This is a genomic window from Saccharothrix saharensis, from assembly GCF_006716745.1.
GTDB lineage: Bacteria > Actinomycetota > Actinomycetes > Mycobacteriales > Pseudonocardiaceae > Actinosynnema > Actinosynnema saharense.
The window spans coordinates 1,778,896-1,836,566 of the sequence record NZ_VFPP01000001.1 but is presented as its reverse complement, the minus strand read 5'-3'; the positions used below and the strand labels follow the sequence as shown (position 1 = coordinate 1,836,566).

At 72.9% G+C, this 57,671-nt stretch carries 48 protein-coding genes; 26 read left to right on the top strand and 22 right to left on the bottom strand.

Annotated features, from left to right (window positions below; translation table 11 throughout):
• The first annotated feature begins 222 nt into the window (after positions 1 to 222).
• The 3 genes from FHX81_RS07305 to FHX81_RS07295 all read left to right on the top strand — a co-directional run bounded on the left by FHX81_RS07305 (position 223) and on the right by FHX81_RS07295 (position 4,089).
• The gene (locus FHX81_RS07305; protein ID WP_141976290.1) at positions 223 to 573 is read left to right on the top strand and encodes a hypothetical protein; all 351 of its coding nucleotides are present in this window, start codon (positions 223 to 225) and stop codon (positions 571 to 573) included.
• 215 nt (positions 574 to 788) lie between these two features.
• Complete coding sequence (locus FHX81_RS07300; protein WP_141983673.1) at positions 789 to 1,829, top strand: IS110 family RNA-guided transposase; 1,041 nt, start codon at positions 789 to 791, stop codon at positions 1,827 to 1,829.
• Between the two features lie 238 nt (positions 1,830 to 2,067).
• On the top strand, positions 2,068 to 4,089 hold the full coding sequence (locus tag FHX81_RS07295) for a hypothetical protein (RefSeq protein ID WP_141976287.1): 2,022 nt from the start codon (positions 2,068 to 2,070) through the stop codon (positions 4,087 to 4,089).
• 123 nt (positions 4,090 to 4,212) lie between these two features.
• Here FHX81_RS07295 and FHX81_RS07290 read toward each other — a convergent pair whose 3' ends face one another.
• The gene (locus FHX81_RS07290) at positions 4,213 to 4,623 is read right to left on the bottom strand and encodes an ATP-binding protein (protein ID WP_141976285.1); all 411 of its coding nucleotides are present in this window, start codon (positions 4,621 to 4,623) and stop codon (positions 4,213 to 4,215) included.
• Positions 4,624 to 4,985: 362 nt separating this feature from the next.
• Between FHX81_RS07290 and FHX81_RS07285 the strand changes: the two genes are divergently transcribed.
• The 3 genes from FHX81_RS07285 to FHX81_RS07275 are packed head-to-tail and all read left to right on the top strand — an operon-like array spanning position 4,986 to position 7,641.
• Positions 4,986 to 5,570, top strand: a complete 585-nt coding sequence (locus FHX81_RS07285) for a hypothetical protein (RefSeq protein WP_141976283.1) — start codon at positions 4,986 to 4,988, stop codon at positions 5,568 to 5,570.
• Complete coding sequence (locus FHX81_RS07280) at positions 5,567 to 6,736, top strand: PrsW family intramembrane metalloprotease (RefSeq protein WP_141976280.1); 1,170 nt, start codon at positions 5,567 to 5,569, stop codon at positions 6,734 to 6,736. Before FHX81_RS07285 ends, FHX81_RS07280 begins: the two co-directional genes overlap by 4 nt.
• 41 nt (positions 6,737 to 6,777) lie before the next feature.
• Positions 6,778 to 7,641, top strand: coding sequence for a phosphotransferase (locus FHX81_RS07275; RefSeq protein ID WP_170231962.1), 864 nt, complete (start codon positions 6,778 to 6,780; stop codon positions 7,639 to 7,641).
• Positions 7,642 to 7,650: 9 nt separating this feature from the next.
• Here FHX81_RS07275 and FHX81_RS07270 read toward each other — a convergent pair whose 3' ends face one another.
• Positions 7,651 to 8,184: a hypothetical protein gene (locus FHX81_RS07270; protein ID WP_141976276.1), complete on the bottom strand. Its 534-nt coding sequence runs from the start codon at positions 8,182 to 8,184 to the stop codon at positions 7,651 to 7,653.
• A 218-nt stretch (positions 8,185 to 8,402) separates the two neighbouring features.
• Between FHX81_RS07270 and FHX81_RS07265 the strand changes: the two genes are divergently transcribed.
• Positions 8,403 to 9,458 carry a LacI family DNA-binding transcriptional regulator gene (locus FHX81_RS07265; RefSeq protein WP_211363404.1) on the top strand — a complete coding sequence of 352 codons (1,056 nt, stop codon included), beginning with the start codon at positions 8,403 to 8,405 and terminating at the stop codon, positions 9,456 to 9,458.
• A gap of 222 nt (positions 9,459 to 9,680) precedes the next feature.
• Here the strand turns inward: FHX81_RS07265 and FHX81_RS07260 are convergent, their stop codons facing one another.
• Positions 9,681 to 11,156, bottom strand: coding sequence for a cellulase family glycosylhydrolase (locus FHX81_RS07260; protein ID WP_246107674.1), 1,476 nt, complete (start codon positions 11,154 to 11,156; stop codon positions 9,681 to 9,683).
• Positions 11,157 to 11,336: 180 nt separating this feature from the next.
• Here FHX81_RS07260 and FHX81_RS07255 point away from each other — a divergent pair, with 180 nt between their 5' ends.
• From FHX81_RS07255 to FHX81_RS07245, 3 genes are all read left to right on the top strand, one after another.
• Entirely contained in the window at positions 11,337 to 12,596 is a 1,260-nt protein-coding gene (locus FHX81_RS07255) for an ROK family protein (RefSeq protein ID WP_141976272.1), read from the top strand.
• 657 nt (positions 12,597 to 13,253) lie between these two features.
• Positions 13,254 to 14,429, top strand: a complete 1,176-nt coding sequence (locus tag FHX81_RS07250) for a glycoside hydrolase family 27 protein (protein WP_246107673.1) — start codon at positions 13,254 to 13,256, stop codon at positions 14,427 to 14,429.
• A gap of 96 nt (positions 14,430 to 14,525) precedes the next feature.
• Positions 14,526 to 15,020: an RICIN domain-containing protein gene (locus FHX81_RS07245; protein ID WP_141976270.1), complete on the top strand. Its 495-nt coding sequence runs from the start codon at positions 14,526 to 14,528 to the stop codon at positions 15,018 to 15,020.
• Here FHX81_RS07245 and FHX81_RS07240 read toward each other — a convergent pair.
• The 7 genes from FHX81_RS07240 to FHX81_RS07210 form a co-directional block, all read right to left on the bottom strand.
• Positions 15,017 to 16,489, bottom strand: coding sequence for a glycosyltransferase family 2 protein (locus tag FHX81_RS07240; protein ID WP_141976268.1), 1,473 nt, complete (start codon positions 16,487 to 16,489; stop codon positions 15,017 to 15,019). The two genes, FHX81_RS07245 and FHX81_RS07240, sit on opposite strands and share 4 nt — an antisense overlap.
• Positions 16,486 to 16,905: a GtrA family protein gene (locus tag FHX81_RS07235; RefSeq protein WP_141976266.1), complete on the bottom strand. Its 420-nt coding sequence runs from the start codon at positions 16,903 to 16,905 to the stop codon at positions 16,486 to 16,488. Before FHX81_RS07235 ends, FHX81_RS07240 begins: the two co-directional genes overlap by 4 nt.
• The gene (locus FHX81_RS07230) at positions 16,902 to 17,933 is read right to left on the bottom strand and encodes a glycosyltransferase family 2 protein (protein WP_141976264.1); all 1,032 of its coding nucleotides are present in this window, start codon (positions 17,931 to 17,933) and stop codon (positions 16,902 to 16,904) included. The genes FHX81_RS07235 and FHX81_RS07230 overlap by 4 nt, the downstream gene beginning before the upstream one ends.
• Complete coding sequence (locus tag FHX81_RS07225; protein ID WP_141976262.1) at positions 17,930 to 20,101, bottom strand: glycosyltransferase family 39 protein; 2,172 nt, start codon at positions 20,099 to 20,101, stop codon at positions 17,930 to 17,932. The genes FHX81_RS07230 and FHX81_RS07225 overlap by 4 nt, the downstream gene beginning before the upstream one ends.
• Before the next feature lie 336 nt (positions 20,102 to 20,437).
• Positions 20,438 to 20,692, bottom strand: a complete 255-nt coding sequence (locus FHX81_RS07220; protein WP_141976260.1) for a hypothetical protein — start codon at positions 20,690 to 20,692, stop codon at positions 20,438 to 20,440.
• A gap of 192 nt (positions 20,693 to 20,884) precedes the next feature.
• Positions 20,885 to 22,018 (bottom strand): hypothetical protein, encoded by a 1,134-nt coding sequence (locus FHX81_RS07215; protein WP_141976258.1) that lies wholly within the window; start codon positions 22,016 to 22,018, stop codon positions 20,885 to 20,887.
• 61 nt (positions 22,019 to 22,079) lie between these two features.
• Positions 22,080 to 22,475, bottom strand: a complete 396-nt coding sequence (locus FHX81_RS07210; protein WP_141976256.1) for a helix-turn-helix domain-containing protein — start codon at positions 22,473 to 22,475, stop codon at positions 22,080 to 22,082.
• A gap of 146 nt (positions 22,476 to 22,621) precedes the next feature.
• Here FHX81_RS07210 and FHX81_RS07205 point away from each other — a divergent pair, with 146 nt between their 5' ends.
• The 4 genes from FHX81_RS07205 to FHX81_RS07190 all read left to right on the top strand — a co-directional run bounded on the left by FHX81_RS07205 (position 22,622) and on the right by FHX81_RS07190 (position 27,132).
• On the top strand, positions 22,622 to 23,935 hold the full coding sequence (locus tag FHX81_RS07205) for a hemolysin family protein (RefSeq protein ID WP_141976254.1): 1,314 nt from the start codon (positions 22,622 to 22,624) through the stop codon (positions 23,933 to 23,935).
• Positions 23,932 to 24,975, top strand: coding sequence for a hemolysin family protein (locus FHX81_RS07200; RefSeq protein WP_141976252.1), 1,044 nt, complete (start codon positions 23,932 to 23,934; stop codon positions 24,973 to 24,975). The genes FHX81_RS07205 and FHX81_RS07200 overlap by 4 nt, the downstream gene beginning before the upstream one ends.
• A gap of 28 nt (positions 24,976 to 25,003) precedes the next feature.
• Positions 25,004 to 26,002 (top strand): sporulation protein, encoded by a 999-nt coding sequence (locus tag FHX81_RS07195; RefSeq protein WP_141976250.1) that lies wholly within the window; start codon positions 25,004 to 25,006, stop codon positions 26,000 to 26,002.
• Positions 26,003 to 26,190: 188 nt separating this feature from the next.
• Entirely contained in the window at positions 26,191 to 27,132 is a 942-nt protein-coding gene (locus FHX81_RS07190; RefSeq protein WP_141976248.1) for an alpha/beta fold hydrolase, read from the top strand.
• Here FHX81_RS07190 and FHX81_RS07185 read toward each other — a convergent pair.
• Genes FHX81_RS07185 through FHX81_RS07165 form a run of 5 tightly spaced genes read right to left on the bottom strand, consistent with a single transcriptional unit; the run spans position 27,129 to position 32,886 of the window.
• Complete coding sequence (locus FHX81_RS07185; protein ID WP_211363403.1) at positions 27,129 to 28,196, bottom strand: ABC transporter permease; 1,068 nt, start codon at positions 28,194 to 28,196, stop codon at positions 27,129 to 27,131. The genes FHX81_RS07190 and FHX81_RS07185 overlap by 4 nt on opposite strands.
• A complete protein-coding gene (locus tag FHX81_RS07180) occupies positions 28,189 to 29,694 on the bottom strand; it encodes a sugar ABC transporter ATP-binding protein (protein ID WP_141976246.1) in 1,506 nt (501 codons plus the stop codon). Before FHX81_RS07180 ends, FHX81_RS07185 begins: the two co-directional genes overlap by 8 nt.
• 21 nt (positions 29,695 to 29,715) lie before the next feature.
• Positions 29,716 to 30,777, bottom strand: coding sequence for a sugar ABC transporter substrate-binding protein (locus FHX81_RS07175; protein WP_246107672.1), 1,062 nt, complete (start codon positions 30,775 to 30,777; stop codon positions 29,716 to 29,718).
• Positions 30,778 to 30,787: 10 nt separating this feature from the next.
• Positions 30,788 to 31,582, bottom strand: a complete 795-nt coding sequence (locus FHX81_RS07170) for an SDR family NAD(P)-dependent oxidoreductase (RefSeq protein ID WP_141976244.1) — start codon at positions 31,580 to 31,582, stop codon at positions 30,788 to 30,790.
• Positions 31,579 to 32,886 (bottom strand): enolase C-terminal domain-like protein, encoded by a 1,308-nt coding sequence (locus tag FHX81_RS07165; RefSeq protein ID WP_141976242.1) that lies wholly within the window; start codon positions 32,884 to 32,886, stop codon positions 31,579 to 31,581. Before FHX81_RS07165 ends, FHX81_RS07170 begins: the two co-directional genes overlap by 4 nt.
• Before the next feature lie 294 nt (positions 32,887 to 33,180).
• Between FHX81_RS07165 and FHX81_RS07160 the strand changes: the two genes are divergently transcribed.
• Genes FHX81_RS07160 through larE form a run of 8 tightly spaced genes read left to right on the top strand, consistent with a single transcriptional unit; the run spans position 33,181 to position 41,099 of the window.
• On the top strand, positions 33,181 to 33,885 hold the full coding sequence (locus FHX81_RS07160; protein ID WP_141976240.1) for a FadR/GntR family transcriptional regulator: 705 nt from the start codon (positions 33,181 to 33,183) through the stop codon (positions 33,883 to 33,885).
• 41 nt (positions 33,886 to 33,926) lie between these two features.
• The gene (locus tag FHX81_RS07155; RefSeq protein WP_141976238.1) at positions 33,927 to 34,190 is read left to right on the top strand and encodes a hypothetical protein; all 264 of its coding nucleotides are present in this window, start codon (positions 33,927 to 33,929) and stop codon (positions 34,188 to 34,190) included.
• Between the two features lie 26 nt (positions 34,191 to 34,216).
• Positions 34,217 to 35,164 (top strand): aldo/keto reductase, encoded by a 948-nt coding sequence (locus tag FHX81_RS07150; protein ID WP_342787178.1) that lies wholly within the window; start codon positions 34,217 to 34,219, stop codon positions 35,162 to 35,164.
• Positions 35,161 to 36,012, top strand: coding sequence for an amidohydrolase family protein (locus FHX81_RS07145; RefSeq protein ID WP_141976234.1), 852 nt, complete (start codon positions 35,161 to 35,163; stop codon positions 36,010 to 36,012). The genes FHX81_RS07150 and FHX81_RS07145 overlap by 4 nt, the downstream gene beginning before the upstream one ends.
• Complete coding sequence (gene larA, locus FHX81_RS07140) at positions 36,012 to 37,295, top strand: nickel-dependent lactate racemase (RefSeq protein WP_141976232.1); 1,284 nt, start codon at positions 36,012 to 36,014, stop codon at positions 37,293 to 37,295. The genes FHX81_RS07145 and larA overlap by 1 nt, the downstream gene beginning before the upstream one ends.
• A complete protein-coding gene (gene larB / locus FHX81_RS41875) occupies positions 37,292 to 39,088 on the top strand; it encodes a nickel pincer cofactor biosynthesis protein LarB (protein WP_246107671.1) in 1,797 nt (598 codons plus the stop codon). The genes larA and larB overlap by 4 nt, the downstream gene beginning before the upstream one ends.
• A complete protein-coding gene (gene larC / locus FHX81_RS07130; RefSeq protein WP_246107670.1) occupies positions 39,085 to 40,230 on the top strand; it encodes a nickel pincer cofactor biosynthesis protein LarC in 1,146 nt (381 codons plus the stop codon). Before larB ends, larC begins: the two co-directional genes overlap by 4 nt.
• Positions 40,230 to 41,099, top strand: coding sequence for an ATP-dependent sacrificial sulfur transferase LarE (gene larE / locus FHX81_RS07125; RefSeq protein ID WP_141976230.1), 870 nt, complete (start codon positions 40,230 to 40,232; stop codon positions 41,097 to 41,099). The genes larC and larE overlap by 1 nt, the downstream gene beginning before the upstream one ends.
• 23 nt (positions 41,100 to 41,122) lie before the next feature.
• Here the strand turns inward: larE and FHX81_RS07120 are convergent, their stop codons facing one another.
• Positions 41,123 to 42,181, bottom strand: coding sequence for a LacI family DNA-binding transcriptional regulator (locus FHX81_RS07120; RefSeq protein WP_141976228.1), 1,059 nt, complete (start codon positions 42,179 to 42,181; stop codon positions 41,123 to 41,125).
• A 541-nt stretch (positions 42,182 to 42,722) separates the two neighbouring features.
• Between FHX81_RS07120 and FHX81_RS07115 the strand changes: the two genes are divergently transcribed.
• The gene (locus FHX81_RS07115) at positions 42,723 to 44,120 is read left to right on the top strand and encodes a glycoside hydrolase family 10 protein (RefSeq protein WP_141976226.1); all 1,398 of its coding nucleotides are present in this window, start codon (positions 42,723 to 42,725) and stop codon (positions 44,118 to 44,120) included.
• A gap of 465 nt (positions 44,121 to 44,585) precedes the next feature.
• On the opposite strand, the gene FHX81_RS07110 is transcribed toward FHX81_RS07115, so the two are convergent.
• The 3 genes from FHX81_RS07110 to FHX81_RS07100 are packed head-to-tail and all read right to left on the bottom strand — an operon-like array spanning position 44,586 to position 47,892.
• Positions 44,586 to 46,022: a pyridoxal phosphate-dependent decarboxylase family protein gene (locus tag FHX81_RS07110; RefSeq protein ID WP_141976224.1), complete on the bottom strand. Its 1,437-nt coding sequence runs from the start codon at positions 46,020 to 46,022 to the stop codon at positions 44,586 to 44,588.
• A complete protein-coding gene (locus tag FHX81_RS07105; protein ID WP_141976222.1) occupies positions 46,019 to 47,344 on the bottom strand; it encodes an ATP-grasp domain-containing protein in 1,326 nt (441 codons plus the stop codon). Before FHX81_RS07105 ends, FHX81_RS07110 begins: the two co-directional genes overlap by 4 nt.
• Positions 47,341 to 47,892, bottom strand: a complete 552-nt coding sequence (locus FHX81_RS07100) for a hypothetical protein (RefSeq protein ID WP_141976220.1) — start codon at positions 47,890 to 47,892, stop codon at positions 47,341 to 47,343. The genes FHX81_RS07105 and FHX81_RS07100 overlap by 4 nt, the downstream gene beginning before the upstream one ends.
• A 431-nt stretch (positions 47,893 to 48,323) precedes the next feature.
• Between FHX81_RS07100 and FHX81_RS07095 the strand changes: the two genes are divergently transcribed.
• Entirely contained in the window at positions 48,324 to 50,759 is a 2,436-nt protein-coding gene (locus FHX81_RS07095; protein WP_141976218.1) for a DUF7617 domain-containing protein, read from the top strand.
• 148 nt (positions 50,760 to 50,907) lie between these two features.
• Positions 50,908 to 51,420, top strand: coding sequence for a DinB family protein (locus FHX81_RS07090; protein WP_211363402.1), 513 nt, complete (start codon positions 50,908 to 50,910; stop codon positions 51,418 to 51,420).
• 487 nt (positions 51,421 to 51,907) lie between these two features.
• Here FHX81_RS07090 and FHX81_RS42810 read toward each other — a convergent pair whose 3' ends face one another.
• Positions 51,908 to 52,717 carry a transglycosylase SLT domain-containing protein gene (locus FHX81_RS42810; protein ID WP_342787177.1) on the bottom strand — a complete coding sequence of 270 codons (810 nt, stop codon included), beginning with the start codon at positions 52,715 to 52,717 and terminating at the stop codon, positions 51,908 to 51,910.
• A gap of 239 nt (positions 52,718 to 52,956) precedes the next feature.
• Positions 52,957 to 54,297: a hypothetical protein gene (locus FHX81_RS07075; protein ID WP_141976216.1), complete on the bottom strand. Its 1,341-nt coding sequence runs from the start codon at positions 54,295 to 54,297 to the stop codon at positions 52,957 to 52,959.
• 216 nt (positions 54,298 to 54,513) lie between these two features.
• On the opposite strand from FHX81_RS07075, the gene FHX81_RS07070 reads away from it, so the two are divergent.
• On the top strand, positions 54,514 to 57,234 hold the full coding sequence (locus FHX81_RS07070) for a type 1 periplasmic-binding domain-containing protein (RefSeq protein WP_141976214.1): 2,721 nt from the start codon (positions 54,514 to 54,516) through the stop codon (positions 57,232 to 57,234).
• Positions 57,235 to 57,241: 7 nt separating this feature from the next.
• Here the strand turns inward: FHX81_RS07070 and FHX81_RS07065 are convergent, their stop codons facing one another.
• On the bottom strand, positions 57,242 to 57,574 hold the full coding sequence (locus FHX81_RS07065; RefSeq protein ID WP_141976212.1) for a hypothetical protein: 333 nt from the start codon (positions 57,572 to 57,574) through the stop codon (positions 57,242 to 57,244).
• Positions 57,575 to 57,671: the final 97 nt, after the last annotated feature.

Genomic DNA, 57,671 nt, shown 5'->3' with positions numbered 1-57,671 from the left:
CCGCTGGTCACAGCGTTCTCGCCCGGACCGGATCCGGCGGGTCGTTCGCGCCCGTCGTGGCGCGATGCCCGTCCGGGCGGTCCGGTGTGCCTCCGCGGACGGCCGATCGACCGGGTGATCGCCTCCCGGTGTTCGAATACTGGGTGGATGAGGGCGCATACCGATCATGCACCTGGCGATGTCGTCGATCACGGTGGACCGGCGCGGGGACCGCGGGCGGCGGTGGCGGTGCCGACCGGGGGTGTCGCGGCGGCGCTGCGGGTGCAGCGCCTGGCGGGGAACCGGGCGACCGCCGGACTGCTGGGCGTCCAGCGGGACGCGTCGGGTGTCACGGTACAGCGGTCGCCGTTGTCGGCCGAGGAGATCGCCGGGTTGACGTTGCCGCAGGTGGAAGCGCGGATCGCGGAGAACGAAGCGGAAGCGGCCCCGTTGGTGGTCAGCCCCGGGCACCTGGCCGTGCTGGGCGAAGAGCACATCCGGCTCTCCCGGCGCTACGACTGTGAGGATCATGTTGTGCCGCTCCGGGTCGGTGGTCTGACCCGCGCTACGACTGACCAAGTGTCCTTAGTTTGATCTGTCGGCCATGGGCCTGGAGCGGTGCCTGCTGTCGCCGGACCGGCGGAGCGTGTCCCGATAGGGGCCTTGCCGCTAACAAGGCGCCATCACAGTCCTGACCGCTCCCGACCGGCCCGGCGACGGCCGATCCGTCCCGAGAGCCGACCAGGAGACAAACGACCGTGCCCAGTGTCCCCGACAAGCCCGAACGCGACCAGGCCGACCGGCCGGAGATCGTTCTCGGTGTCGACACGCACAAGGACTTCCACGTCGCCGCCGTGATCAGCACTCTCGGCGTGCTGCTGGGCAGTGAGACGTTCCCGACGACCGTGTCGGGCTATCGGCGGGTGCTGTCCTGGGCCTCGTCCTTCGGCAGGGTGCGCCACGCCGGTGTCGAATGCACCGGCTCCTACGGAGCAGCCCTGGCACGTCATCTCACCGCAGCGGGCATCGCGGTGGTGGAAGTCAACCAGCCCGACAAGGTCCAGCGTCGCCGGGGCAAGACCGACGCCGGGGACGCCGAGGCAGCGGCCAGGGCGGTGCTGTCCGGCCGCGCTGCCGCGAAAGCGAAAACCGGTGCCGGCCCGGTCGAGATGATTCGCATGTTCAAGCTGGCGAAGGCATCGGCGATCAAGTCGCGCACCCAGGCGATCAACCAGCTCAAGGCCGTACTCGTCTCCGCCGACCCGGAGTTGAGGGACTCGTTGTCCGGGCTGGGCAACCCCAAACTCGTCCGCCGCTGCGCCGAACTCGATGCCGACACCCCGACCGATCCCCGCTCGGCCGCGACATACACGCTTCGGCTGCTCGCCCGCCGTATCCGCGATCTGACCTGCGAAATCGACGACCTCAACAACCGGATCGAGACGGTTCTCCAGACACACGTCCCCGAGCTGCTACGACGACCGGGCATCGGCCCGGACACCGCAGCCGCGCTCGTCATCACCGCGGGAGACAACCCCGACCGGATGCGCAGCGAGGCCTCGTTCGCCGCGCTGTGCGGCGTCAGCCCGATCGAGGCGTCCTCCGGGAAGACCCGACGTCGACGGCTCAACCGCGGTGGCGACCGCCAAGCCAATGCCGCTCTCTACCGCATCGCCCTGTCCCGCCTGCGCTGGGACCCGCGCACACAGGACTACCTCGCCCGCCGCCTGGCCCAGGGCAGAACCCGCCGCGAAGCCATCCGCTGCCTCAAGCGCTACATCGCCCGCGAGGTCTACTCGCTGATCAACAGTCCTGACGACACATCCACGCCACTATCCGAAGCCGCTTGACATCCATAGGGGCATCGAACTGACCCGGGGTCCGCGGACCGGCGCCGACCCGACGAGCGATCGGACCACCGCGCTGGTCGCCGCGGAGCTGGCCGAAGCGGAGGCGTTGGTGACGCGCTTGACCGCGGACGTGCCGGCGCGGCCCCGGGATCACGCGTTGAACGCCGTTCGTGGTGTCGCGGAGAGGCTACGGACCGATCAGCAGTTCATCGGGGCGCCGGCCGGCCGGGGCGGGGCGGTGTCCGCCGCGAGTGCGCGGGTCGAGCGGTTGATCGCGGTGTTCGCGCCGGTGGTGGCCGCGGCCGAGCAGTGGCACACCGCGAATCCGGCGGGTGACAGCCTCGGCATGATGAACGAAGCGGCCGGCACCTGGCTCGCGGGTCGCGCGCTGGACCACTGGGACCGCGGTGGCTGGTACTACGCCAGCGGAGCCGCGGCGTTCGTGGCGGCCGGCGCGGTCGCCTTGGTGGAAGCCGGCGAGCAGGTGCTGTCCATGGGGTTCCACGAAGCCGCCACGGAGGTCTCGCGGGCCTACACGCGGGGCGACATCTCGTGGAACGAGGGTGAGAGCATCCTCACCAGTGCGGCGTGGCGCGCGTTGCTGACCGCCGCGGTCACCCGGGGTGCGGGTGCGGCCGCGAGCCGCCTCGGTGGTGCGGCCGCGACCGGCGCCGGGTTCGCCACGCGGTCGGTCGGCTACGGGCTGGCGGGCGGCGCGGTGGCCGGTGGGGTGAGCGCGGCCGCGTCGTTGGGGACGCAGTCGCTGCTGACCGCGTTGCTGCAGGACCACTTCAACGGCGGGGTGGCGCGGTCCATCTGGCGTCAGGGCATTCCGTCGGGTGGGCAGTGGGCCGTGGCGATCCCGTTGGGGATGCTGCTGGGTGCCGGCGCGGGCGCGCGAGCCGTGCGGCTGGGCAACGCCGAGTTGATCGGCTCGACGGTCGACCTGCCCGAGGGCCGGTTCCGAGTCCTGGCGATCACGCCCGACGGGCAGGTCGTCCTGGCGCCGGTCGGTCTGCGCAGCACGCCACCACCGCCACCACCGTCGGTGATCGAGATGGTGTTCGACGCGAACACCGGCCACTGGGAAGCGGTCGGCAGCGGCGCCCGACCCGCTTCCGCCTCCGGGCCGGCTACGCTCGCCGCGCCCCCGGGACGCGGCGGTGCCCCGGTGACGGCGCCGGCCGGACCACCGGTTCCCGTCCTGCCGAGGGGGTTGCCGGCACCTGGTGGGACTTCGGCCGTGCGGGACCCCGCCCCGTTGACCGCCACCGCCCCGGCTACCACCGCCCCGGCCGGCACCGCGCCGGCAGTCGACACGCCACCCGCGACCGCACGCACGGCGGCAGCCGATCGACGGGTCGCCGAGACCGGGACGGCCCTCGCCACCGCGACGCGGGAAGTGGCCTCCGCGCGGACGCGCGTCGCCACGGCCGAGGCCGCCCTGCACACCGCGCGGGCCGACGGCGCTCCGGCCGCTGTGCGCGTCGCCGAGGCGAACCTGCGGCGAGCCCGCAACGCGCTCGACCGGGAGGTGGCAGGCGAAGCCACGGCCCGCCGCGAGGCGACCGCCGCACAGCGAGGACGCGGGGAGATCCTCCGGATCGAAGCGGAGATCGCCCGGTTGACCCGGGAGGTGCTCCTGGAGCTCAACCCGCCCGGCGGGTTCACCGTCGAGCAGGTCCGCGCCGGCCGCCGGCCGAACGTCATCCCACCCGTGGGACAGGCCGGCGGCCTGCGCTACCACCAGCTCGCCGCGCAACTGCGCCGCAACCACCAGCTGCTGGCCGACGAGGTCTCGGGGCTCACCCGCAGTCTGGTCGAGCAGACCGCCGCGGCCACCCCCGGTGCCGCCGCCCGACCGGTCGCGCTGCGCAACGCCGCCGCGCTCGACCCGGCGTTGCGCCCCGTGGGCACGGTGCCGATCGACGTCACCACCGGCGCGCCGATGACCGCCACCACGAGGTGGAGCACCGACCACCTGATGCCCCGCGCGGAGATCGCCCGCGACCCCAGGTTCCCCAGGCTCACGCCGCCCCAGCGGAACAGCGTGCTGCTCGACGTGCCCGAGAACTACCTGCCCCTGCCCAACGGCGTCAACAGCGAGAAGAACGACCGCACGATCGAGGAGTGGATCGCGTGGCGCGCCGCCGCCGGACGACCCCTGCCCCAAGCCGTCGCCGACGCGTTGCGGGCAGCGGACGTCCGGGCCAGGGCGGCGATCGAGGCACTCTTCAACCGGTTCCTGCCGCCGACGTGACGCCACCCCGCCGGGTGCGCTCCCCTTCGCCGGAGTCCGACGGGCCGAGCGCCGGTTCCTCCGGAGACGGGCGTAAGCCCGTGCACCGCGACATGCGGACTTCGACCTCCCGGCCCGTGCGCGTCACACCGGGACGTGGGACGCGCCGCAGGACAGCTCGGCCCAGACGGTCTTGCCGCCGGGGTGCACGTCGACGCCCCAGTCCTTGGCCAGCTTGTCGACGATGACCAGACCCCGGCCGCGGTTGGGGCCGAGGCGGGAGCGGCCGAAGGTCAGGTCGTCCGGCGAGGCGTCGTCCACCTCGATCCGGACGTAGCTCCAGTTCGGCGAGCGTCGGAGCCGGACGGCGCGAGGGCCGGTGCCGTGGTCGTAGGCGTTGCTCACCAGCTCGGTGACCAGCAGCATGCAGTCGTCGATCTCGTCCTCGGTCAGGTCGGCCAACGCCTCCGCCGCCCACCGTCGCACCGCGGCCAGCGACGGGACGTCGTCGACCAGGTCCAACGCCACCGTCGTCACAGGGTCGTCGGCGTTCACGGGCTCACGTCCTCCTTGCTGAAGACGCGTGGCCGGCCGCCGTTCGGCGGCGCACACTCGCCAGTATCGATCGGCGACCACGATAGGGGCAATCGCCGCGGGATCGGCGGGTATGGGGCCGACACGCGGTGCACGACCCGGACACACCCGAGCGCCGCCGTCCGGCGGTGGTACCCGGCGGCATCCCTTGGTCGGGTGATCGGTGACTGCCCGTCATGCAGGTCCGATAAAGCTTTGGTAAAAGGCGCGACATTCACGCGCTGGACGCCGATGAATTCCCGGTAGTCACGGTTTCGCTTGCTGAAAATCTTCGTCAGTGCACATACTGGCGGCCGTTATCGCCTGGTAGTGGAGGTGGTGAGGTGACGAGCGCGCATTCCGCGGGACTTTCCGGGCTGCCCCGCCGGGAGCCCTATCGGACGTGGCCGGGTTCGCTGGTCGTCGTTTTCCTGATCGTGCTGTTGGTCGGCACGCTGGTCGTGGTCGACGACAACACCTCGGGCGCCGAGGAGATCCCGCCGGGCACGACGATCGAGGTGGGCAGGGGTGTGACCTACGTGCCGGCCGACGGGTGGTACGTCGTGCGGGAGGGGACCACGCCGGGCAGCACCTCGCAGGTCTCCGGGCCGGGCGGGTCGTTGACCGTGCAGGCGGGCGAATGGGACGGGACCGCGGCCGAAGAGGTCGAGCGCACCCGGCGCAGGATCCTCGCCGACACTTCGTTGCGGGTGACCGGTGAGGCCTCCTTCCACACCGCCGGCGGCCTGACCGGCACGCGACTGGCCTACGTCGGCCCGCACGTGCAAGGGCGGGCCTGGGTTGCGGTGGACGAGGACACCGACGACTCCGTGATCGTCTTCGCGCCCAGCGCCGCCGAGACGTTCCGGCAGACCTCGGCACAGGTGGACGCGATGGTCGACAGCATCCGGACGGGAGCGGACTCGTGACGCGCGCGACGATGCCGGAGCCGGTGGCCCCGGTCGGGGTCGACGGCTTCTTCCAACCGCGCCGGGTGGCGTTCTGGGTGCTGGTGTTCTTCATCGCCAACGGCGTGTTCTTCGAGGGCACGCAGCTGCTCACCGCCTACCGGATCGTGCCGACCGCGGTCCTGTTCGGCGTGGTCCTGTGGACGCTCTACCTGGTTCCGGTACTGCTGTTCTTCCGGTCGCTCGACCTGTTCGAGCAACACCCGGCGCTGGGGTTCGTGCTGGCCTTCGCCTGGGGCGGCTTCGCCGCGACCTACCTGGCGATCCCGGCCAACACGGCGATCTTCTCGCTGGCGGCCAAGCTGGGCGGACCGCGGTTCAGCGCGGACTGGGGCGCCGCCCTGGCCGGACCGATCGTCGAGGAGACCCTGAAGATCCTCGGCGTCGTCCTGCTGGTCCTCGTCGCGCGCAACCAGTTCCGCACGGTGCTCTCGGTCGTCGCGACCGGCGCGGTGGTGGGGCTGGGCTTCCAGGTGCTGGAGGACCTGTCCTACTCCTTGAACTCGGCCATCGCGTTCCCGATGGACAACGAGGTGCTGCCGGTGGCGCTGGTGTTCGGCACGCGCGGCATCCTCAGCGGCATCTGGAGCCACGCCATGTACACGTCCATCGCGGCGTTCGGCGTCGGCTACTTCCTCACCCGCCGGACCAAGCCGTTCGCCCAACGCCTCGGCGTCGCGATCGGGGCCTACCTGGTGGCGTGGTCGGTCCACTTCTTCTGGAACAGCCCGTTCTTCACCGACCTGGGGTTCCTGCCCTCCGTGCTGATCAAGGCGATCCCGGTGGCGGTGATCGGCTTCCTGATCTGGCGGCTGGCGGGCAAGGAGGAAGGCGTCCACTTGAAGGAGCTGGCGGAGCACTTCGTCGCCGACGACCTCATCACCGCCGAGGAGCGCGAGATCCTGCCGTCACTGCGGCAGCGGCACCACGCCCGCCGGCAGGTGAAGAAGACCCACAGCCGCAAAGCCGCCCGCGCGCTGCACGACCTGCAACGCGAACAGGTCCGCTTGGTCATGTACCACGGCCGCTACGGCACCGGACCCGGACTCGCCGACCACGAGTACGCCGTCCGCCGCGCCCGCGCGCGACTCCAGGACCTCGTGGACGGACGACGCGTCGAGTCCTGACGGTGCCCCGCACCGGCCCCGGCCTTGGCATGATGGTCGTTGTGCTGGTCCAGGAGGTCATCGAACTGGTGCGGCGTGAGCGTGGTCGGGAGCTGACGCTCGTCGGCAGGTTCGCCAGGGGTGACGAGGGCGCCTACGAGGTGATCGGGGCGGACGGCGCCCGGTTGGTGCTCAAGTGGCTGTCGCCGGGGCGGGAAGCCCGCCACGCCGAGGAGCACGTCGGGCCGGCGCTGGCGAGGCTGCGGGCGGCGGGCTGCCCGATTCCGCCCCTGGTCGCCGCCGGGCGGGCGGGCGGTGTGTGGTTCGAGTTGTGGGAGCACGTGGCCGGGAGCCCGGTGGAGCACGTAGACGGCGTGACGCTGGACCAGTTGATCGCGGTGGTCGACCGCGAGCGCGGAGCCGGTTCGGGGACGGGCGGGGACTGGTGGGACTTCGTCGCGGGTGGGTTGGTCGAGGACCGGTCGCCGCTGTGCCGGCCGTCGGTGCTGGTCGGGTCCGAGCGGCCGGTGTCCGACCTGCTGTCCCGCCTGCGCGCCTCGGCCGCCGCGGCGCGGCTGCCCGAGCGGGCGCCGGACGACCTGGTCCACTTCGACTTCGGGCCGGCCAACGTGCTCGTGGACGAAGGCCGGGTGACGGCGGTGCTGGACTGGGGGTCGTGCCGCACCGGTGACGCCTCCTACGACCTGGTGACCGTCGACTGGGACCTGGCGGCCTGGCCGAAGGCCGGGCCCGGGGTCCGGGAGCGGCTGGAGGACGAGATCCTCCGCACGACCGACCGCGGCGCGCTGGTGGTCTACGCGGCGCACTGCGTGCTGCGCAACCTCACGTGGGCGAGCGGGACCGAGTGGTCCGAGCACGTCGTGAGCACCGGCCACGGGTTCCTGGACCGCTGGGCCCGCGCCTGAAGATCCGGATCACCGGTCGTCGGAGTCCTCCTCCCCGCCGGAGCAGGGGCCGATGACGGCGAGGGCGGCTTCGCCCGCCGTGAAGGCCCGGAACAGGTCCGACTCCGCGGCGGGTCCGTCCTGGACCAGCAGGACCACGGGCTGGTCGCCTTCCGACGCGGCGGGGTCGAAGTCGGTGGCGATCTCGCGGCGCAGGAGGAGCACCCCGCCGTCGACCAGCGGCGCGTCGCGCAGCGGAGCGGTGGCGGTGGCGAGTTCGGCGCCGCGGTTCGGCACCATCTCGTCGAGCACCTCGGGTGAGGTCAGCACGAGCACGCCCAGCCGGTCGCCACCGCGCTCGTAGCGCACCCCCAGGTCGAACGGGAGCAGGTAGAACACGCCCTCCCGCAGCTCGTGGCCCCGGTCCAACAGGGCGTTCACCACCTGCTGACCGGGGTCGTCGGACGCCGGATCGATCCCGACCACGACCAGCTCGGCGCCATCGTCCTCATCGGCCTCCAACGCGGGCACGACGGTGATCCACATCTGTTCCGCGTCACCCATGCCGGTGATCCAAGCACCACCTCGCCGACTCCGGTCAGGACCGGACGTCGTCAACGTGGACGTCCCAGCCGCGTTCCTCGCGCGACCGGTGCGGCGCGGGGCGGCACCCGCCGGTTCGGACGAGGCTCCGAATGCCCGGTCCGCATCACGCCCGCACGACGCGGTGGCGTGCTCGGCGAGGCTTTGCCTCGCGCGTGCCCACGGCGCAGGATGGCCCGGTGGCGCGATCCTCCGGTGGGGCAGCACAGCGGCGGACGGCGGGCCCGCCGAGCATCCGCGACGTCGCGGCCGCGGCGGGGGTGTCGCACCAGACCGTGTCACGGGTGCTCAACGACTCGCCCAGGGTCAGCCCCGACACCCGGCGGCAGGTGCTGGAAGCCATCGAACGGTTGGGGTACCGGCCCAACCGGGCGGCGCGGGCGCTCGGGTTCGGGCGGGCGCGCGGCGTCACGGTCGTGACCGCGGACACGACGCTGTACGGGTACGCGTCCACCCTGCACGGCATCGAGGAGGCCGCCCGGCCCGCGGGGTTGTCGGTCGGCATCCGGGTGGTCGAGTCCGCACGCGCCGAAGACGTCCGGCACGCGGTCGAGCACGTCAGCGACCCCAGTGCGGGCGGCGTGATCGTGATCGCGTTCGACGCGGCCGGTGCGGCCGTGCTGCGCGCGCTCCCGGACGACGTGCCCGCGGTCGCCGCCACGGAGGCCGGTGGCCTGCCGGACGTCTCCCGCCGGACGATCTTCCTCGACGAGCGGCGGGCCGCCGTCGACGCCACCCGTCACCTGCTGTCGTTGGGGCACCGCACCGTGCACCACGTGGCGATCCCCTCGGAGACCGGCACCAGCGCACGTCAGGCGGGCTGGCGCGATGCCCTGGAGCAGGCCGGCGCGCCCGTCCCGACCGTCCTGCCGGGAGGCTGGGAACCCCGCTCGGCCTACCAGGCCGGACGTGCCCTGGCGGCCGACCCGCTGGTCACGGCCGTGCTGTGCGGCAACGACACGACGGCCGTCGCGGTGCGCCGCGCGTTGTACGACGCGGGGCGCGACGTCCCGGGTGACGTCAGCGTCGTGGGCTTCGACGACGTACCGGGCGCCGAGTTCTGGACGCCCGCGCTCACCACCGTGCGCATGGACTTCGCCGGTCTGGGCCGGGCGTGCCTGGTGGCGCTGCTGTCCGACGACCCGGCCGACCAGGGGGCGCGCGTCGACCTCGACCCGCCGTGCCTGGTGGTGCGCGAGTCGACGGCGCCGCCGGGGGCCGGCACCGGCACGTGACGACGTCGGCGGGCAACGGTCCCCGGTCGCCGGCGACGCGCTGCTCGGCGCGCTGCGGACCACCGTCGTGCACGCGGTTCGGGCCGCGGTGTCCGGGAGGGCGTTCGGGTTCGGACCGGCCGTGCCGCTCGACCGCGACACCCGGCCGAACCGGGCCGTCCGGGTGTTCTCCCGATCCTGGCCGGCCCGCCGGGCGACGGCGGGCCGGCCGGGTCCCGCCGGTTACGGCGTGACGGACAGCAAGTGGGCCTTGAGACCTTCACCGATACCCGGTTCGGGTGTTCCGTTCCAGTCCTTGATGAGCACGGCACCCGTGGTGCAGCCCCACGGGTTCCAGGTCCACGCGAGGTAACCGATGTCGTGCGCGTCGGCCCAGTCCACCAGGCGCTGCATGTACTCGAAGCCGCAGTCGTCCTGGCCGAACTCGCCGAGCACGACCGGGACCTGCTGGGCGAACGGCGCGATCTGGCTGTCCCAGCAGGCTTCCGAGGCGCACGCGTTGAAGCTGTAGGCGTGCCACGAAGCGGCGAGGTTGTGCAGCGGGTCGACCGGCTTGTGGGTCAGCCACTCGCGCAGGTCGTTGGCCCACTCCAGGCCGCCCAGCATCAGGACGTTGGTCGCGCCGGTGGACCGCACCGCGTCCACCAGGTCCTGCATCCCGGCGACCTCGTAGGGCAGACCCGCGCAGGTGCCGCCGTCACGCCAGCACTTCCAGCCCAGGGCCTTGTCCCAGCCGGCGGCCATCTCCGGGTAGGGCTCGTTGAACAGGTCGAACACCACCGCGTCGTCGCCCTTGAACGTGGTGGCGACGCTGGTCCAGAACTGGGGGGAGTACCGCGCGTCCGGCATGGGCTTCTGGCACACGGCGTGCTCGTCCTTGCAGTGCCAGTCCGGGCTGTCCGGGTAGGCGCCCCAGGTCCAGTGCAGGTCCAGGATCACGTTGATGCCGTTGGCCACCAGCAGGTCCACGTAGTCCTTGACGGCCTTCTGGTAGGTGGCGCCACCCGGTGAGCCGTAGACCCCCAGCCAGCACTCCTCGTTCAACGGCACCCGCACCGCGTGGATGTTCCAGGTCTTCATCGCGTCCACCGACGCCTGGTCCACCGGGCCGCCGTCCCACATGCCCTTGCCCTGCACGCAGGCGAACTCGCCACTGGAGCGGTCCACCCCGAGCAGCCGGTACGGCGTGCCGTCCGCGGTGACCAGCTTGTTGCCCGAGACGCGCAGCTCCGGTGCCGGCCCGTCGACCGGCGGAGTCGTGGTCGTGGTCGTGGTGGTCGTCGTCACCGACCCGGTGCACGTGGTGCCGTTCAGCGCGAACGAAGCCGGCACCGGGTTGGCGTCGCTCCACGAGCCGCCGAAGCCGATCGAGGTGGACGCGCCGGTGCCGAGCGACCCGTTCCAGCTCATGCTCGCCGCCGACACCCGCGTGCCGGACTGGGTCCAGCGGGCGCTCCAGCCCTGGGTGACCTTCTGGCCGGCCCCCGGGAAGTCGAACGTCAGCGTCCAGCTCGACAGCGGGTCGCCGACGTTGGTGATCGCGACGTTCGCGGTGAAGCCGCCCGGCCACTGGCTCTGCACCGCGTAGACGACCGAACAGCCCGCGGCCGCGGCCGCGGGCAGGGCCGCCGTGGTCATGCCGGCCGCGGTCAGTGCGACGGCGGCGCCGACCGCGAGTACTGCCTGACGATGTCTCACCTGGACTCCTCGTGCTCGTGAAGCTCGACGGGATGGCTGCACCCGTGCTTCGTCAGCTTCCCTGGGAAAGAGAATGCGCTGATGGGTGACATCTGAAGGGGCCGATGGCGGGCGACCCGACGGGCCGGGGGAGAGCTAAGTGAAGTAGCCTGGCGAAAGGGTGCGGCGAAGGGGGCAACCGTGGCGAGAAGCCCGGTCTGGGCGAGCCGGTCGAAGACGCGGGGCGTGGTCCTCGACGTGATCAGGGCGGCGCGCACGATCAGCCGGGTGGAGCTCGCGGCGGCGACCGGTCTGACCGGGGCGACGATCTCCGAGGTCGTGCGCGAACTCCTGGGCGACGGCCTGGTCGTGGAGACCGGCCGCGGCGCGCCGACGGGAGGCAAGCCGCGCACGCTGGTCCAGCTCAACCCGTCGGCCCGCTACGGCGTCGGAGTGCAGCTCGAGCGCAACGCCTGCGTCATCGTGGTCGTGGACCTGGCCGGTCACCCGGTCGCCCGGACCTCGTTCCGCGGCGTGTCGTCGATGCCGCCGGAGCAGGCGTTGCCGCTGGTGGCGTCGCGGGTGGACGCCCTGCTGACGACGGCGGCCGTCGAGCGCGAGAAGGTGCTGGGGGTCGGCTTGGTCAGCTACGGCCCGCAGGACCGGCGTGCCGGGGTGTTGTTGACGCCGCAGCCGACCGACGAGTGGCGCGATCACCCCGTCGCGCCGCACCTCGCGGAGTGCCTCGGCCTGCCCGTGCTGCTGGACAACGACGCCGCCGCGGCCGCCATCGGCGAGTACTGGATGGGCGCGGTGGATCCGAGCAGCACCTACGGCTGCATCTACATGGCCACCGGGATCGGCGGCGGGGTCGTGGTCGCCGGTGAGGTGTACCGGGGCAGCACGTCGAACACCGCGGAGATCGGTCACATCTCGATGGACGTCCACGGCGACGAGTGCCCGTGCGGCAACGTCGGGTGCCTGGAGAACTACGCCGGTCCGTCGGCGCTGGTCCGGCAGGCGTTGGAGACGCCGGGGCTCGCCCGCCGGCTGGCGCTCGACCCGGACGCCGACGATTTCCTGACCGAGTTCGCGCGCATCGCGGCGGCCGCGAACGCCGGTGATCCCGAGGCGCGTGCGCTCGTCGAGCGGTCGGCGCGCTACCTCGGTCACGCCGCGGTCACCGTGGCCGTCCTGTTCGACCTGGACGTGATCGTCCTGGCCGGGGCGAGCTTCGCGGTGGCGGGCTCGATCTACCAGGCGGTGATCCAGCGCGAGTTGGACCGCCGGTTGTTCGCGCGACGGGCGCACTCGGTGCGCGTGGTGCCCTCGGTGAACGGGTCGGACGCGGCGGCGATCGGTGGCGCGGTCCTCGTCCTGCAGAGCGAGTTGACGCTCGGCCGCGGCCGTCCCGGGATCGGGGCGAGGCCGGTGCCCGTCGGCGCGGGCGAGGCGCCCTGACCTGGTGTCGCCGTCCGCGGGGCGTGGTGTCGCCGGTGAGGCGGACTCCGCCGTCACCGCGGACCGGGCGGCACCGGGTCGACGAGCCGGTGTGCACAGGTGGCGCCGCATGACCCGCCCTCACTTCCCCGTGGGCCGAAGGCGCGGGGGTAACTCCGCGTCGTCGGGGTGCGCCCGGACCGCGGAAGGGGTGTGCGGGTCGCCGGCCTGTCCGGTGCGGGCCACCGGGGTGGTCGCGGCGCGCGCACCCGCACTCCGGCATCTCGACACCGTCACGACGTCCTCCTTGACGTGGGAGCCGCAGGGGGTCGGCACGGGAGCCACTGCGTTCGGCCATTATTAAGTTGCCTAAGTAAGCCGTCAATAGCTGATGTCCGCAGAGCGGGACGTAGCGCGGCGCCCGGCTCCGGCCTCGCTGTAGCTGCGGCATCGCGCTGTTCAGGCGAACTGACTAGGGAGCGGACGCGTGCGCTGAAGCAGCGAACGGCAGGACGACGGGATGCGCACCACCACCACCGGCCGGGTCGCGGCCGGCCGGACCTGCGTGCCGAGGGGGCAGCCCGGCCGTCCCACGGCCCGGTGAAATCCCGGACTCCGGCTGTCCCGCTCCCGGGAATCCTGGTTCGGTGGGACCACATCGCCTTTCCGGAGGACGTCGTGCGTCGGTCGTCGGCCCAGGTGGCGGTCGCGGTGCTGCTGGCGTCCGCGGTCGTCGTGGTCGGGCCTGCCGCCGCCCTCCCCGTGTCGGCGGGCCTCGCGCCCACCCCGCCGATGGGGTGGAACTCCTGGAACAGGTTCGGCTGCGACATCGGCGAGCAGATGGTCCGTGAGACCGCCGACGTCCTCGTGGAGTCGGGGATGCGCGACGCCGGCTACACCTACCTGAACCTGGACGACTGCTGGATGGCGGCGGAACGGGACGGGCAGGGGCGGTTGGTGCCGGACCCGGCGAAGTTCCCCGACGGGCTCAAGCCGGTGGCGGACTACGTGCACGCGCGCGGCCTGAAGTTCGGCGTCTACGCCGACGCGGGTGCGAAGACGTGCGCGGGTTACCCCGGCAGCTCGGGCCACGAGCAGGTCGACGCGCGGAGCTTCGCCGAGTGGGGTGTCGACTACCTCAAGTACGACAACTGCAACAACGACGGCAGCCCGGCGGCCGAGCGGTACGGGAAGATGGGGCGGGCGCTGCGGGAGTCCGGCCGGCCGATCGTGTTCGCCATCTGCGAGTGGGGGCACGAGCGCCCGTGGGAGGGGTGGGGTCGCCGGGTCGGCGGGCACCTGTGGCGCACGACGCGCGACATCGCCGACTCCTGGGCCAGTTGGACGGCGCTGCTGGACCTCCAAGTGGGACTGGAGGAGCACTCCGGGCCGAACGGCTGGAACGACCCGGACATGCTGGAGGTCGGCAACGGCGGCATGGCCGACCACGAGGACCGGGCGCACTTCACGATGTGGGCGCTGGTGAACGCGCCGTTGATCGCGGGCAACGACCTGAGGGTGATGGACGAGGCCACCAAGGACATCCTGCTCGACCCCGACGTCATCGCGGTCGACCAGGACTGGGGCGGGCGGCAGGGGCACCGGTTGCGCGACGACGGTGAGCAGGAGGTGTGGCTGAAGCCGATGTCGGACGGGTCGGCCGCCGTGGTGCTGCTCAACCGGGGGACGTCCGAGCGCGAGATGGCCGTCACCGTCGAGGCGATCGGGCTGCCGTCCGCGGCGAAGTACCGCGTGCTCGACCTGTGGACGAACGAGGAGACCGAGACCGCCGACGAGGTGCGCGCCCGCGTGCCCGGTCACTCGGTCGTGGCGCTCCGGATCTGGTTGATCTGACCGGGATCCACACGGACGAGTGCCTTCCCGTGCGGTCCGCCGGATCCCGGGTAGCGTCGACGCAGATCCGCCACGCACGAGAGAAGTGGTCGAACGATGACTCCCGGAACCACGAGGAAAGCGCTCGCCCTGGCGGCGGTGGCCGCTGTCACCGGCACCCTGCTCGGCTCGCCGGGCACCGGGTCGGCCGACGCGCCCGGGTTGATCCGCAACGCGGGCGACGCGCGCTGCCTGGACGCGGACCTCGGCACCATCGGCGGCGACGGCACCGAGGTCCAGCTGTGGGACTGCCACGGTGACGACAACCAGCTCTGGACCTTCGAGCCCGGCGGCCTCGTCCGCAACGGCCAGAGCGGGCGCTGCCTGGACGCCGAGCTCGGCGGCATCGGCGACAACGGCACGAAGGTGCAGCTGTGGGAGTGCCACGGCGAGGCGAACCAGATCTGGGACTACGAACGGGACCGCGGCCTGCTCGTCAACTACCTGAGCGGGCGCTGCCTGGACGCCGATCCGGACGGGCTCGGCGGCAACGGCACGGCGGTGCGCCTCTGGGACTGCCACGCCCGGCCCAACCAGCGGTGGTACTTCTAGCACCGGTCGCGTGACGGCCGGAACGGGACACCGCGCGTCTCGTCGTCGCGGACCAGGCCGTGGCGCGTGAGCTCCCAGTGGTGGCGCTTGCCGGGGCGCAGGAGCTGGCTCAGCGCCTTGTAGGCGGCGACGCTCATCAGCGCCCAGTACAGCGGGACGGTGAGCATGGTGGGCACCGCGCGGTGCAGGCCGCGTTCCATGCACCCGGCCATGAAGTGGTACAGCACGGCGAGGTTGCCGCCGAGCATGGCGGCCGTCCCGGCGTAGAGCACCGCCGGCGGGAACAGCGGCTCGATCCGCTCCGGGCCCACCGCGAGGTAGAGGCACGTCAGCGACCAGAACAGCGGGTTGACCAGCGTGGTGAGCGCGGTGAAGCCGAAGGTCAGCTGGAAGCCGGCGAACCGCCACGGGCCCAGCTCGCGCAGCAGCCGCCACGGGTTGCGCATGTGCACCAGCCACGTCTGGAGGTACCCCTTGATCCAACGGCTGCGCTGGCGGATCCAGTTGCCCAGCTCGCTGTTGGCCTCCTCGAACGTGACCGAGTCGATCACCCGCACGTCCCAGCCGCGGCGGGCGATGCGCACGCCCAGGTCGGCGTCCTCGGTGACGTTGTGCGGGTCCCAGCCGCCGAGCGCGCGCAGGGCGTCGACCCGGAAGTGGTTGGACGTGCCCCCCAGTGGAACGGGCAGGCGGAAGCGGTCCAACCCCCGCAGCGCCAAGGCGAAGGTCAACGCGTACTCGGCGGCGAAGTTCCGGGTCAGCCAGTTCGTCCAGGGGTTCCAGTAGGCCAGCTCGGCCTGCAGGCACACCACCCGGTCCGGTTCGCCCCCGAACGCCGCCACCACCTTGCGGAGCTGGTCGGACTCCGGTCGGTCCTCCGCGTCGTAGATCACGCAGAACCGGCCGGTGGCGCGGGTCAGGCCCACGTTGCACGCGTTGGGCTTGGTGCGCGGCCCGCCCTCGGGCACCGGCACCACCTCGAACCCCGTCGGCAGCTCCAGGCGGTCCAACGCCGGACGGGTGATCTCGTCGTCCTGTTCCACCAGCAGCAGGACCTGCAGCCGGTCGGCGGGGTAGTCGAGCCGGTGGAGGGTTTCGACCAGCCCCGGCAGCACCGCCTCCTCGCGGTGCAGCGGGACGAGGACGGTGTAGTGCGGCAGGTCCGGACCGGCCGCGATGTCCTCGTCGCGCACCCGGATGACCCGCGCGCCGGGGCCCGCGGCCACCAGCAGGCAGCGGAAGCAGATCACGAGCACGTAGGCGGTCGTGACCCCGGTGACGAACGCTTGCGCCCACCAGAGCGGAGGGGGTGCGACCGAGGTGAGGACGCCCGCCAGGACCAGGCAGGCCAGGACGGTGCACGTCACCGTCAGCGTGACCGCCTGCCCGTGGCCGAGCAGTCTGAAGGCGCTGTACCGCTCGGGGAGGACGAGGTCGTCGGCCCGATCACGGGAGGAACCGGTCGTCATGTGCGCCGGGCCGGTCCCGGCGGGCGGAAGACGACCCGGCGGTAGAGGACGTAGTTCCACACCAGTCCGAGTGCCAGGCCGACGAGCTTCGGCCCCGTCACCGCGGTGAGGGTGGTCGAACCGCCGAACAGGTCGTCGGTCACCGTGATCGCCAGGGGCTGGACCACCCACAGCCCCGATGCCGTGCACAGGAAGAACAACGGGATCTGGGCGCGCAGGGAGCCCGACCGCGCGCGGAAGGTGAACGACCTGTTGAGCGCGAAGCTCACCGCCATGCCCGCGGACGTCGAGATCAGGTTCGCCGGCAACACCGGGGTGCCCGCCAGGACCAGCGAGACGTAGCCGACCAGGTCCACGCAGGTGTTGACGACCCCGACCGCGCCGAAGCGCAGCCGGGTGGCGGTGACCGGCTTCACCGGTTCAGGCTCCGGTCTCCCGGTTCCGCCGACCGGTCCGGCGCGGCCTGCACCGGCGTGCGCTGGTGCAGGCCCGTGCGGACCGACGAGACGGTGTAGAGCGGTCGCCCCTGCGCTTCGGCGTAGGTCCGGCCGATGTAGCTGCCCAGCACGCCCTGCATGGTGATCTGCACCCCGCTGAGGAAGAACATCGCGATGGCGGTGAACGCCCACCCGGGCACCGCCGTCTCCGGAGCCAGGACCTTCACCCCGACCGTGTAGAGGATGCCCAGGAAGCTCAGCAGGGAGATGCCGTACCCGAGCCTGCTGATCAGCCGGAGCGGGGTGACGGAGAACCCGAGCAGGCCGTTCGCGGCCAGCCTCAGCATCTTGCCCAGCGGGTAGCCGGTGGTGCCCGCGTGCCGCTCGTCGCGGTCGAACAACACCCCGGTCTGGCGGAACCCGATGTAGCTGACCAGGCCGCGCAGGAACCGGTCGCGCTCGCGGAACTTGCGCAGTTCGTCGACCACCTTGCGGTCCAGGAGCCGGAAGTCGCCGGTGTCGCGCGGGATGTCGACCGAGGCGATCTTGCGCAGGACCCAGTAGAACGCGCTCGCGGTGACCCTCTTGAACGTCGTGTCGCGGCGGGAGCGGCGCTGCGCGTACACCACCTCGTAGCCCTGCCGCCACTTCGCGATCAGCTCCAGGCTCACCCGCGGCGGGTCCTGCAGGTCGCTGTCCATGACGATGACGGCGTCGGCGTCGACGAGGTCCAGACCCGCGGTGACCGCCGTCTGGTGGCCGAAGTTGCGCGCGAGCTCGATCACCGTGACGCGGTGGTCCGCGTCGGCCAGCGCTTGCAGGCGGGTGGCGGAGTCGTCCGTGCTGCCGTCGTCGACGTAGACGAAGGTGAAGTCGTAGCGGTCGGCGAGCACGTCCGTGACCTGGCACACCGTGCGGTGCAGCAGTTCGACGTTCCCCGCCTCGTTGTAGACCGGGAAGACGTACGCGATGGACTGCCTCCCGGCCGGTCGTCCCGCAGGGGTCACCGGTCCACCACCTCCGCTGCGACTCCGGGGCTGTCCACGCGCCGGTAGAAGATGTGGTGGTCGTCGGCGTAGGCCGGTTTGTACTCGAAGTGCATCAACGGGCTGTCATGCAGGCGCCGCCACACCGAGTCCTCACCACCGGGTGTGCGCCGGAGGTGGATCCAGCGGATGCCCTGCCCGACGGGATCGTCGAGCGCCGGCTCCCACTGGCGGAAGCTGCCCTCGTAGACGACCTGCCGCACGGGCACCCGGGAGTCGAAGCCGACCGTCTCGTTGCTCCACGACTGCATCAACACCCGGCCGCCGTCGTAGTGCTCGCGCAACCAGGCCGCCGCCCGGGCGTCGACGCGTTGGGCGGAACCCGCCCGGAAGGCCTTCGCCTCCTCGACCGTCGCGATCCCCGTCAGGGCCAGGTGCCCGCAGCCCACCAGCACGGCGACCGCGGGCAGGTACCTGAGCGGCGCCCGGTTCGCCGGCGCCACGAGGCAGGCGGTGAACAGCGCCGCGGGCAGCACCATGACGAGCGCGAACCGGACGTTGTAGAGGTCGCCGCCGACCTCGGGCACGTGCAGCGGCCGCTGACCGGAGTGCAGCGCCCAGACGAAGAACGGCAGGAACACCAGCAGGGGCAGCACCGCCGGTGCCTCGGCCCGCAACCTCGTCCGCCAGGCGAAGCAGACGAGCCCCGCGCCGGCGAGCACCAGCACGACCGGCCCGAGGTTGTGGTCCACGGCGTGCAGGTAGGTCGACAGCGACACCGCCCAGTCGCCGACGGCCCGCTCGTCCGCGCCGACCCACAACGCGGGCTTGGCGAACTCGCCGCGCACGAAGTTCAGCGGATCGCCGAAGATCGCGGCGTTCCACACCACCCACCCCACCACGCCGCTGACCGCCAGGCAGCCGAAGAACACCAGGTCGGCTCGCACGAGCACCCACCGCTCGACCTTCGCCCGCGACCGCCGCCACGAACACACACCGACGACGACCGCGACCGCCGACAGGAAAGCCCAGCCCTCGTAGCGCACCGAGGTGGCCCCGAGAACGGCGACGGCCGTCGCCACCAGGTGCCGGTAGTCGCCGTCCCGGCACCAGCGCAGCAGGTGCCAGGTCGCCGCGGCCAGGCAGGCCAGCAGCACCGCCTCGGTCATGGGCGTGCTCTGGAGGTACAGGACGTTGGGGTTGGCGCAGAACACCAGCGCCGCGGTCACCCCGCCCGCGCGGCGGCCGGTGAGCGCGAAGCCGATGCGGTACAGCCAGCCGGCCGTGGCGACGTAGGCGCACATCGACACGACGCTCGGCACGACGCCCGCGTGGTACCAGGACTCGTCCACGACGAACGGCAGGGCCAGCACGTGCGACAGCGGCAGCCAGACCCCGCCGAGTTGCGCGGCGCCGGGCGTCGACGCGTCGAGCACCCGCCGGGTGATCAGCAGGTGCGACACCGCGTCCGGGTAGGCCAACGTCGTCTGGGTCCAGGCGACCGCGGCGCACGCACCCACCGACATCACCACCGCGGCCAGGAGCACCGCGCGCAGGACGGGGTCACGCGGCGACGACGTCCCGCAGGCGACGTGACCGACCGCGGCCGGTCCGCCCTCGTCCCGCCCGTTCCCTTGTCGGACGGCGAAGGTCACCGCCCGCGCGTCGCGTCGGCGCAGCTCCGCCGGCAGTTCCACGGCGGGCAGCGTGGTGGAGCCCGGCCGGGTCGACGTGTTCCACCGGGACGACACCCGGGTACCCGCGGGATCGGCACCGCCGGACCGGTACCCGACGACCAGCTCGGCCCGTTCCCGACGGGCCGCGGCCAACAGGCCGGGCAGTCGCGCGGCGGCGAGCCGACCGTCGGTGAGGAGGATCCGCCGGTGGTCGTGCTCCGCCAGGGCCACGGCCAGGTCCGTGCCGGGCACCGCCCCGTCGCCGGGGTCCGGCCGACGCCGGACCGCCTCGACGCGATCCGGGTAGCGGTCCGCCAGCCCTTCGGCGACGCGCGCCGCGGCGACCGGACTGTCGTCCGCGAGCACGAGCAGCACGCGGTGCCGCGCACCGATCCGGTCCAGTGTGGACACCAGGTCGTGCACCGCCGCGGCGAGGTCGTGATCCTCCCGGACCGGCACGACCACGGTGACGCCCTCGGTGGCGCGCTGGTCGGGCAGACCTGGGCGGGGCATGGACCTGGTCACTCCTCGCGGAGAAGAACGATGCGTCGCAGGCACGGCGGCAGCGGTCCGGCGGCGATCACCCGGGCCTCTTCCGCGACCGAGCTTGGGTGCCGCGACCCACCCCCGCAAGTGGAACCGCCCGGGCACGAGCGCCTTGCACCCGTGCAGGTGACGGGTCGGACAACCGTGCCGGTTGGTCGGGGTGCCGGGCCGGCGCCACGCCCGCGTGCCCGATCAGGTGAACCGTGGTTTCGTGGCCCGCCACCAGCATCAGCCACAGGACGCCGACGAGTTCGCCGGTGGTGAGCCGGTCGCCCTCGTCGCGGGCCTGGACCGGGCCGGACGTCAGGTCGTCACCGGGTTCCCGGTGCTTGCGCCGCGCTCCGGCCCCGGCACGCCGAACAGCTCGCAGATCACCGCCATCGGCAGCGCCTCGGTGAACGAGGGCACCAGGTCCACCCCGTCGCCCGCCGCCACCACGCCGTCCAGCGATCGGTCGACCAGCTCCTGGATCCGCACCTCCGGGCCCTGGACCCGGGCCGGTGTGAAGCCCTTGCCGACGAGGCCGCGCAACCGCCGGTGGTCCGCGCCGCGCAGCATCGACGAGGACGGACCGGTCCCGTTCGGGGATTCGATGGGTGAGCCGACCGCAGAAGACGATCTTCGAGAGAGGGAGGACGAAGATGCCGCCGGCCGTCGAACCGGGGGCGCAATAGGCCGCTCGGGAGCTCTTCGGCGGACCCGGCGTCCCAGCCGGCGTCCCTCATGTCCCTCCGACCAGCGGACCGGCGCCTAGGAACGCTCGCGGACCGCCAGGTACACCGCGCGGACCGCCAGCGTGCGCTCGATCCGCTCGATCACGGGCGCGAAGAACTGCCTGCGCTGCTCGGCGTCGCTCATCGACACCACCGCGAAGTACATGCTGCCGAAGGCCGCGAACAACGTGGCGTTGCGCAGCATCGCCGCCGGCACGCCGGGAACCCACCCGGCGGGCTCCGGCGGTGCTCCGATCCACTGCTCCGCGACCGCGGGCGTCACCACGATCAGCCCGAGCGCCACGAAGAACGCGAACAGCGCGAGTCCGACCACCGCCGCCTGCACGAGCTGCCGGGTCGCCAGCACCACCAGCAGGTTCCGCGACTGCCGCCGGGTCAACTTGCGCGGACGCAGCGGCGCGTCGAACTCCTCGTCGCCCAGCGGTGTGCCCGCGCAGGCCTCTTCCAGCACCTCCGGGCGCAGGTCCTGTTCCACCCGGCCGATCTCGTCCTTCAGCCGCGCGGCCGCCGCGAGGACGGTGATCGCCGCGAACAGCGCCACGACCAGGCTCACCCGTTGCCACGGCAACTGGTTCATCGCCTGCCACAGCTCGCCGGTGAAGAACAGGAACAGCGTGACGAACAACAACGGCGGCAACGCCCGCCCGAGCAGGTGCACGCTGTTGCGCAAGTCGTGCACCGTGTGCCGGACCGCACCCTTGAGCAGCGCCACCAACCCGTAGGTGACCGCGAGCCAGGCGGCGACGAAGGTCGCCGCGAAGAACACGACCAACTGCACCGGATCGCTGTCCGGCGTGTCGTCGATGGTGTCCTGCAGGACCGGCACGATCACGGGCACCGCCGCGTACCCGACCAGGATCGCGATCGTGCGGTTGCGCGTGATCACCGGCAGCCGCCGCACGAACGACGACAGCAGGACCCAGCTCGTGAGCGCACTGGCGAGGATCACCGCCAGCAGCACCCACCGGCCGTACCCCGCCGCGCCCAGCGGCACGAGCCAGACCAGGCCCGCGATCGCGATGGTGGCCAGCGCGGGGAGCATCCGCGGCAGCACGTGCGTGAAGAACCCGTAGCCCTCGATCATCGTCGGGGTTCCCTGCTGGACGAACCACCGCTCGGTGCGGCGCGCCAGCAGCCGTGCGGCTGTCATGGACGAGATCATGCCCCAGAACGCCGGCGCCACCCCCGCGGTCCGCCCCGGTCGGCCCGGGTCAGGGGATGGGCAGGTCGGGCGGGATCTGGAGGGCGACGGTGATGAGGGAGTGCACGCGGGTGGCGACGGCGGCCAGCAGGCCGTGCACCTCCGGTGACGCGGTCTCCGCCGCGGCCTGGAGGGTGCGCAGGTCCTCGTCGATGCGGTCCAGGATCGCGCCGAGGTCGGCGTGCTGGTCGGTGAGGGCGGTCGCGATCTCCTCCAGGGGGACGCCCTGGACTTCGAGGCGTTGGATGAGGTGGATGCGCTCGACGTCGGCCGGGTCGTAGAGGCGGTAGTTGCTCGCGGTCCGCTTGGCGGGCGTGAGCAGGCCGAGGCTGGTGTAGTAGTCGACGGTGCGGGGGCTGACCTGGGCTCGCGCGGCGAGTTCGCCGATCTTGACCAGAACGGTCACCGGTGGTTCACCTCCGTGTGCTCTCCGTCAACCGTACAGCTTCACGTGCTACCGTGAAGTATGCCTGATAGCGCTGATACGGACGGCTGTAGTAGTGGGCCGGGTGGGACCCGGCTGATCATCGAACCCCCCGCGGCGGGTGCGCCGTGTTGATCTTCACCGGCTTGCTCGCGATCGTGGCCCTCACCGCGGCCACCGGGTACTTCGTGGCCCAGGAGTTCGCCTACATGGCGGTGGACCGGGGCCGGCTCCAGCAGATGGCCGAGAGCGGCGACAAGGCCGCCGAACGGGCCCTGCGCGTGACGCAGAAGCTGTCGTTCATGCTCTCCGGCGCCCAGTTCGGCATCACCGTGACCGCGCTGCTCGCGGGCTACGTCGCCGAACCGCTGCTGGGCACGGGCCTGGCCGACCTGCTGGGGCTCACGGGCCTGTCGACCGCGGTGGCGGTGTCGCTGTCGATGGTCGTCGCGCTGGTGTTCGCGACGGTGGTGCAGATGGTCCTGGGCGAGCTGCTGCCCAAGAACTTCGCCATCGCCCGCCCCGAACCGCTGGCCAAGGCGTTGAGCGCGTCCACGCTGGTCTACCTCAAGATCGCCGGACCGGTGATCCGGCTGTTCGACGCGACGGCCAACCGGCTGCTGCGCGCGGTCGGCATCGAGCCGGTGGAGGAGCTGCCCCAGGGCGCCACCCCGGAGGACCTGCGCCAGATCGTCACCGACGCGGGCGCCGAGGGTCACCTGGACGCCGAGCTGTCGCGCCTGCTCGACCGCGGCCTCGGGTTCCGCGACCTGGTCGCCGAACAGGCCATGACCCCCCGGGTGGTCGTGCACAGCGTCCGGGCCGACGAGCCCGTGCTCCGCGTGGTGGAGCTGCTGGACACCGGCCACTCGCGCTTCCCCGTCTTCGGCGACGACCTGGACGACCTGCGCGGCGTGGTCGGGTTGGCCGAGGTGCTGACCGTGGACGCCGAGCGGCGTGCGGACGCGCTGATCGGTGACATCGCCTCGCCCGCCCTCGTGGTGCCGTCCTCGCTGCCGCTGCCCGCGGTGCTGGAGCGGCTGCGGGCCGAGCGCAGGCAGCTCGCCTGCGTCGTGGACGAGTTCGGCGGTTTCGCCGGCGTCGTCTCGCTGGAAGACCTGGCCGAGGAGCTGGTCGGGGAGATCCACGACGAGGACGACCTCGTCGAGGACGTCATCGAGCCGGTCGGCGAGGGCCGGTGGCGGGTGCCCGGCCGGATGCGCGTGGACGAGATCGCCGACGCCACCGGCGTGGAGCTGCCCGAGCACGACAGCTACGACACCGTGTCGGGCCTGGTGCTCAGCCGGCTGGGCCGCACGGCCCGGGTGGGTGACGAGGTGGAGGTCGACGGCGCGTCGGTGCGGGTGACCGCGGTCGCGCGCAACGTGCCCGACAGCATCCTGCTCGCCACCCGCACCGCCGAGCGGGAGGACGTCCGATGAGCACCACCTGGTCGTTGCTGATCTCGCTGGTGCTGTTGGTGGCCAACGCGTTCTTCGTGGCGGCCGAGTTCGCGCTGATCGCCGCCAAGCGGCACCGCCTGGAGCAGGACGCCGAGACGAGCCGTGCCGCCCGTGCGGCGGTCGCGGGTGTGCGCGAGCTGTCGCTGATGCTCGCCGGCGCCCAGCTCGGCATCACGCTGTGCACGCTGGGGCTGGGCGCGCTGGCCAAACCCGCGGTGGCCGACCTGGTCGACCCGCTGCTGCTGGCCACCGGCCTGCCCTCGGGTGTGTCCTACGCCATCGCGTTCACGCTCAGCCTGGTGCTGGTCGTGTTCCTGCACATGGTCGTGGGCGAGATGGCCCCGAAGTCGTGGGCGATCTCCCACCCCGAGCGCTCCGCCCTGCTGCTGGCGCTGCCGTTCCGGGCGTTCGCCCACTCGGTCCGGTGGGTCCTCAGCGGGCTCAACGGCGTGACCAACGCGTTGCTGCGGTCCCTGAAGGTCGAACCGCAGGACGAGCTGGCCCAGGCCCACCGGCCGGAAGACCTGCGGATGCTCGTGCGGCAATCCGCCGAGCACGGCCTGATCCCGGAGGGGCAGCAGCGGTTGCTGACCCGGATGCTGCAACTGCAGAACACCACGCTCGCGCAGGTCATGGTGCCGATCGAGGACGCGTTGAGCGTGTCCGAGCACAGCAGCGCGCGAGCCGTCGAACGCCGCAGCCGTGAGTCGGGGCGTTCCCGGTTCCCGGTCGTGGACGTGCACGGCGACTACGTCGGCCTGGTGCACATCCGCGAGGCCGTGCGCGCCGCGGCCGCCGGCCACCGCCGGACCGCCCGGGAGATGATGGCTCCGGCGGTGACCCTGTCCGCCACCATGCCGGTCGCGAACGCGGTGACCGCGATGCGCGCCGAGCGGGCGCAACTGGCGCTGGTGTCCGACGCCGAGGACCGCGTGGTCGGCATCGCCGCGCTGGAAGACCTCCTCGAAGAGCTGATCGGCGACTTCGAGGACGAGACCGACACCTTGCTCCGCACGTGACCAACCACCCCTCCCGGAGGAAGCACTGATGTTCAAACGGATGCTCAGCGCGTTCGGCGTCGGCGGACCGTCCGTCGACACCGTCCTGGACACCCCGCACGCCACGCCCGGCCAGGTCGTCACCGGCCAGGTCCGCATCCAGGGCGGCAGCAACGACGCCCACATCGACCAGATCGTGCTGTCGCTCGTGACGCGGGTCGAGGTCGAGCACGGCGACCACGAGTTCGCCGGCGTGTCGGAGTTCCTGCGCGTGGTCGTCGCGCAGGGCGTGCGGGTGCCCGCCGGTCAGCCGATGGCCGTGCCGTTCCAGCTCCCGGTGCCGTGGGAGACCCCGATCACCGCGGTCGGCGGGCAGCAGTTGCCCGGCATGACCGTCGGCGTGCGCACCGAGCTGGTCATCTCCGGCGCGCCCGACAAGGGCGACCTGGACCCGCTGCTGGTCGGCCCGCTGCCGTCCCAGGACCGCGTGCTGGACGCGTTCGGGCAGCTCGGGTTCCAGTTCCGCAGCGCCGACGTCGAGGCCGGGCGCATCCACGGCGTGCACCAGGAACTCGGGTTCTACCAGGAGATCGAGTTCTTCCCGCCGGCCCAGTACGCGGGCCGGATCAACCAGGTCGAGCTGACCTTCGTCACCAGCCCGCACGAACTCGTCGTGGTGCTGGAGGCGGACAAGCGCGGCGGCATGTTCTCCTCCGGCTCCGACGCCTTCGGCCGGTTCCACGCCTCCCACCAGGACGCGGTGAACACCGACTGGGCGGGTGCCGTCAACCAGTGGCTGGCCCAGGTCGCCGACCGCGGCGGCCACTCCGCGTTCGGCGGTCACGCCCCCGGCTACGGGCAGCCGGGTTACGGGCAGCCGGGCTACGGCTACGACCAGCACGGTCACCACGGTCACCACCGCGGTCCCGGCATGGGCGCGGTCGTCGGCGGTGTCGCGGCCGGTGTGGTGGGCGGCATGGTCCTCGGCGAGGTCGTCGAGGAGGTCTTCGAGGACGACGGCGGCGACGCCATGGGCTTCGAGGAGTGACCGCTTCCCCGAGCGCCTGAGCACGAGCACCACGAGGCCGTGGCACCGCGAGGTGTCACGGCTTCCGGTTCTTCCGGGTTCTTCCGGTGTGCCACCTATCGCGGACAGGACTTGTCCGCGATGCGCCTTACGGTGGCGACATCCGACCAGGCCGCGGCCAGGATCGGCATCCCACCGAAAGGAACGCGGTGTTCAACCCGACGGATTTTCCCGAACCCACCCTGATCCCGGTCAACGGGGTGGAGCTCGAAGTCTTCGAAGCCGGTCCGCGCGGTACCGGTGAGCCCGTCGTGCTCTGCCACGGCTGGCCGGAGCACGCCTTCTCCTGGCGTCACCAGGTGTCCGCGCTCGCCGGGGCGGGCTACCACGTCATCGTCCCCAACCAGCGGGGTTACGGCAACTCGTCCCGGCCGACCGAGGTGACGGACTACGACGTCGAACACCTCTCGGGTGACCTCGTCGCCCTCCTCGACCACTACGGCTACGAGGACGCCACCTTCGTCGGGCACGACTGGGGTGCGCTCGTCGTCTGGGGACTGGCCCTGCTGCACCCGAGCCGGGTGAACAAGCTGGTCAACCTGAGCGTGCCCTATCCCGAGCGCGGCGAGAAGCCCTGGGTCGAGTTCATCGAGGACGTGCTGGGCAGCGACTTCTACTACGTCCACTTCAACCGGCACCCTGGCGTCGCGGACGCCGTGTTCGACGACAACACGGCCCGGTTCCTGCGCAACATGTACCGGAAGGACGAGCCCCCCGCCGAGCCGCAACCGGGCATGGCGCTGATCAACCTCGCCCGGGCGGAAGCACCGCGCGGTGAGCCGCTGATGAGCGACCGCGAACTGGCCGTCTTCGTCTCCGCCTTCGAGACGTCGGGGTTCACCGGCGGCATCGACTGGTACCGGAACGCCAACCGCAACTGGCACTTCCTGGCGGACGTCGACCCCGTCGTCCGCCGGCCCGCCCTCATGATCTACGGCACCCGGGACGTGGTCCCGAGGGGGGAGAACCTGACGACGTTCGTGCCCGATGTGGAGGTGGTCACCCTCGAGTGCGGCCACTGGATCCAGCAGGAACTGCCCGAGGAGACGAACCGGGCGATCCTGGACTGGCTGGGACGGCGGGGCGGCTAGTCCTGGGCCCTGCCCCCGGTGATGCGGGACACCGCCAGGGCGATCAGGATGATCGTGCCGTTCAGGGCGCCGATCCACTGCGCGGGCACGCCGCCGAGGGTGAGCACGTTCTGGATCATGAACAGCAGCAGGATGCCGGTGAAGGCGCCGAACACGGTGCCCTTGCCGCCGTTGAGGCTGATGCCACCGATGACCGCGGCGGCGAAGACGGTGAAGATGTAGCCGTTGCCCTGGGCGGAGGCGACGGAGGCCAGCCGGCCGGAGAGCAGCAGGCCGCCGAGCGCGGCGAGCAGGCTCGCGATCACGATGACGGTCCACAGGACGCGGTCGGTGCGGATGCCGGCCGCCTTGGCCGCGTCCACGTTGCCGCCGATGGCGTAGAGGGAGCGGCCGAAGCTGGTGAAGCCCAGGACCACGATGCCGACGGCGAACAGGACCAGGCACAGCCACACCGACGCGGGCATGCCGAGCCACTGGGCGGTACCGAGGTAGAGCATCGACTCCGGGAGGCGGAAGAAGGTCTGCCCGCCGGAGATGCCGGTGAGGATGCCGCGCAGCACGATCAGCATGCCCAGTGTCACGATGAAGCCGTTGAGCCCGAACCGGATGATGAACAACGCGTTGACGACGCCGACCAGCACGCCGATGGCCAGCGTGATGGGCACCGACCAGCCTCCCGGCACCAGGCCGAGCCCGTGGCCGGCGCCGACCGGCACGGTGAGCCACGCGGCGACACCCGGTGCGAGGCCGACGGTGGACTCCAGGGAGAGGTCCATCTTCTTGACGATCAGCACCAGTGCCTGGGCCAGGACCAGGACGGCGATCTCCGACATGGTCTGCAGGATGTTGACCAGGTTGTCGGCCCGCAGGAACACCGGGCTGACCAGTTGACCGACGATCGCGATCACGATGATCGCGGGGATGAGCGCGAGGTCGCGCAGCCGGGCGAAGGCGATCCGCCGCCGGCCCGCGAACCGGGACGACGGACCCCGTCCGGCGGGACCGCCCGTCCCGTCGGCGGGGCCGTTCCCGGCGACCGCGGCGGCGGTCTTGCTCTCAGACATCGAGGTCCACTCCTTCCATCGCGGCCACCAGTCGGTGGTCGTGCCAGCCGCGGGCGGTCTCGGCGACCACGCGGCCCTGGAACACCACCAGGACCCGGTCGCACAGGCGCAGGTCGTCGAGTTCGTCGGAGGCGACGAGCACGCCGGTGCCGGACTCGGCGACCTCCTCGACCTTGCCGAGGAGGAACTCCTTGGACCGCACGTCGACGCCGGCGGTCGGGTTGACCAGCACCAGCAGCGCCGGGTCGTTGGCCAGGGCCCGGGCCATGACGACCTTCTGCTGGTTGCCGCCGGAGAGACCGGAGACCGGCAGTCCCGGCCCGGGTGCCTTGATCGCCAACCCGTCGATCATGGCCTCGGCGAAGCCGTCCCGGCGGCGGCCGTCGATGAACCCGGCGCGTCCGAGCCGTTCCGGGATGGTCAGGGTGCCGTTGTCGGCGATGGACATCCCCGGTACGAGGCCTTGGTGGTGCCGGTCCTGCGGGACGAACCCGACACCGGCGGCGAGAGCGGCGGGCACGCTGCCCGGCCGCGGTCGGGTGCCGGCGATCTCCACGGTGCCGCCCGCGGCGGTCCGCAGCCCGACGACGGTCTCCGCGATCTCGATGCGGCCGCTGCTCGCCGCGCCGGCGAGCCCGACGATCTCACCGGCCCGGACGCGGAACGACACGTCGTCGTAGGAGCCCGGCAGGGACAGCCCGGCCACGTCGAGCACGTGCGCGGCGTCCGGCGCCGGTCCGCGGCGCCGGACGCCGGTGTCCGCCGGTGCCTCGCCGGTCATCGCCGCGACCAGCTCGCCCCGGGGCAGCTCGTCGACCGCGGCCGTCAGGATGTGCCTGGCATCGCGGAACACCGTCACCGTGTCGCAGATCTCGTAGATCTCCTGCAGGTGGTGGCTGATGAACAGGAAGGTGACGCCCTGTCGCTGGAGGTCGGTGATGCGGGAGAACAGCCGGCTGATCGCGGCGGCGTCCAGTTGGGCGGTGGGCTCGTCCAGGATGATGAAGCGGGCGCCGAACGACAACGCCCTGGCGATCTCCACGAACTGGCGCTGCTCGACGTCGAGCTCGCGCGCGGGCGCGCGCACGTCCACGTCGACCGACCAGGTCTCCAGCAGCTCCCGCGCCCGCTCGCGCGTCGTCCGCCAGCTGATCAGCCCGCCGCGCCCGCGGTCGTGCCGGTTGAGGTAGAGGTTCTCGGCGACGGTCAGCTCGGGGATGATCGTGGACTTCTGGTAGACGCAGGCGACCCGCCGCCGCCAGGCGTCGCGGTCGGCGAGCCGCGGCGCGGGCTCGCCGCCGAACCTCACCTCGCCCTCGTCGGCGGCCTGGAGTCCGGTGAGGACGGACACCAGGGTCGACTTGCCCGCTCCGTTGCGCCCGACCAGGGCGTGGGTCTGCCCGGCCTCGATCCTGATGCCCGCGCCGTCCAGGGCGACCGTGGACCCGAACCGCTTGGTGATGCCCGTCGCCTCGACGACGGGCGTGGCGGTGACCATCTCGCTCCTCGTCCCCCGGGGTCAGCCGAGTTCGTTGCCCCACAGGGACTCGTCGTCGGCCTTGAGGCTGGGCACCCCGTCGTAGGTGCCGCCGTCGGCCGTGACCAGGGGAGCGGAGAGCTGGTCCTCCAGCAGGCCGTCGCGGACCTGGACGATCGTGCTGTCGTGGTCGGTCTTGCCGGGCGCGAACGTCTTGCCGTCGATCGCGGCCTTGAGGTAGTGCAGCGCGTACTCGGCGTAGAGGTCGGCCGGCTGGGAGACGGTGGCGTCGATCTTGCCCTCGGCGATGTTGCGGAGTTCCTCGGGGATGCCGTCGTTGGACACGATGAAGACGTGCTCGGGATCGGTCGGCCCGACCAGCAGGTTCTTCTGCTTGAGCACCTGGAGGGTGCCGGCGAGGGCGAAGCTGGACTGCATGTAGACGCCCTTGATGTCGGGGTGGGCGGTGAGGTCGGTCTGGAGCTTCTGCGCGGCGACCGCGCCGTCCCAGTTCGTGGCCTCGCCGAACACGGTGATGCCGGGGTAGTTGGCCTTCATGCAGTCGTTGAACGCCTCGGTGCGGTCGCGGCCGTTGATCGAGGCGAGGTCGCCCTGCAGCATGACGACCTTGCCCTTGCCGCCCAGCTTGACGCCGAGGAAGCGGCACGCCTTCTCGCCGTAGGCGCGGTTGTCGGCCCGGACCACCATGTAGACGTTGCCGGTGTCGGGTCGGGTGTCCACGGTGACCACCGGGATCTTCTTCGCTTCGAGCTGCTCCAGCGTGGGCGCGATGGCGGCGGTGTCCTGGGGAGCCATCGCGACGCCCTTGACGCCCTGGCTGATGAACGTCTGTGCGTTGGCGGTGAGCTTGGCGACGTCGTTCTGCGAGTTGGTGGTCTTGAGCTCCAGACCGAGCTCCGCCGCGGCACCCGGGGTGTACTTGATGTAGGAGTTCCAGAAGTCGGTGTCGGAGCGCGGGTAGTCGACGCCGACCACGGGTCCGCCGTCCCCGGCGGACCCGGCGCCCGAGCCGCAGGCGGTGAGCGCGGCGGTGAGGACGGCGGCCGCGCCGAGGTGGGCGATGGTGCGGTGGGTGGTTTTCACGGCGGTTCTCCTAGCGGCGTTGCTGTGGGAACTCGGGCAGGGAGGCCGGGGACGGGGGGCGGACGCGCAGGCCGCTCATGCCGCCGTCGACGGCGAGGTCGGTGCCGGTGGTGGAGCCGGAGAGCGGGCTCGCCAGGTAGGCGATGGCGGCGGCGACCTCGTCGGCGGTGACGAGGCGGCCCAGGGGTTGGCGGGCGGTGAGCGCGGCCCGTTCGGCTTCGGGGTCGTCGGCGCGGTCGAGCAGGCGGGCGATCCAGGGTGTGTCGGCGGTGCCGGGGTTGACGCAGTTGACGCGGATGCCGTCGTGGACGAGGTCCGCGGCGGTCGCGCGGGTCAGGGAGAGCACCGCGCCCTTGGTGGCGGAGTAGAGGGCGCGGTCGGGCAGCCCGGCGGTCGCGGCGATGGAGCAGGTGTTGACGATCGCGGCGTGGGAGGAGCGGCGCAGGTGCGGCAGCGCGGCACGGGTGGTGCGGACGATGCCGAAGACGTTGACGTCGAACACCCGTCGCCACTCGTCGTCGGGGTTGTCCTCGATGGTGCCCTGTGCGCCGATGCCGGCGTTGTTGACGAGGATGTCGATGCCGCCCAGCAACCGCGCGGCCTGCTCGACGGCGGTCCGCACGGCGTCGTCGTCGGACACGTCGGCCCGGATCCCGATCAGCGGGTCGGGCACGCCGTCGGGTTCGAGGTCCAGACACGCGACCCGGGCACCGCGGGCGGACAGCAGGCGCGCGGTGGCCAGTCCGATGCCGGACGCGCCGCCGGTGACCACGGCGGTCGACCCGGCCAGTTCGGGCGCGCTCACGCCGTGGCCTGCCGGTCCCACACGGGCCCGTCGGGGAAGCGGTGGTCGGCGATGGACGCAGGGTGCAGCTCGGCGCTGATCCCGGGCGCGGTCGGCGGCAGGTAGCGGCCGTCGCGGATCCGCACCGGGTCGGTGAAGTGCTCGTGCAGGTGGTCGACGTACTCGATGACGCGGTCGTCGGTGGTGCCGCTGACGGCCACGTAGTCGAACATCGCCAGGTGCTGGACCATCTCGCACAACCCGACACCGCCCGCGTGCGGGCAGACCGGGACGCCGAACTTCGCCGCCAGCAACAGGATCGCGACGTTCTCGGTGACGCCCGCCGTGCGGCTGGCGTCGAGTTGCAGGACGTCCAGCGCACCGGCCTGGAGGAGCTGCTTGAACATCACCTGGTTGTGGGTGTGCTCGCCGGTGGCGACCTTCACCGGGGCGATCGCCCGCCGGATGGCGGCGTGGCCGAGGATGTCGTCGGGCGAGGTGGGCTCCTCGATCCAGTACGGGTCGTAGCGCAGCAGCGGGGTCATCCGGTCGATCGCCTGCCGCACGCCCCACGCCTGGTTGGCGTCGACGGCGATCCTGATGTGCGGCCCGACCGCCTCGCGGGCCAGCCGCAGGCGGCGCAGGTCGTCGGCGGGGTCGGCCCCGACCTTCAGCTTGATCTGGGTGAAGCCGTCGGCGACCGCTTCCGCCGCCAGGCGCACGAGCTTCTCGTCGTCGTAGCCCAGCCATCCCGGTGTCGTGGTGTAGGCGGGGTAGCCGTGCCGCAGGAGGTGGTCGGTGCGCTCGGCGCGGCCGGGTTCGGCCCGGCGGAGGATGTCGAGCGCCTCGTCCCGGGTGAGCGCGTCGTCGAGGTAGCGGAAGTCGACCAGGTCGACCAGTTGTTCGGGGGACAGCTCGGACAGCAGCCGCCACACCGGCTTGCCCTCGCGCCGCCCGTACAGGTCCCAGACGGCGTTGACGACGGCGGCGGCGGCCATGTGGATGGCACCCTTCTCCGGACCGAGCCAGCGCAGCTGGCTGTCACCGGTCAGGCGCCGCGAGAACGCCCCCAGGTCGGCCAGCACGTCGTCCACCGGCAGGCCGACGACGAGCGGGGCCAACGCGCGCACCGCGGCCACCTCGACGTCGTTGCCGCGCCCCACGGTGAAGGCGAGACCGTGGCCCTCCGCGCCACCGCTGGTGCGAACGGTCACGTAGGCGGCCGAGTAGTCCGGTTCGGGGTTCATCGCGTCGGAACCGTCGCGCTCGCGGGAGGTCGGGAACCGCACGTCGACCGCGTCCACGGCGGTGATCAGCTCAGTCATCGTGCCTGGCGTTCCCGGCTCGAACGCCTCGGCTTCGGGTCGGAGTCATGGTGACCACCCCTCGTCGGTGTCGGTGGCGTGCCCGCGGTGCGACCACAGCGCACCGGACATGGGATGGATTTATAGGGCGTTGGAGTGCCGGTGTCCAGACCGGGCGATTGAATGCGGCCGAACGTGCAGATCAGCGGGGATTCCTTCTGTGACGCCGTATCCGCGAACGTCCAACCTCTTTCCCGGAGATGGGATGTCTTGCTAGCCTGCCGTCCGCGCCGCTGCACCCCGGGAGAACCACCGATGTCACTGACCGACAAGGCCATCGACCGCATCAGGGACCTGATCCAGTCGGGCGAGCTGCGACCGGGGTCGAAACTCCCGCCGGAGCAGCAGTTGGCCGCCGAGCTGGGCCTGTCGCGCAACCTGATGCGGGAGGCGGTCAAGGCGCTCGTGGTGGCGCGCGTGCTGGAGATCCGCCGGGGTGACGGCACCTACGTGACGAGCCTGGAGCCGGAGGTGCTGCTCGGCAGCATCGCGTCCGCGGTGGAACTGCTGCGCGGCGACACGCTGTTGGAGCTCACCGAGGTGCGCAGGCTCTTCGAGCCGGTCGCCACCGGGCTCGCGGCGACCCGCATCAGCGCCTCCGAGCTGGCCGTGGTCGAAGCGCACCTCGACGCGATGCGCACGGCCCGCGACGACGTGGAGCTGCTCAACCAGCACGACGCCGCCTTCCACCGCGCGGTCGTCGCCGCTACCGGCAACGCGACGTTGACGACCCTGTTGGAAGGCATCTCCGGCCGGACGGTCCGCGCCAGGGTCTGGCGCGGACTCGTCGACGACCACGCGGCGAGCCGCACCCTCGCCGAGCACGAGGCCATCTTCCACGCGCTGGTCGACCGGGACGCCGCCCTCGCCCAGGCCGCCGCGCTCGTGCACATCAGCACCACCGAGCGGTGGCTGCGCGAGCACGTGGACCGGGACGGCGCCGTCCCCGCCCGGCGGTGACGCCCGACCGCTCCAGACCTCCCGCAGCCAAGGAGAACCCGATGAAGCTGTTGCGCGTGGGCCCGGCGGGCCGGGAACGGCCCGCGGTCCCCGGTGCCCGCGGCACCGCCTACGACCCGCATCCGCCGACGACCGGCACCGACTGCGCGTTCCTCGCCGGCGGCGTGGGCCGGGTCGGGACGGCGTTGGCCGAGGGCGTGCGGCCCGGCCTCGACGACGACCTCCCCCGCGTGCGCGGCGGCGACGTCGTCGAGTTCGGGATCGACGGGCCCGGGCGGCAGCACCACGTGCCCGGGCGGGCGTGATGCCCGCACCGCGGCTCACGGAGCCGGTGCCGCTGGGTCGGTCCGGGGTCGTCGTGACCCGGCTCGGCCTCGGCACCGCCCCGCTGGCCGGGCTGTACTCGGCGGTGACCGAGGACCAGGCGCAGGCCGCGCTGGAAGCCGCGTGGGCGACGGGGGTCCGCTACTTCGACACCGCGCCCCACTACGGCGCGGGATCGGCCGAACGACGCCTCGGCGCGTTCCTGGCCTCCCGCCCCCGTGCGGAGTTCACGGTGTCGACCAAGGTCGGTCGGCTGCTGGTGCCCGGCGACGCCCCGCCCGGTGACGACGGTTTCCACGGCGAACGGGGCTTCGTGCGGGTGCGCGACTACAGCGCCGACGGCGTCTACCGGTCGCTCGCGGACAGCCTGGAGCGGTCCGGCCTGGACTCCTTCGACGTGGTGCTGGTCCACGACCCCGACGACCACTGGGAGGACGCGGTCACCGGCGCGTACCCGGCGTTGGAGCGGTTGCGCGCGGAAGGCGCGGTGCGGGCGATCGGGGTGGGCATGAACCAGACCGCGATGCTCACCCGGTTCGTCGCCGAGACCGACGTCGACTGCGTGCTCGTCGCGGGCCGGTACTCCCTGCTGGACCGCGGCGCGGCCGACGAGCTGCTGCCGCTGTGCGCGAAACGCCGGGTGGGCGTGCTGGTCGGCGGGGTCTTCAACAGCGGCATCCTGGCCGACCCCGCCGACCACGCCACCTACGACTACGCCCCCGCCCCGGACGCCGTGCGACGGCGAGCCCTCGCCCTGGCCGAGCGCTGCGCGGCGCACGGTGTCGCGCTGCCCGCCGCCGCACTGCGCTTCCCGCTGCGGCACCCGGCGGTGACCGGCGTCGTCGTCGGCGCCCGCAACGCACGCGAAGTCACCGACAACGCCGCCCACGCCGCCGCCGGGATCCCCGAGGCGCTGTGGGCGGAACTCGACGCTCTGGAGGAGCGAGCGCAGTGACCAGGATCGACGCCCACCACCACCTCTGGAACCTGTCCGCACGACCGCAGAGCTGGCTCGACGAGCCGGCCCTGGAGCCGATCCGCCGCGACTTCGGCCCGGTGGACCTGCGCGCGGTGACCGAACGGGCCGGCGTGGACGCCACCGTCCTGGTCCAAGTGCTCCCCGACGTCGGGGAAACGGCGGAGTTCCTGGCCGTGGCGGGGGAGTCCGACCTGATCGCGGGCGTCGTGGGGTGGGTCGACCTCACCGCGCCCGACGTGCCGGAGCAACTGGACCGGCTGCGGTCCGGGCCGGGTGGCGACCGGTTGGTCGGCGTCCGGCACCTGGTGCAGTCCGAGCTCGATCCGGGCTGGTTGGTGCGCCCGGACGTGCTGGCCGGGTTGCGCGCGGTGCGCGACGCCGGGCTGGTCTACGACCTGCTGACCCGCCCGCACCAGCTGCCGGCGGCGCTGGCGGCCGTGCGTGCGGTGCCGGACCTGGTGTTCGTGCTCGACCACCTGTCCAAACCGGACATCGCCGCCCGGGTGACCCGCCCCTGGGCCACCCGCCTGGAGGAGCTGGCCGCCGAACCGAACGTGGTGGCCAAGGTGTCCGGTCTGGTCACCGAGGCGGACTGGTCCTCGTGGACGGCGGCCGACCTGCGGCCCTACGTCGACAGCGCGGTGGAGGCGTTCGGCCCGGACCGGCTCATGGTCGGCTCCGACTGGCCGGTCTGCCTCCTGGCCGCCGACTACGAACGGGTGTTCGCCACCGCCGCGGAACTCCTCGACGGGTGCTCCGCCGCCGAACGGGCGCAGGTGTTCGGCGGGACCGCCGCCCGCGTCTACGGGCTGGGGAACCGCTGATGCGCACCGTGCGGCTGGCCTACGGCGAGACGGGGCTGGACCTGCGGGTCGACCCGGCGGTGACCACGGTGGTGACGCCGAGGCATTACCGGGCCGCGGGACCGCCGCGGGACGTCCTGCGCCGAGCGCTCCGCGCGCCGGTCGCCGGGCCGCCGTTGCGCGAGCGCGTGCGCCGGGGCCAGACCGTGGCGATCTCGGCCTGCGACGGGACGCGCCCGCAGCCGCGGGAGCTGATGATCCCCGCGATACTGGAGGAGCTGGACGGCCTGGTCGACCTCGACGACGTCGTGGTGCTCGTCGCCACGGGCACGCACCGGGGCAACACCGAGGCGGAGCTGCGCCGGATGTTCGGTGACGAGGTGGTCGACTCGGTGCGGATCGTCAACCACGACGCCCGCGACCGGAGCGGCCTGACGTGGCTGGGTGAGTTCGGCGCGGGCGTGCCGGTGTGGTTGAACAGCGAGTGGGTCGCCGCGGACGTGCGCATCACGACCGGGTTCGTGGAGCCGCACTTCTTCGCCGGGTTCTCTGGCGGGCCGAAGCTGGTCGCGCCCGGGTTGGCCGCGCTGGAGACGGTGCTGGTGCTGCACGACGCGCGTCGGATCGGCGATCCGCGGGCGACGTGGGGGATCGTCGAGGGCAACCCGGTGCACGACGACGTGCGCGCCATCGCGCACGCCACGGGTGTGACGTTCGGGTTCGACGTCGTGCTGGACCGGGACAAGCAGGTGGTCGCCGCGTTCGGGGGCGACCTGCCGGCGATGCACGCCGAGGCGGTGCGCACCGCGCGCGAGGTGGCCATGCGACCGGTGCCGCACCGGTTCGACGTCGTGGTGACCACCAACTCCGGCTATCCGCTGGACCAGAACCTCTACCAGTCGGTGAAGGGCATGTCGGCCGCCTACCAGGTGGTCGAACCGGGCGGGGTGATCGTGTGCGCGGCCGAGTGCCGCGACGGGTTCCCCGACCACGGGTCCTACCGGGAGGTGCTGGCCTCGGCCGACTCGCCGGCGGCGCTGTTCGCGGAGATCTCCGCCCGGCGGGAGACCGTGCCCGACCAGTGGCAGGTGCAGATCCAGGCGCGCATCCAAGCCGACTGCCGGGTCGTCATGCACACCTCCCACCTCGACGCCGCCGAACTGGCGACCGCGCACCTGGAGCAGACCCCGGACATCGCGGCGACGGTCGCCGAAGCGCTCGCGGCGGCCGGTCCCGACGCCCGGCTGTGCGTGCTGCCCGAAGGTCCCCAGACCATCCCCTACGTCGACGGGGTACGCCGGTGAACGGGACGGTCCTGGTGTGCCTGGACAAGTTCCGGGGCTCGCTCACCGCCGCGCAGGCCTGCGCGGCGGTGAGCGACGGGGTGGTCGACGCGGGCGGCCACGCGGTGGCGATGCCCGTCGCGGACGGCGGCGAGGGCACCGTGGACGCGCTGGTGCGCGCGGGCTACGACGAGGTGTGCGTCGAGGTCACGGGTCCGACGGGCGAGCCGGTGCGGGCGGCGTTCGCGGTGCGGGGTGACCGGGCGGTGGTCGAGTTGGCGCAGGCCAGCGGGCTGGACGTGCTCCCCGACGGCTGGTTGGCCCCGCTCACCGCGGACACCTACGGGACCGGTGAGCTGATCCGAGCCGCGCTCGACCGCGGCTGCCGCGACCTGGTGCTCGCCGTGGGCGGCAGCGCCACCACGGACGGGGGAGCCGGCCTGCTGCGCGCTCTGGGCGCACGCGTCACCACAGCCTCGGACCAGCCGGTCGGCCCCGGCGGCGGCGCGCTGACCGGCACCGCGCACGTCGACCTGTCCCGCCTGGACCCGAGGTTGGCGCGCGCGCGGGTGACCTTGGCGTCGGACGTGGACAACCCGCTGACCGGGCCCGACGGCGCCGCCGCGGTGTTCGCGCCGCAGAAGGGCGCGACACCCCGTGACGTGGACGTGCTGGAGCGCGGGCTCCGCCGGTTCGCCGCGGCGATGGCCGCGGCCACCGGGCGGGACCGCAGCGGGGAGCCCGGCGCGGGAGCGGCCGGCGGGACCGGTTTCGCGGCGCTGGCCGCACTCAACGCCCGGCGGACGTCCGGCGCCGACTTCGTCCTCCGCGAGATCGGTGTCGAGCACGCGCTGCGAGACGCCTCCCTCGTCGTGGTCGGTGAAGGCCGGTTCGACGAGCAGAGCCTGCGCGGCAAGGCCCCGTTCGCGGTGGCCGAGGCGGCACGGCGACGAGGTGTTCCGGTCGTGGTGGTCGCCGGCTCGGTCGGGCTCACCGCCGAACGGCTGCGCGACCTCGGCGTGGTCGCCGCCTGGTCGCTGCTGGAGCGGGCGGGCGACCTCGACACCGCGATGGGGAAGGCTTCCGCGCTGCTCCGCGAAGCGGGCAGCGACCTCGTCACGCGGGGACCGGGCACGACCGGGCCGGCGGTGGTCGATCTCGGGTTCGCGAGGGTCGACGTGGCACGCGAGGCGCGGCAAGGCCTGCCCGAGGTGGTGTACGGCAGCGGGAAGACCCCCGAGCAGGTCATCGCGATCGTGCGCACCCTGTTGCGGCACAACGACGGCCCCGTGCTGGCCACCCGCGTCGACCGCGACGTGGCGGCGTCGGTGCTGGCCGCCGTGCCCGACGGGTCCTACGACGGCGCGGCGCGCCTGCTCGTGTGGCGCCCGGCCCCGTCCACCGGCTTCGGCGTGGTCGTGGCGGCGGCGGGGACGGCCGACCTGCCCGTGGCGCGGGAGGCCGCCGCGGTGGCCGCCGCCACCGGCCTCGACGTCACCACCGTCACCGACGTCGGCGTGGCGGGCCTGCACCGGTTGCTGGCCGAGCAGGACCGGTTGCGCGCCGCGGACACCGTGATCGTCGTCGCGGGGATGGAGGGCGCGTTGGCGAGCGCGATCGGTGGTCTGGTGGCGTGCCCGGTGGTCGCCGTGCCGACCTCCACGGGTTACGGCGCCGGTCTCGACGGGATCACCGCGTTGCTGGCGATGCACGCCTCCTGCGCGGCGGGCATCACCGTGGTCAACATCGACTCGGGGTTCGGCGCGGCCATGGCGGCGTTCCGGCTCGCCCGCGTGGCGGGGCGGACGACGTGAGCCGGGTGTGCGTGATCTCGCCGTTCACCGGGCTGGCCGGTGACATGCTGCTGGCCGCGCTGGTCGACGCCGGCGCGCCGTTGGACGCGGTCCGGGCGGCCGTCGCCGACACCGGGCTGACCGGCTGGGAACTCACCGTCACGTCGGTGCTCAGCCACGGGCTCACCGGCTCCCGGGCCGTCGTGTCGGTGTCCGACCACGTCACCAGCCGCAAGGCGGGCGAGCTGATCGCCCTGGCGGGCCGGGTGCGCGACCGGGCGGTGGCCGACACCGCGGTGGCCGCCCTGCGCGCCATCGCCGAGGTCGAAGGGCGAGTGCACGGCCACCGGCCCGACGACGTCCACCTGCACGAACTGGGCGGTCACGACACCCTCGTGGACATCGTCGGCGTGGCCGCCGCGCTGCGCGCCCTGGACGTGCGGACCGTGCACTGCGAAGCGTTGCCGATCGGCGCCGGGTCGGTCCGCACGGCGCACGGCGTGCTGCCCTGCCCGGCCCCGGCCACCTCGGCGCTGCTGCGGGGCGCGCGCGTCGTCGGCACGACCCTGCCGGGCGAGACCGTGACGCCGACCGCCGCGGCGCTGCTGCTCGCGATCGGTGCGGACTACGGTCCCGCGCCGGAGATGCGCATGACGGCCACCGGTTACGGCGTGGGCACCAGGACGCTGCCCGACCGGCCGAACGTCGCGGTGGTCCGGCTCGGCGACCGGGAGCCGGTCGTGCGCGACCTGGTGGTGCTGGAGACCAACCTCGACGACGTCACCGGGGAAGTCCTCGGCTACCTCGTCGCCCTCCTGCTGGACTCCGGCGCGCTGGACAGTTGGATCACCCCTGCCGTGATGAAGAAGGGCAGACCGGGCCACGTGCTGCACGCCCTGGTGGCTCCGGAGGCCGCCGAAGGCGTCGAACGGCTGATGCTGGTCGAGACCGGCACCCTCGGCGTGCGGCGGACCGGCGTGCGGCGCACCGCCCTGCCCCGGACCACCGACACGGTGCACGTCCACGGCCTGCCGGTACGCCGCAAGCACGGACCGCACCACGGCAAGCCGGAGTACGACGACGCCGTCACCGTCGCCCGGCGGACCGGCGTGCCGCTGCGCACGGTGCTCGCCCTGGCCGCGGAAAGCCCCGAGGAGCACTGATGGACAGCCGCACGGCCGCCGCGCGACTCGTGGCGCACCTGACCGACATCGGCCCCGTGGCCGTGGCGTTCTCCGGCGGCGCCGACTCCGCGCTCGTGCTCGCCGCCGCCGCACGCGCCCTGGGACCCGACGCGGTGCTCGCCGTCACCGCCGACTCCGCCAGCCTGGCCGCCGCGGAGCTCGCCCACGCCGTCGCGTTCGCCGACCGCCTCGGCGTCCGGCACCTCACGCCCGCGACCGCCGAGCTGGACGACCCCTCGTACGCGGCGAACGGCCGGGACCGGTGCTACTTCTGCAAGTCCACCGTGCTCGACACCATCACCGCCGTCGCCCGCGACCACGGCGTGAGCACGGTCGCCACCGGGGTCAACGCCGACGACGCGCACGACCCGTTCCGGCCGGGCATCCGCGCCGGCGACGAGATCGGCGTGCGGACCCCCTTGCGCGACCTCGGCATGACCAAAACCGACGTCCGCGCCGTGAGCCGCTTCTGGGACCTGTCCACCTGGGACAAACCGGCGATGCCGTGCCTGGCGAGCCGGGTGCGCTACGGCATCGCGATCACCCCCGCCCGCCTGGCCCGGGTGGAACGCGCCGAGCTCGCCGTCCGGGAGTGGCTCGCGGCCGCCGGCACACCGACCCGGGACCTGCGGGTGCGCGACCTGGGTGACACCGGGAGGGTCGAGCTCGACCCGCACCTGGCCGACCGGCCGGAGATCGGGACCGCGCTGGCCGAGGTCGTCCGGGCGGCGGGGTTCGACGGTGTGGAACTGGCGGTGTTCCGCTCCGGCGCGCTCAACCACGAAGCGGCGACCCCACGGCGTGACCCGACTCCGGCCGACGGTGCTGGGCCTCACCCGCGCCGTTAAGTTTCGGACGGGAACCCGAACGTTCACGTAGTGGTGGTGTGCTGTCGCGGCTGCGGTGTGGTCGTGCTCGCGCGGACGACGAGCTCGGTGGAGTGGATCAGGCGGTGCTGGGGCAGGGCGTCGCCCTGCGCGAGGGTGACGATCATGTCGGTGGCGGCGGCGGCCATGTCGCTGAGGGGTTGGCGGACGGTGGTGAGCGCGGGGATGGCCCACTGGGCGGGTGGCAGGTCGTCGAACCCGACGACGCTGAGGTCGTGCGGGATGCGCAGGCCGGCTTCGTGGGCGGCCTGGTAGACGCCGAGGGCCTGGGCGTCGTTGAAGGCGAAGATCGCGGTGGGTGGTTGGTCCAGTCGTAGCAGGTCGCGCCCGTGGATGAGGCCGTCGACGACGTTGAAGTCGCCGACGCGGATGAGCGCGGGGTCGACGGGGACCTCGGCGGCGTCGAGGGCGGCCCGGTAGCCGTCGAGGCGGGCGCGGCTGGACAGCGCGTGGGGCGGGCCGGTGATCGCGGCGATGCGCCGGTGGCCGAGGTCGAGCAGGTGGCGGGTGGCGGACAGGCCACCGGTCCAGTTGCTCGTGCCGACCGACGGGTACTCGTGGCCGGGGTCGCTCGTGGGGTCGACCAGCACGAACGGGATCTCGCGGCTGGCCAGCTGCTCCTGCTGGGCGGGGGTGGGCGCGGAGAACACGGTGATCACCCCGGCCGGTTTGCGGGCCAGCACGCCGTCGATCCAGGTGCGCCCGGGGGTGTGCCGGCCGTGCAGCTCGGTGAGCACCACGGCCAGCTCGTTCTCGCCGGCCACGCGCTCCACGCCCTTGATGATCTCCATGGCGTAGGCGCCTTCGAGCTCGTGCAGCACCAGCTCCACCAGGGTCGCGCGGGTGGCCTTCTTCTGCCTGCGGTACCCGTGTTCCCGGATCACCGCCTCGACCAGGGCGCGGGTGTCCGGTGCGACCTCCGCGCGCCCGTTGACGACCTTGGACACCGTGGCGGTGGACACGCCCGCCAGCTCGGCGATGCGGGCGATGGTCGCACCCCCGCGTCCGGCGGCGTCGGACGGCGAGCGTCTGGTCGAGGTCATGGCCGGAGTCTAGTGGCACCGCTCCGACTGTTTCGGTGGCGCTGCGGTCGGTGCCTTGACGGCCACTGGGGCGGCATTTACTGTCGTCGGCGTTAACATTCGGAACTTGTTTCGAAAGTTTAGGACTACGAGGGTCCGAGGACCGCCGACACCGCACCTTCCGTCCCACACTGGAGACACCGCCGTGCAGCTCCGCCGCCTGGGACGACGCGGTGCGCAACACCAAGACCTCCATCGGCAAGTGACCGTCGACGCCCAACGACCGCTCCCCGCCGTTCGCCGGGTCCGATCCGTCCCCGCCGCTGTTCACCTCCTGCGCGGCGTTGATCGACCGGATCGACCACCAGCCCGTCGACGGCGGGCCACCACAGACCTGGTCGGCACCACGACGCCGATCACGGCCCCGGTCGGGAACATGCGCCCGACCGGGGCCACCAGCGGGCGCGGTACCTCCCCTCCGCCCCCTTCGGCCGCACGGGCGGGCCACCTGCCCCGGCCCGCCCGCGCGGCCGGTCCCGACACCGATGTCAGGAGAAGACACATGTCAGCACCAGCAGGCCGCGCACGCCGCGTCCTCGCCGCGGCCACCGCCGCCGTCGTCGGCACGCTCGCCGTCGGCATGGCGGTCGCCGCACCCTCCTCGGCGGCCGCCGAGCCCACCCTGGGACAGCTCGCCGCCGCCAAGGGCCGCTACTTCGGATCCGCCACGGACAACCCGACGCTGACCAACGCCCCCTACACGGCGGTGCTGGGCAGCGAGTTCAACCAGATCACCGTCGGCAACACCCAGAAGTGGATGTACACCGAACCCAGCCGCGGGCAGTTCGACTACACCCAGGCCGACCGGATCGTCGCCTTCGCCCAGGCGCACGACCAGATCGTGCGCGGGCACACCCTGGTGTGGCACAACCAGCTCCCCGACTGGATCAACAGCGTGCCCGCCGGTGAGCTGCTCGGCGTGATGCGCAACCACATCGCCAACGTCGCCGGCCACTACAAGGGCGAGGTCGTGCACTGGGACGTGGTCAACGAGGCGTTCGAGGAGGACGGCACCCGCCGCCAGTCGGTGTTCCAGCAGAAGATCGGGGACGGCTACATCGCCGAGGCGTTCAAAGCCGCCCGCGCCGCCGACCCGAACGCCAAGCTCTACTACAACGACTACAACATCGAAGGCATCGGCGCCAAGAGCGACGCCGTGTACAACCTGGTGAAGTCGTTCAAGCAGCGGGGGATCCCCATCGACGGCGTCGGCCTGCAAGCCCACCTCATCCTCGGCCAGGTCCCCGGCAGCCTGCAGCAGAACATCAAGCGCTTCGCCGACCTCGGCGTGGACGTCGCCATCACCGAGCTCGACATCCGCATGCGCACGCCCCGTGACGCGGCCAAGGACGCCCAGCAGGCGGCCGACTACCGCGCCGTCACCAACGCCTGCCTCGCCGTGACCCGGTGCGTCGGCATCACGGTCTGGGACTTCTCCGACGGCTACTCCTGGATCCCCTCGGTCTTCCCCGGTGAGGGCGCCGCTCTCATCTACGACGAGAACTTCGCCAAGAAGCCTTCGTACTGGGCCGTCTACGAAGCCCTCGGCGGCACCACGACCACGACCACCACCACGACCACCACCGGCAACAACGGCTCCGGCTGCACCGCCACCTACCGCGCGGTCGGCCAGTGGCCCGGCGGCTACCAGGGCGAAATCACCGTCCGCAACAACGGCACCACCGCGCTGAGCGGCTGGACCGTCAAGTGGACCCTCGCCCAGGGCCAGACCGTGAGCAGCCTGTGGAACGGCGTGGTCACCACCAACGGCCAGGAGGTGACCGTGCGCAACGCCAACTACAACGGCACGATCGCACCCAACAGCACGGTGACGTTCGGCTTCGTCGGATCGTCGACCGGCGCCAACCCGACCCCGACCGCCGCCTGCACGACGGCCTGACCGACGAAGCCGATCCGGAGGACGGACGGGTCCGCTCGGCCGGGCTCGTCCTGCCGGGGGCCCACCGGGGTCCACCGGTCCGGATCGCCGATCGCCGGAGTCGGTCCTCCTCCTGTTCGCGGCCCCGGTCGGCAGGCGGTTCCTCCTGCCGGCCGGGACCGTCGGACGTCGGGTCGATCCCGAGCGCCTCACCGTCCACGCCGGCCACGGCGATCCCGAACGCCGTCGGGTCGGCCCCGGACAGCGCCGGGATGCGGTCCGCCACCCGCCCGCGTCCACCGGTCCCGCCTCGTCGGTGATCTCCCGCGACACGGGCGGCTGCCGCAACGGCTTGCTCCGGCCCCTGTCGGTCGACGACCGGACCGACGAGGTCGCCTGCGCCTACCCCGGGCGAGAGCGCGATCTTCGGGTTCGGGGCGAGCGTCTTCAATCCGGTGGTCGACCCGGAGGGCGGCAGGCGTCCGGTCACTCCAGCGCCTGTCCCGCCCTCATGATGTCGGTGAACAGGGCATCGAGGTCGGCCGGGGTGGTGCGCGGGTTGGTGGTGCACAGTCGCAGGGCCCGCTGGTCGTGCACGGTGGTCGTGGCGATCATGAAGCGGCCGCTGGCGTTGACGGCCTCGGTGATGCGGTGCTGGACGGCGTCGAGGTCCGCGGTGTCGGGTGCCGACGGTGGCCGGTACCGGAAGCACAGGATGCCCAGGCTCGGTCCGGCGAGCAGTTCCAGTTCGGCGCTCCGCCCGACCAGGCCGGCGGCGTGCTCGGTCAGGTCGAGTCCGCGGTCGATGGCGGCGCGGAAGGCGGTGACGCCGAAACCCTTGAACGACAACCAGAGCTTGAGTGCTCGGGCGGAGGTCGTGAGCTGCACTCCGTGGTCGGACAGGTTGACCTCGTCGGGTGACGGCCGGGTCAGGTCGAGGTACCCGGCGTGGGCGCGGAACCGCTCCAGCGCGAACGTCCGGTACAGCGTGGTCGGGTCGCGCACGAGCAGGCAGCCGATCTCGTAGGGCTGGAACAGCCACTTGTGCGGGTCGACGACGATCGAGTCGGCTTCGGCCAACCCGGTCAGCGCGGCACGACCACGGGAGGTCATCGCGGCGGCGGCGCCGTGCGCGCCGTCGACGTGCAGCCAGAGGTCGTGTTCGCGGCACAGGTCGGCGAGTTCGGGCAGGGGGTCGATGCTGCCGGTGCCGGTGGTTCCCGCGTTGGCCAGCACGAGGAACGGCCGACGACCGGCTCGCCGGTCGGCTTCGACCTCCCGCCGGACCAGGTCGGGGTCGAGGCGGTGGCCGGTGCCCGGCAGCAGCCGCAGCGCGTCGCGGAGACCGAGCACGTGGCACGCGCGCAGCACGGCCGGGTGCGTCTGGTCGGAGCAGTAGAGGACCGCGGCGGCGGGATCGTCACCGAGCCGGTCGTGCCTGGCCGCGGCGACGGCCGCCAGGTTGGCCACGGTCCCGCCGGGGGTGAACACCCCGCCGCTGCCGGCCGGCATCCCGAGCAGCTCCGCCAGCCACCGCGCGGTGACCTGCTCGATCGCCGCCGGTCCCGCGCCGACGAACCACGCGCCGGGCGAGACGTTGAACCCGGAGGCGATGAAGTCACCGAGGACGCCGAGGAAGTTGTTGGCGCTCGGGATGAACGCGAGGCAACCGGGGTGGCCCAGGTGCAGCGACCGGGGCAGCACCTCGGCCGCCAGGAAGTCGACGAGCCCACCCGGGTCCGCGGGGTGCTCCGGGATCGCCTCGTCCAGGAGGTGGTCGACCTCCCCGGCGGCCACCCGCCGGTGCACGGGCCGGTCCCGTTGTCCGGACAGGTGGTCCACGACCAGGTCGACCACCTGGTGGCCCAGGGCGCGCATCTGCTCGGCGGTCAGCCGGAGCTCGTGCGGGGCGGGGGTGGTCACGGCGGCGGCCCCGCCACGACGGTGACGGCCCGGCGGGTCGCGTCGACCCAGGCACGGGCGTCGGGGGTGAGCGCGGGCCGGTCGCCGACCTCGGCCACGCGGTGGGGCAGCTGGACGAGCACGAGTTCCTCGCCGGGGCGCACGCGGTCACCGGGCCGGGCGTGCCGCCACAGCAGCGCCTCGCCGGGACGCAGGTCGGCGAGCCGGCGGGTCGGCCGGGGACGCAGCCGCCCCGCGTCGAGCCGGTAGCAGCCGGACTCGGGGACCGCGCCGAGCACGCCGTGCGCCGCGGCGGGCACCACGAGCTGGCTCAGCGGCAGGCACGCGGCGCGGACCCGCCGCACCGGCACGGACGGGAGCAGGGACGCCAAGGCGTGGGCGCCGAGCATCGGCAGCAGCCCCGCGGCGATCTCCTGCGCCTGCACGAGCGACACCACGGTCTGGAACCGCGGGTTGATCTCGATGGCGAGCACGGCGCCGTCGGGGGTCGCGACGAGGTCGAGGCCGAACGCACCGCGGTAGCCCAGCGCGCGGAGCTGGTCGCCGACCCGCTCGCACACCTGCCCGCACCGCGCGCCGACGCCCGCCGGCAGCTCGTCGTCGGCCACCAGCTGGTTGCCGCAGTGCGCCCCCCAGTACGGCGTCAGCTCGGGCAGTCCGACGAGCTGGTGCGACACCGCGGACGCCGCCGTCCCGCCACCGGTGACGCATCCGCTCACGGTGAGCGGGATCCCCGGCACGAGCGCGGACACGCGCAGCCGCTCGCCCCGCCACTCGTCGAGCGCCGCGCGCAGCTCCACCGCGCCGGTCACCAGCCGGGTCCCCTTGCCGGTGAGGTTGTTGACGCGGCGCTGCACCACCACGGGACGGCCGCCACCCGCCGCCCAGCAGGACGCGGCGTCGGCGGGATCGGCCAGGACGACCCGGGACTCCGGCACGGCCACGCCCGCGCGGTCGAACAACGGCATCGCGTCGATCTTGTCCGCGGCGACCGCCACCGCGGCCCGCACCGGGGCGAGCAGCCGCAGGCCCCGCGTCACCGCCCAGGAGCGCGCGCCCGTCCCGTCCTCGGGAGCGAAGCTCATCCCGGCTCGTCCGGCCGGGACGCGCCGCGCCACGGGCGGCGCGGCGGGCGACCGGCCGTCGGCTTCGGCGCGGTGGTCGCGGTGCTCGTACCGCAGCCACGGCAGCGCGGGGCGGGCGGAGGCGCCCAGGAACGGTGAGCGGTCGTGCCACCGCAGGTCGGGTGCCAGGTCGCGGAGCCGGGCCACCGCGTCCGCCCCGACACCGGCGATCTCCACCGGGCCGCGGGCCGCGGTCACACGATCACGAAGGTGCCCAGGGCGGTCTGCCGCTGGACGCCCTGCCCCAGGCACCGCGGGAGGTCCGGGGTCGGTGCGGCCTGGGTCGCCTGCGCGACGTGGCCCGCGTACTCGCCCGCCGTGATGGTGCCGGTCTTGGTGACCAGGTCGAACCCGGGGACCGAGCTGACCGTGACGGTGTAGCTGAACGTGCTGGTCCGGCCGTCGTCCCAGGTGATCACGCGCGTCTCGGGGACGGCGGCGACCGGTTCGAGGCACCCCGCCTCGCGCTCGACGGTGAAGCTGCTCGAACCTCCCGTGACGCCGCTGCCGCTCGGCGACGCGCAGGACGTGTACCGGTCGTGGACCCGCGTGCTGATCGGCCTCGGCACCAGCACGACGCCCGGCGAGTAGGTCCACGTCGAGCTCGTCGTGCACACGACGACGCCCGCGGTGTCGGCCTGTGCGACGCCGGTCGGCGCGACGGTCGAGAGCACGAGCAGCACGGCGGCGCCGCGAAGCGCACCGGCCGGACCGCGGGAACGAGGACGGGACGCGCTCGACTTCATGATCGACGACTGCTCCGAGGTAGGGGTGCCGGCTCCGGTGGAATCGCGGAGCCGAGCCTAGCGGCTCGCGCGGCGGTCACCGGGCGACGTCACCCGACACGGGCACTCCTCGCACCGTTCGGCTCAGCCGAGCGCGATCCCGGCCGCTCCGGAACGACCCTGGGCTGTCCACTGTGGACTTACCGGCCCCCCTCTACCCCCTCCCGGCGGATCGCGGTACGCCGAACGCGGGGACGTCCGGGTGAAATCCCTCGCGGCCCTCGCTTGGAATGCCCCGCGTTGGTAGGGGGGTGCCGGCCGGTACTGCGCTGTCGGGAGGGTCGTGCGGCGCAGGAGGGTGACCCCGGGTCTCTCCATCGAGGCAGATCCCTAGCGTGCCTGAGTCCGGACAGCGACGACCGGTGTCCCGGTGAGCGAAATGAGGGATCGTCATGCGAAGACGTGTGGTCATCCAGTCGGTGACGGGTGCGCTCGTGGCCGCCGTCCTGGTGGTGCCCGGCGCGGCGGCCGACCCCGCGCCCGTCGCGACGTCGACGCTGGCGAAGTCGGTCGTCGGCGTGTCCGCGCCGGCCGACCACGGTGCCACCGCGACCTGGGTCGTGGGCTACGACAACAACGGCACGAGTGCCGGATCGGCCACCATCACCGACGTCGTGGGCGCGGGACAGGCCTACGTGACCGGTTCGCTGGACGTGCCACCGGGGTGGTCGCCGTCCTGGTCCACCGACGGCAGCACCTTCCAGTCGACCGAGCCCGCCTCGGGCGTGGTGGCGGTGCGCGCGCAGAACCCCGACGCCCGGCCCGGCGGCACGTCCCTGTCCGGCCTGCTCACCCCGCCCGTCCAGGCGAGCACCACGGCGACCGGCGGTGACGGGTTCACGCCGGTGCTGCACCGCACGCCCGCCGGCGCGCTCCAGGCGTGGAACATCTACCACCACGCGGCCCCGGCCGTGGCGAAGGTGGTGTGCAGCGACCTGGGCACGGGGCAGCCGTGCGCGGGCGGGCCGTGGCCCAAGCCGCTCAACACCACGCCCGGACCGCTGGGCAGCGGCGCGACCGGTGACATCAGCAGCCCGATGACGCAGCAGTACGCCCGCGACCCGGCCGCGCCGTCCCAGGTGTTCTACACCGCCGCGACCAGCTCGTCGGTCGGTGTCGGCTGCCTGGACCTGGCCGCCGCGGCGAACTGCGGCTACTGGCCCCTGTCCACCCCCGGTGGCGTGTCGGGCGCGAACAACACGGCCGGCTTCGTCGAAGTCGGCGGCAACCTCTACGGCGTGGCCGGCTCGGGCGCCGTGCTGTGCTGGACCGTCGCCACGCGTGCCGCCTGCCCCGGCCAGCCGTACGCGCCGATCGTCCCGCCCAGCGGCGACACGGCCGCCAACCCGTGGTTCTACGGCGCCGTGACGGTCGTGGCCGGCAAGGTGTTCGCCTCCTCGTCACGGCCCAACACCGCCAACCAGGCGGCCCTGGGCTGCTTCGACCCCGCGACCACCACCGCGTGCGCCGGGTGGGCCTCACCGCGTCCCATCGGCGCGGCCGGCAACTACACCTACAACGCCTACACCGCCTACGGCACGACGGGCGCGCAGGTCGGCGCGTGCTCCACCACCACGGGCTCCTCGCCGGGCATCACCACCTGCTACGCCCTGGACGGCTCGGCGCTGCCCGCGCCGTCCTCGGTGGTCGGGCTGGCGGGAGGGGTGATCGCGTTCAACCCCGAGGTGATCACCGACCCGAGCGGTCACGTCCGCAGCTACCTGGCGATCTGGGGCGGCGGGTACGCGGGCGCGACGGTCTGCCACGACTGGACCACCGCGTCGGCGTGCGCGGGCGTGCCCAACCCGATCACCCACCCGACCGTCAACGGCGGTGACACCCGCGACTACGGCTACGCCTACGACACCCCGACCGGCTGCCTGATCGGCCTCGGCGACGCGGGCGTGCTGTTCTCGATGGACCCGCTCACCGGCGCGTCGCCGTGCGTGCGGTCCGGCGGCCAGGTCTCGCTGACGCCCGGTGACTTCTACTGCGACGGCGCGTCCGGTCACGTGCGGGGCTACGGCTCCGCGCGGCTCGTCGGCGTCACGCCCGGCAACGTCGACTTCGGCGCGTCGCGCGTGACCGTGGTGGACCAGGACGGTGCGACCGTGGCGACGCCCGGCTTCGCACCGGACGGCTCGGTCGACCTGAGCGGCGTGTCCCCGACCGCCCACCCGACCATCTCGGTCACCACCACGCTGGTGCTCACCAGCGGTGCCGACTTCGGTGGCGGCAACCAGCCCCGGCTGGTCGTCGACTTCACCGGCGACCCGCCGCAGGTGTGCTTCCGCACGACCATCGGCACCGCCTGCACCGTGTCCGACGTCGCCAACACCGCCACCGGCACGGACACCACCGGCGCGTTCACCTCGAACACCGTCACCGTCCCGGTCGCGCCGGGCCCGGCCTGCCAGCCGGTGGTCACGGTGGACAAGGAGATCTGCGCTTCGAAGACCGCGTCCCACTGCGGCCCCGGCGGTTCGGGGCCGTGGGCCAAGAAGGCGGCGGTGGGCACGCTGGGCCTGCTCAACGCGACCGCCTACTGGCGGATCACGGTGACCAACCAGGGTCCGGTGGCCATCGTCGACGCGCACGTCGTGGACTACGAGGAGTACTCGTGCGAAACGGCGGCCGGCACCTTCACCCTGCAACCGGGTGAGACCAAGCGCTTCTACTGCTCCACCTACGCGTTGCTGACCCTGTTCCCGCTCACCAACCAGGCGAAGGCGAGCTACGTCCCGCACAACTCGCCCGCCGGCACCCCGCCGTCGTACTCGGCGTGGTCCTCGGCGACCGCCTGCTCCCTGCTCTGCCTGCTGGGCTGACCCGGCCGGAACCGGTGGGACGCCCGCACGTCCCACCGGTTCGCGGCACGGGATCGAGCCGACCGCGATGGCGGGCGGCACGTCCGACGCCGTCGCCCGTGCGGCGGAGCGGTTGTCGGCGGCACCCGTCGCTCACTAGCGTGGCCGCGTGGACCACTGCGGGGAGTGCGACTTCACCTACGACCCGGCCGACGCGTCGGCGGCCGGCCCGACGATCAGGGACGGGGTCGTCGAGGTCGTGTCGGTCCTGCGCCGCCGGGCGGGCGACGACCTGCGGACCCGCCGCCGACCCGGTGTGTGGTCACCGCTGGAGTACGCCTGCCACCTGCGGGACGTGCTGCTGGTGCAGCGGGAACGGGTCCTCGCCGTGCGCCGCACCGAGCGACCCGTCTTCGCGCCGATGGGCCGCGACGAGCGGGTCGACCACGAGGGTTACGCCGAGCAGGACCTCGACGACGTCCTGCGCCAACTGGGCGACGCGGCGGGGCTGTTCGGCAACGTGCTCGCCCGCCTCGACCCCGGTGACTGGGACCGCGACCTCGTCTACCCCTACCCCGGACCGACCACGCGGACGCTGGCCTGGATGGCGGTCCACACCGTCCACGAAGTGCGGCACCACCTGCGGGACATCCGCCTCCAGGTGGAGCCGGCCGCCGGCTGACCGGGGAGGCCGACGGCCGGGTGGTGGGGGAGGACCCGCCGCCCGACGTGGGCCGGCCGTTCGCGGCACGCGGGTCCGCCCCACCTTCCGGGACGGGTCAGCCGGACAGCAGGGAGTCGCGGTCGCGCTGGAGCACGACGCAGGACCGCCCGCACCCGGTCCACACAGGACCGCCGAGGGGTTGCGCGGCACGCGTGCAGGTGTCCCCTCCGCGTGGAGGGGACACGAAGCCGCGGGTGATCGGCGGGCGGACGGTCGACAACGCCTACCGGGTGATGCCGCGGGGTCGGATCGTGTCGGCGAGCAGGGCCAGTGGGTGGACCGACTGGACAGGGAGGCCGTCGACGGCGTGCTGTCGTTCCGGTACCAGCGGCGCTCCAGCGGCACCACGCCGTCCGCGATCCGGGTGGCCGACTTCCGCCTGGGCTGATCATCGCCGGTGCGGGGGTCCCCCGACCGCCAGGGGACCCCCGCACCTCGAACGGGGTCAGTAGCCGACGTAACCGGTGCCGGCGGCGATCCCGACCAGGCCGGGGTGGCGGGCGAAGCCGCCGTAGCGGGCGTAGGTGTAGCGGACGCCCGCGATGATGTTGTCGACCGGCGCGTAGATGTCGTCGTAGCCGGCGATCTTGTAGGCCTGGAACGTCGGGTCGATGCACTGCATCAGGCCCTTGGACGGTGTGCCGCGCGCGGCGTTGGAGTCCCAGGTGTTGACGGCGTTGGGGTTGCCGTTGGACTCCTTGAGGATGATCGTGTAGATCTCGTCGACGCTGCTCTCGTCGATCGGCGTGCCGTTCGCGGCCAGGATGCCGATCGCCTCGCGGATCCAGCCCTCGATCTGGCGCTGCTTCGGCGGCTTGCGCGCCTCCTCGGCCTCGCGCGCTTCCCGCGCCGCCTGCTCCTCGGCCGCCTTGCGGGCCGCGTAGCCGTCCTGCGCGACGCCGCTGGCCTGGTTGAACGTGTGCAGCGCGGCCAGTTGCTCCTGGCGGATGATCCGGGCGGTCTCCGAGCCGAGGTCCACCGCGTGGACCGTGTCGACCTTGCCGGTGCGCGCCGTGTCGTCCGGCACGCCACCGAGGTCCGCGCCACCGGCCACCGGGCTGAACGTCCCGGTCATCGCGTGGGCCGCGGCGCCCGCGCCCGAGACGATGCCGACGGCCACCGCCACGCCGGCGAGGCGCCGGGGGAGGACCCGTTCCGCTTCGGCCCGGTGCGCGCCCTTGTAGCCGGGCGGCGGCGGGGGTACCTGGAACGTGGTCTGCCCACGTTTGTTCTTGTGGCGGACGTGCCGAGCCAAGGGTGCAGCCTCCTGCGGTCGGGGAACTCCGTCACCGGACCTGGCGGGGGATCCAGGTGGACGTGGGCCGTCCCGGGGGATGTCGGGCCCGTGTCCCTTCGGTGATGGAACCGTGATCTGCGGCCGAGAACGTAACCGTTCGTGTTTAGCGGGGGCAAGGTGTGGGCAGCAATGGGTGACCCTCGTCACGTTTTACTGGACTTCTGACTACTGTGTGTTGGTCGTGTCACCCGTTCGTGTCAGAACGGCAGGTGGCGTGGGTAACGACCGGCCTCGAACGGCGCGAACGCCGGGCTCACCGCCGCGTCGCCGCCCGTCATCGGGTTGCGGATCACCTGCAGGGCCGACCCCAGTGCCCGAGCCGCGGCGTTCATGGCGGTGACGTCGGCCGCGGGCCACCGCCCCGTCCGGGCCCGGTCGAGCAACGTCCGGAACGCCACGACCTCCTCGGCCGCGCTGATCGCGCAGTGCCCGGCCCGGTCCACCTCGTACTGGCGCAGCCGCTCCGACTGCCGCACCCGGTCCGCGTACGCCGTCCCGTTCGACGCGGGCAGCAGGCCGTCCCCCGCGTTGTGCACGGTCAGCACCGGCCACGGCGTGCGCCCCACCGGCAGGCTGGTCCGGGCCAGGTACGCCACCGCCCGCGGCTCGGGCGCGACCCTCGGCGCGGCGGCCAGCCGGTCGAGGTCCGCCTCCAGGTCGAGCCCGGCCGCCGCGTACGCCGCCGACACCAGCGCGCGCTCCCCGGACCGCGCCAGCACCCGCCGGTAGTCGACGCCGACGTTCCAACCGGGGTTGCCGCCCGCCCACCGCTCCAGGTCGGCCCGCGCCGGCCCGGCCGCCCACACCCGGAAGTACCGCAGCCAGACGCCGGCCCACTCCACCTGCCCGGCCACCGACGCCGGGCGTGGCGCGGTCGGGTCGAACCACCCCGGCACGTCCGCCGGCGCCGCCGCCAGCGCCAGCCGCGGCCGGGCCGCCGGGTCGGCCGAGACCGCCGTGACCGCTTCGACCAGCCGCGCCTCGTTGGCCGCCGGGTCCGCCGCCTCGACCAGGTCGACGTCCACGCCCAGCAGCACCGACAGCGCGAACACCACGTCGAGCCGGGAGTTCCGGTACGCCGCGCCGCCCGCCGTCGCGCCGCACAGCGACAGCGCCCCGTCGAAGCGACCGGGGTTGTGCTCCGCCGGCACCAGCGACGTCGCGCCGCCGATCGACCCGCCCGCCGAGATCGTGCGCCGGGGTGGGCCGACCTCGCGCGCGAACCAGTCGAGCAGCGCCACCTGGTCGCGCAACCCGTCCTCGGCCGACCACCCGACCGGTGTGCGGAACAGGGACGCGCCCAGGGCGTAGCCCTGCGACAACAGGTACTCCTCGGTCTCCGGTCGGTTGGTCAGGGGGATTCCGGCGGGCGGGGAGGCGAAGGCGCCGTGGCTCCACAGCACGAGCGTCCCGTTCCACCGGTCCGGCACCACCACGCGATAACGCGCGCCGTCGATCTCCCCTTCGTAGCGGCGGACACCGCTCGCCGCCGCGGGTGCGACGACCAACCCCATGAGCACGACCGCGAACCTGCGCATGACGTCGTTCCTGCCGGCGCGGAGCGGTTCGTGGGCGGCGTTCCGCGAGTTCCCGGACAGTGCCCCGGACACCGCGCCGCCGAATCCGCAAGAGTGCGGTGACGTGCGGGTTTCCTGCGGGAACCGCCCGAACCGGACCGTCCGGACGACTACAGTCGGACGTCCTGCGTCTCGCCGGTGAGGGGTGCGACGAGGCTGGTCCGCACGAGGAGTCCGGTGGCCGAACACGGTGCAGGGGAACGTTTTTCGTCGGTCGAGGTCGTGGACGAGCTGGTGAAGCTCCTGCAGGACCTGACCGAACGACCGCGGTTCGGCGAGCTGCCCGGCCGCCGGTCGGGCGCGCGGGCGGGCGGCGACCGGGGCATCCCGCTGGTGTGCCTGGTCCGCGGCACGAAGGCCGAGGGGCTGCTCCAAGCCCTCCAGGCGCACCTGAGAGGGGCGCACCCGGGCCGCGTGCCGCACGCCTACCACCGCTTCGCGGAGCCGGGCGACGGCGTGCCCGAGCCGGGCGCGGTGGAAGCGGTCGGCTCCGTGCTGGTGCGCGTTGCCCGCGAGCTGGCCCACGGCGCGAACGACCGCCACGGCAAGCACGAGTTCCGCCGCTTCGAGCTCGTCTACTGGCTGATGAACCAGCGCCTGGACGGCGCGGACCCCGAGTCGGCCGCGACGCTGCTGACCCGATTACGGGAGCGGGACCTGGCCCGCCGCAGCGGTGACGACCTGAAGGACGTGCTGGACGACGCCGCCGGGACCGCGCCGTGGTGGGTGCGGCTGGTGGTGCGGCTCGTGCCGTCCTTCCTGTTCCGGGCGAAGCTGCGCGGGCTGGTGCCGGGCAGCGAGTACCGGTGGCTGCTGCGCCAGCCCTACCTCGCGCCGCACGACCCCGGCACGTTCATCGGCTTCGCCGAGCGGCTGACCTCCGCGCTGGTGCCCGGCCAGAGCGCCGAGCCGCGCGAGGACACCGGCCAGTTGGCGAAGCTGCTGGTCAACGCGTTCCTGGAGGACGTGCGCCGGGCGTACCGCCGGTCGTGGTGGCGGATCAGGTCGGCCCGCCGCACGGTGTACCCGGTGGTGCTGCTGGACGGCATCCGCCGCGACAACGGCGGCTACGCCGTGCTGAAGACCATCAACGACGTCCGCAACGACACCGGCGCGTTCGACCCGCTGGTGATCATCAGCGGCAGCGCCAAGGTGCCGCCGGACGCGGAGACCACCGCCGAGCGCGAACCGGCGCCGGTCAGCCAGGCGAGCCACGCCTACGAGACGTGGGCGCGCAAGCTCGCCACCGACAGCCGCGCCCGCCGGCCCACGGCGTGGTTCCTGCCGCTGCAGGTGCCCGACGTGACCGTGGTGCGGGGCGAGGTGCCGCCCACGGCGACGCTGTCCGTGCGGCAGCCCCCGGTCTGGTCGCGCACGCCGGTGCTCGCGGTGGTGGTGTTGCTGCTGCTCGCGTCGGTCGCCACGGTCGGCTACCGGCACGTGCGCGACGTCGTCACCGCGGACGAGCGGTGGCGGTCGGAGCACTGCGGCCTGGCCCGGGACAACCCCGACGCGCACACCGTGCGGCGGATCGGTGACGACTGCGTGGGCGTCACGACGGGCCCGGTGCCGTTGTTCGGGCCGGCCGACGACGAGGACCTGCGCCGGTTCAACAACGTCCAGGACCTGATCGTGCGGCAGAACCGGGAGGTGCGGGCGGCGCACGAGCGCGACCCGAACCGCCCCTACGCGACCGTGGTGTACGTGTCCGCGATGGGCACCGGCCGGGACGTGCTCACCAGCAACACCGCGCGGCTCGTCGGCGTCGCGGCGCGGCAGGCGCGGCTGCTCGAGCGCACCGACTCCGACGAGCCGCTGATCCGGGTGCTGCTGGGCAACGCGGGTTCGACCATGCAGCACGGCCGTGTGGTCGCCGAGGTGCTCCGGACGGTGCTGGAACGGGACAAGACCGTCATCGGCGTGCTCGGCATGGCGTTGAGCAGCAAGCCGACCAGGGACACGATCACCGTGCTGGGCGAGGTCGGCCTGCCGGTGGTCGCCGCGACGCTGTCGGACGACGCGATGCCCACCGCGTCCCGGATGTACTTCCAGATCTCGCCGACCAACGACCGCCAGGCGCAGGTCGCGGCGCGGCACGTGCGCTCGGCGTACCCGGGCAAGCGCGGCGTGGTGATCGTGCACTCCAGCGACGAGGAGGACTCCTACGCGGCCAACCTGCGCCTGGACGTGGCGCTCCGGTTCGGCGAGCAGGGCCTGCGGGTGCGCGAGGAGCCGTACCGGCCGGTGTCGGTGGGGCAGGGCTCCGACGCCCGGCGGCTCGGCCAGGGCCTGTGCGACGTCGGCGACGACGAGGTGGTGTTCTTCGCGGGCCGGCCCGCGGACTTCGGCAAGCTGATGGACGGCGTGAGCGCCGGGTGCAAGAGCGACCCGCCCATGCTGCTCGCCGGTGACGACGTGGCCCGTTACGCCGCCGACGACACGTTGCGCGGCCAGCACCCGGAGATCCCGTTCGAGTACGTGTCGTTCGCGATCGGCGCGCAGGGCTGCGCGGCGGCGACGGAGATGCACCAGACGCTGCGCGAGCTCGTGCCGGAGGAGTGCGAGGGTGACGCGAACCCCTCGCTGGACGGGCACGCCGCGCTCACCTACGACGCGCTGTACCTGTTCGTGCACGCCATGATCCAGCTCGGGGACATCCCGGTCTCGCCCGGTCACATCTGGAAGGAGATGAGCGACATCGGCGGTGCGCGGGCGCTGTCCGGCGAGAGCGGCGTGATCGACTTCGGGGACGGCCAGGTGCCGATCGACAAGTTCCTGGCGGTGCTGCGGGTGGCCGACGGCAAGCCGCCGACCGTGCTGGCCTCGTGCGGCGACTACCCGAACCGCCACGACGTGGACCTGCGCCGCGCGCCGTGGTGCCCGACCACGCCGCGCTGAGCACGCGTCAGGCGTGGTGGGCGCGGGCGGCGCGGAGGTGGTCGGCGAGCGCGCCGCCCGGGTCGGTGCCGGGCCCCGCCGGCGTGAACGCGAGCAGCAGGACCTCCGGTGGCAGGGTGACGGGCTCGCCGAGTCGCTCGAACAACCGGTGGGCGCGCTCGCGCACGAACGCGGCCACGGGTTCGCCGTCGAGGAAGAACGGCAGCCGCAGGCCGTGCTCGTGGGCGGTCTCGGCGGCGTGGGCCGCGGCCTCGGCGACGGACCGCTCGGGCGTCGTGGTCTCGATCGGCAGCCGTTCGGGCGTGAAGTGGGGCAGCGGCTCGGGCGCGGTGTCGAGCAATTGGTCCGCCGGGTGCCGGGCGATGACGGGTGAGCCGTGGAAGCCGTCGCGGTAGGTAGGTGGCCGGTGATGAAGTTGGTCGCGCCGAGGTAGTGCC

What these genes read in the sequence shown, in the direction of transcription:
- FHX81_RS07245 (WP_141976270.1), top strand. Translation starts at nt 14,526, where the DNA reads ATGACTCCCGGAACCACGAGGAAAGCGCTCGCCCTGGCGGCGGTGGCC.
- FHX81_RS07160 (WP_141976240.1), top strand. Translation starts at nt 33,181, where the DNA reads ATGTCACTGACCGACAAGGCCATCGACCGCATCAGGGACCTGATCCAG.
- FHX81_RS07195 (WP_141976250.1), top strand. Translation starts at nt 25,004, where the DNA reads ATGTTCAAACGGATGCTCAGCGCGTTCGGCGTCGGCGGACCGTCCGTC.
- FHX81_RS07185 (WP_211363403.1), bottom strand. Translation starts at nt 28,196, where the DNA reads ATGTCTGAGAGCAAGACCGCCGCCGCGGTCGCCGGGAACGGCCCCGCC.
- FHX81_RS07095 (WP_141976218.1), top strand. Translation starts at nt 48,324, where the DNA reads ATGCGAAGACGTGTGGTCATCCAGTCGGTGACGGGTGCGCTCGTGGCC.
- larE (WP_141976230.1), top strand. Translation starts at nt 40,230, where the DNA reads ATGGACAGCCGCACGGCCGCCGCGCGACTCGTGGCGCACCTGACCGAC.
- FHX81_RS07155 (WP_141976238.1), top strand. Translation starts at nt 33,927, where the DNA reads ATGAAGCTGTTGCGCGTGGGCCCGGCGGGCCGGGAACGGCCCGCGGTC.
- FHX81_RS07200 (WP_141976252.1), top strand. Translation starts at nt 23,932, where the DNA reads ATGAGCACCACCTGGTCGTTGCTGATCTCGCTGGTGCTGTTGGTGGCC.
- FHX81_RS07120 (WP_141976228.1), bottom strand. Translation starts at nt 42,181, where the DNA reads ATGACCTCGACCAGACGCTCGCCGTCCGACGCCGCCGGACGCGGGGGT.
- FHX81_RS07215 (WP_141976258.1), bottom strand. Translation starts at nt 22,018, where the DNA reads ATGACAGCCGCACGGCTGCTGGCGCGCCGCACCGAGCGGTGGTTCGTC.
- FHX81_RS07075 (WP_141976216.1), bottom strand. Translation starts at nt 54,297, where the DNA reads ATGCGCAGGTTCGCGGTCGTGCTCATGGGGTTGGTCGTCGCACCCGCG.
- FHX81_RS07100 (WP_141976220.1), bottom strand. Translation starts at nt 47,892, where the DNA reads ATGAAGTCGAGCGCGTCCCGTCCTCGTTCCCGCGGTCCGGCCGGTGCG.
- FHX81_RS07225 (WP_141976262.1), bottom strand. Translation starts at nt 20,101, where the DNA reads ATGCCCCGCCCAGGTCTGCCCGACCAGCGCGCCACCGAGGGCGTCACC.
- FHX81_RS07165 (WP_141976242.1), bottom strand. Translation starts at nt 32,886, where the DNA reads ATGACTGAGCTGATCACCGCCGTGGACGCGGTCGACGTGCGGTTCCCG.
- FHX81_RS07240 (WP_141976268.1), bottom strand. Translation starts at nt 16,489, where the DNA reads ATGACGACCGGTTCCTCCCGTGATCGGGCCGACGACCTCGTCCTCCCC.
- FHX81_RS07115 (WP_141976226.1), top strand. Translation starts at nt 42,723, where the DNA reads ATGTCAGCACCAGCAGGCCGCGCACGCCGCGTCCTCGCCGCGGCCACC.
- larA (WP_141976232.1), top strand. Translation starts at nt 36,012, where the DNA reads ATGCGCACCGTGCGGCTGGCCTACGGCGAGACGGGGCTGGACCTGCGG.
- FHX81_RS07270 (WP_141976276.1), bottom strand. Translation starts at nt 8,184, where the DNA reads ATGGGTGACGCGGAACAGATGTGGATCACCGTCGTGCCCGCGTTGGAG.
- FHX81_RS07220 (WP_141976260.1), bottom strand. Translation starts at nt 20,692, where the DNA reads ATGCTGCGCGGCGCGGACCACCGGCGGTTGCGCGGCCTCGTCGGCAAG.
- FHX81_RS07180 (WP_141976246.1), bottom strand. Translation starts at nt 29,694, where the DNA reads ATGGTCACCGCCACGCCCGTCGTCGAGGCGACGGGCATCACCAAGCGG.